Source organism: Paenibacillus sp. FSL H7-689, assembly GCF_000517905.1.
Lineage (GTDB): Bacteria > Bacillota > Bacilli > Paenibacillales > Paenibacillaceae > Paenibacillus > Paenibacillus amylolyticus.
Genome location: NZ_ASPU01000065.1, coordinates 115,344 through 173,014, shown reverse-complemented (window position 1 = coordinate 173,014; position 57,671 = coordinate 115,344). Strand labels below are relative to the sequence as shown.

53 protein-coding genes and 1 riboswitch are annotated in these 57,671 nt (G+C 46.7%); of the genes, 15 read left to right on the top strand and 38 right to left on the bottom strand.

Going from position 1 to position 57,671, the window contains the following annotated elements:
• Nucleotides 1–98: 98 nt before the first annotated feature.
• The 21 genes from C170_RS28190 to serS form a co-directional block, all read right to left on the bottom strand.
• Complete coding sequence (locus C170_RS28190) at nt 99–1,025, bottom strand: phosphate ABC transporter substrate-binding protein PstS family protein (protein WP_036616779.1); 927 nt, start codon at nt 1,023–1,025, stop codon at nt 99–101.
• 473 nt (nt 1,026–1,498) lie between these two features.
• The gene (locus tag C170_RS28185) at nt 1,499–3,424 is read right to left on the bottom strand and encodes a PTS fructose transporter subunit IIABC (protein WP_051447446.1); all 1,926 of its coding nucleotides are present in this window, start codon (nt 3,422–3,424) and stop codon (nt 1,499–1,501) included.
• Nucleotides 3,425–3,439: 15 nt separating this feature from the next.
• A complete protein-coding gene (locus tag C170_RS28180; RefSeq protein WP_036616777.1) occupies nt 3,440–4,318 on the bottom strand; it encodes a ketose-bisphosphate aldolase in 879 nt (292 codons plus the stop codon).
• A 17-nt stretch (nt 4,319–4,335) separates the two neighbouring features.
• Nucleotides 4,336–6,201, bottom strand: a complete 1,866-nt coding sequence (locus C170_RS28175; RefSeq protein WP_036616775.1) for a BglG family transcription antiterminator — start codon at nt 6,199–6,201, stop codon at nt 4,336–4,338.
• A 306-nt stretch (nt 6,202–6,507) separates the two neighbouring features.
• On the bottom strand, nt 6,508–7,800 hold the full coding sequence (locus C170_RS28170) for an arsenic transporter (RefSeq protein WP_036616772.1): 1,293 nt from the start codon (nt 7,798–7,800) through the stop codon (nt 6,508–6,510).
• Nucleotides 7,801–7,951: 151 nt separating this feature from the next.
• The gene (locus C170_RS28165; protein WP_036616771.1) at nt 7,952–10,039 is read right to left on the bottom strand and encodes a methyl-accepting chemotaxis protein; all 2,088 of its coding nucleotides are present in this window, start codon (nt 10,037–10,039) and stop codon (nt 7,952–7,954) included.
• 172 nt (nt 10,040–10,211) lie between these two features.
• Complete coding sequence (locus C170_RS28160) at nt 10,212–11,270, bottom strand: EAL domain-containing protein (protein ID WP_036616769.1); 1,059 nt, start codon at nt 11,268–11,270, stop codon at nt 10,212–10,214.
• Nucleotides 11,271–11,475: 205 nt separating this feature from the next.
• A complete protein-coding gene (locus tag C170_RS28155) occupies nt 11,476–13,755 on the bottom strand; it encodes a bifunctional 2',3'-cyclic-nucleotide 2'-phosphodiesterase/3'-nucleotidase (RefSeq protein ID WP_081746072.1) in 2,280 nt (759 codons plus the stop codon).
• Between the two features lie 477 nt (nt 13,756–14,232).
• A complete protein-coding gene (locus C170_RS28150) occupies nt 14,233–14,649 on the bottom strand; it encodes a pyridoxamine 5'-phosphate oxidase family protein (protein WP_017690978.1) in 417 nt (138 codons plus the stop codon).
• A 456-nt stretch (nt 14,650–15,105) separates the two neighbouring features.
• Complete coding sequence (locus C170_RS28145) at nt 15,106–15,564, bottom strand: NUDIX domain-containing protein (RefSeq protein WP_036616766.1); 459 nt, start codon at nt 15,562–15,564, stop codon at nt 15,106–15,108.
• Between the two features lie 86 nt (nt 15,565–15,650).
• Nucleotides 15,651–16,424 carry a LamB/YcsF family protein gene (locus tag C170_RS28140; protein ID WP_036616764.1) on the bottom strand — a complete coding sequence of 258 codons (774 nt, stop codon included), beginning with the start codon at nt 16,422–16,424 and terminating at the stop codon, nt 15,651–15,653.
• Nucleotides 16,424–17,455, bottom strand: coding sequence for a biotin-dependent carboxyltransferase family protein (locus tag C170_RS28135; protein ID WP_036616761.1), 1,032 nt, complete (start codon nt 17,453–17,455; stop codon nt 16,424–16,426). The genes C170_RS28140 and C170_RS28135 overlap by 1 nt, the downstream gene beginning before the upstream one ends.
• The gene (gene pxpB, locus C170_RS28130; RefSeq protein WP_051447445.1) at nt 17,452–18,168 is read right to left on the bottom strand and encodes a 5-oxoprolinase subunit PxpB; all 717 of its coding nucleotides are present in this window, start codon (nt 18,166–18,168) and stop codon (nt 17,452–17,454) included. The genes C170_RS28135 and pxpB overlap by 4 nt, the downstream gene beginning before the upstream one ends.
• A gap of 61 nt (nt 18,169–18,229) precedes the next feature.
• Nucleotides 18,230–18,820 (bottom strand): histidine phosphatase family protein, encoded by a 591-nt coding sequence (locus tag C170_RS28125; RefSeq protein WP_036616758.1) that lies wholly within the window; start codon nt 18,818–18,820, stop codon nt 18,230–18,232.
• Nucleotides 18,817–19,407, bottom strand: a complete 591-nt coding sequence (locus tag C170_RS28120; RefSeq protein ID WP_036616755.1) for a DUF1572 family protein — start codon at nt 19,405–19,407, stop codon at nt 18,817–18,819. The genes C170_RS28125 and C170_RS28120 overlap by 4 nt, the downstream gene beginning before the upstream one ends.
• 68 nt (nt 19,408–19,475) lie before the next feature.
• Nucleotides 19,476–19,805, bottom strand: coding sequence for a DUF952 domain-containing protein (locus C170_RS28115; protein ID WP_036616752.1), 330 nt, complete (start codon nt 19,803–19,805; stop codon nt 19,476–19,478).
• Between the two features lie 51 nt (nt 19,806–19,856).
• Nucleotides 19,857–20,414, bottom strand: a complete 558-nt coding sequence (locus tag C170_RS28110; RefSeq protein ID WP_036616749.1) for a GNAT family N-acetyltransferase — start codon at nt 20,412–20,414, stop codon at nt 19,857–19,859.
• Nucleotides 20,415–20,442: 28 nt separating this feature from the next.
• Nucleotides 20,443–20,850, bottom strand: coding sequence for a ribosomal maturation YjgA family protein (locus C170_RS28105; RefSeq protein WP_036616746.1), 408 nt, complete (start codon nt 20,848–20,850; stop codon nt 20,443–20,445).
• 4 nt (nt 20,851–20,854) lie between these two features.
• Complete coding sequence (locus tag C170_RS28100; RefSeq protein WP_036616743.1) at nt 20,855–21,406, bottom strand: GrpB family protein; 552 nt, start codon at nt 21,404–21,406, stop codon at nt 20,855–20,857.
• 386 nt (nt 21,407–21,792) lie between these two features.
• Complete coding sequence (locus tag C170_RS28090; protein ID WP_036616739.1) at nt 21,793–22,899, bottom strand: Ig-like domain-containing protein; 1,107 nt, start codon at nt 22,897–22,899, stop codon at nt 21,793–21,795.
• A 273-nt stretch (nt 22,900–23,172) separates the two neighbouring features.
• Nucleotides 23,173–24,471 carry a serine--tRNA ligase gene (serS, locus tag C170_RS28085; protein WP_036616737.1) on the bottom strand — a complete coding sequence of 433 codons (1,299 nt, stop codon included), beginning with the start codon at nt 24,469–24,471 and terminating at the stop codon, nt 23,173–23,175.
• Between the two features lie 387 nt (nt 24,472–24,858).
• On the opposite strand from serS, the gene C170_RS28080 reads away from it, so the two are divergent.
• Nucleotides 24,859–26,094, top strand: a complete 1,236-nt coding sequence (locus C170_RS28080) for an MFS transporter (RefSeq protein ID WP_036616734.1) — start codon at nt 24,859–24,861, stop codon at nt 26,092–26,094.
• 421 nt (nt 26,095–26,515) lie between these two features.
• Here C170_RS28080 and C170_RS28075 read toward each other — a convergent pair whose 3' ends face one another.
• Nucleotides 26,516–27,025 (bottom strand): hypothetical protein, encoded by a 510-nt coding sequence (locus C170_RS28075; RefSeq protein ID WP_327196676.1) that lies wholly within the window; start codon nt 27,023–27,025, stop codon nt 26,516–26,518.
• A 174-nt stretch (nt 27,026–27,199) separates the two neighbouring features.
• Here C170_RS28075 and C170_RS28070 point away from each other — a divergent pair, with 174 nt between their 5' ends.
• The 7 genes from C170_RS28070 (at nt 27,200) to C170_RS28040 (ending at nt 33,097) form a co-directional block, all read left to right on the top strand.
• Nucleotides 27,200–27,586, top strand: coding sequence for a VOC family protein (locus C170_RS28070; protein ID WP_017690993.1), 387 nt, complete (start codon nt 27,200–27,202; stop codon nt 27,584–27,586).
• 17 nt (nt 27,587–27,603) lie between these two features.
• Entirely contained in the window at nt 27,604–28,359 is a 756-nt protein-coding gene (locus C170_RS28065; protein WP_036616730.1) for an NAD-dependent epimerase/dehydratase family protein, read from the top strand.
• 144 nt (nt 28,360–28,503) lie between these two features.
• Nucleotides 28,504–28,616, top strand: a riboswitch (TPP riboswitch).
• A 308-nt stretch (nt 28,617–28,924) separates the two neighbouring features.
• Nucleotides 28,925–29,965, top strand: coding sequence for an ABC transporter substrate-binding protein (locus C170_RS28060; RefSeq protein ID WP_036616727.1), 1,041 nt, complete (start codon nt 28,925–28,927; stop codon nt 29,963–29,965).
• A gap of 225 nt (nt 29,966–30,190) precedes the next feature.
• Complete coding sequence (locus tag C170_RS28055) at nt 30,191–30,481, top strand: thiamine-binding protein (protein WP_017690996.1); 291 nt, start codon at nt 30,191–30,193, stop codon at nt 30,479–30,481.
• The gene (locus tag C170_RS28050; RefSeq protein ID WP_036616724.1) at nt 30,481–31,239 is read left to right on the top strand and encodes an ABC transporter permease; all 759 of its coding nucleotides are present in this window, start codon (nt 30,481–30,483) and stop codon (nt 31,237–31,239) included. The genes C170_RS28055 and C170_RS28050 overlap by 1 nt, the downstream gene beginning before the upstream one ends.
• Nucleotides 31,240–31,276: 37 nt before the next feature.
• A complete protein-coding gene (locus C170_RS28045) occupies nt 31,277–32,185 on the top strand; it encodes an ABC transporter ATP-binding protein (protein ID WP_036616721.1) in 909 nt (302 codons plus the stop codon).
• A 105-nt stretch (nt 32,186–32,290) separates the two neighbouring features.
• Nucleotides 32,291–33,097, top strand: coding sequence for a TatD family hydrolase (locus C170_RS28040; RefSeq protein ID WP_036616718.1), 807 nt, complete (start codon nt 32,291–32,293; stop codon nt 33,095–33,097).
• 102 nt (nt 33,098–33,199) lie between these two features.
• Here C170_RS28040 and nfsA read toward each other — a convergent pair whose 3' ends face one another.
• The 15 genes from nfsA to C170_RS27965 form a co-directional block, all read right to left on the bottom strand.
• Nucleotides 33,200–33,943 carry an oxygen-insensitive NADPH nitroreductase gene (gene nfsA, locus C170_RS28035; RefSeq protein ID WP_036616715.1) on the bottom strand — a complete coding sequence of 248 codons (744 nt, stop codon included), beginning with the start codon at nt 33,941–33,943 and terminating at the stop codon, nt 33,200–33,202.
• Complete coding sequence (locus tag C170_RS28030) at nt 33,936–34,535, bottom strand: TetR family transcriptional regulator (RefSeq protein ID WP_036616712.1); 600 nt, start codon at nt 34,533–34,535, stop codon at nt 33,936–33,938. Before C170_RS28030 ends, nfsA begins: the two co-directional genes overlap by 8 nt.
• Nucleotides 34,536–34,700: 165 nt before the next feature.
• Complete coding sequence (locus C170_RS28025; RefSeq protein WP_036616709.1) at nt 34,701–35,861, bottom strand: YhgE/Pip domain-containing protein; 1,161 nt, start codon at nt 35,859–35,861, stop codon at nt 34,701–34,703.
• 349 nt (nt 35,862–36,210) lie between these two features.
• Nucleotides 36,211–38,700, bottom strand: coding sequence for a heavy metal translocating P-type ATPase (locus C170_RS28020; protein WP_442789469.1), 2,490 nt, complete (start codon nt 38,698–38,700; stop codon nt 36,211–36,213).
• Between the two features lie 216 nt (nt 38,701–38,916).
• The gene (locus tag C170_RS28015) at nt 38,917–39,117 is read right to left on the bottom strand and encodes a copper ion binding protein (RefSeq protein ID WP_017691004.1); all 201 of its coding nucleotides are present in this window, start codon (nt 39,115–39,117) and stop codon (nt 38,917–38,919) included.
• A 60-nt stretch (nt 39,118–39,177) separates the two neighbouring features.
• A complete protein-coding gene (locus tag C170_RS31455; protein WP_235200851.1) occupies nt 39,178–39,576 on the bottom strand; it encodes a metal-sensitive transcriptional regulator in 399 nt (132 codons plus the stop codon).
• A 123-nt stretch (nt 39,577–39,699) separates the two neighbouring features.
• Nucleotides 39,700–40,188 carry a GNAT family N-acetyltransferase gene (locus C170_RS28005; RefSeq protein ID WP_036616706.1) on the bottom strand — a complete coding sequence of 163 codons (489 nt, stop codon included), beginning with the start codon at nt 40,186–40,188 and terminating at the stop codon, nt 39,700–39,702.
• 123 nt (nt 40,189–40,311) lie between these two features.
• Nucleotides 40,312–40,497 (bottom strand): hypothetical protein, encoded by a 186-nt coding sequence (locus tag C170_RS28000; protein WP_036616704.1) that lies wholly within the window; start codon nt 40,495–40,497, stop codon nt 40,312–40,314.
• A gap of 131 nt (nt 40,498–40,628) precedes the next feature.
• Entirely contained in the window at nt 40,629–41,240 is a 612-nt protein-coding gene (locus tag C170_RS27995) for a hypothetical protein (RefSeq protein ID WP_036616702.1), read from the bottom strand.
• Between the two features lie 204 nt (nt 41,241–41,444).
• Nucleotides 41,445–42,203: a nucleoside phosphorylase gene (locus tag C170_RS27990; protein ID WP_036616700.1), complete on the bottom strand. Its 759-nt coding sequence runs from the start codon at nt 42,201–42,203 to the stop codon at nt 41,445–41,447.
• A 1-nt stretch (nt 42,204) separates the two neighbouring features.
• Nucleotides 42,205–42,876, bottom strand: coding sequence for a sulfite oxidase-like oxidoreductase (locus C170_RS27985; protein WP_017691010.1), 672 nt, complete (start codon nt 42,874–42,876; stop codon nt 42,205–42,207).
• 46 nt (nt 42,877–42,922) lie between these two features.
• Nucleotides 42,923–43,846, bottom strand: a complete 924-nt coding sequence (locus C170_RS27980; RefSeq protein ID WP_017691011.1) for an ABC transporter permease — start codon at nt 43,844–43,846, stop codon at nt 42,923–42,925.
• Nucleotides 43,830–44,897 (bottom strand): ABC transporter permease, encoded by a 1,068-nt coding sequence (locus C170_RS27975; protein WP_036616697.1) that lies wholly within the window; start codon nt 44,895–44,897, stop codon nt 43,830–43,832. The genes C170_RS27980 and C170_RS27975 overlap by 17 nt, the downstream gene beginning before the upstream one ends.
• A complete protein-coding gene (locus C170_RS27970) occupies nt 44,894–46,393 on the bottom strand; it encodes an ABC transporter ATP-binding protein (RefSeq protein WP_036616693.1) in 1,500 nt (499 codons plus the stop codon). Before C170_RS27970 ends, C170_RS27975 begins: the two co-directional genes overlap by 4 nt.
• A 200-nt stretch (nt 46,394–46,593) precedes the next feature.
• Nucleotides 46,594–47,625 carry a BMP family lipoprotein gene (locus C170_RS27965; protein ID WP_036616691.1) on the bottom strand — a complete coding sequence of 344 codons (1,032 nt, stop codon included), beginning with the start codon at nt 47,623–47,625 and terminating at the stop codon, nt 46,594–46,596.
• Between the two features lie 275 nt (nt 47,626–47,900).
• Here C170_RS27965 and C170_RS27960 point away from each other — a divergent pair, with 275 nt between their 5' ends.
• The 3 genes from C170_RS27960 to C170_RS27950 all read left to right on the top strand — a co-directional run bounded on the left by C170_RS27960 (nt 47,901) and on the right by C170_RS27950 (nt 52,298).
• Entirely contained in the window at nt 47,901–49,322 is a 1,422-nt protein-coding gene (locus C170_RS27960; protein WP_036616688.1) for a hypothetical protein, read from the top strand.
• A gap of 242 nt (nt 49,323–49,564) precedes the next feature.
• On the top strand, nt 49,565–50,155 hold the full coding sequence (locus C170_RS27955) for a DUF5317 domain-containing protein (protein WP_036616686.1): 591 nt from the start codon (nt 49,565–49,567) through the stop codon (nt 50,153–50,155).
• A 310-nt stretch (nt 50,156–50,465) separates the two neighbouring features.
• Complete coding sequence (locus C170_RS27950; RefSeq protein WP_051447443.1) at nt 50,466–52,298, top strand: bifunctional diguanylate cyclase/phosphohydrolase; 1,833 nt, start codon at nt 50,466–50,468, stop codon at nt 52,296–52,298.
• 133 nt (nt 52,299–52,431) lie between these two features.
• Here the strand turns inward: C170_RS27950 and C170_RS31215 are convergent, their stop codons facing one another.
• The gene (locus tag C170_RS31215; protein ID WP_017691019.1) at nt 52,432–52,599 is read right to left on the bottom strand and encodes a hypothetical protein; all 168 of its coding nucleotides are present in this window, start codon (nt 52,597–52,599) and stop codon (nt 52,432–52,434) included.
• Between the two features lie 305 nt (nt 52,600–52,904).
• Here C170_RS31215 and C170_RS27945 point away from each other — a divergent pair, with 305 nt between their 5' ends.
• The 4 genes from C170_RS27945 (at nt 52,905) to C170_RS27930 (ending at nt 57,515) form a co-directional block, all read left to right on the top strand.
• Nucleotides 52,905–53,735 carry a sensor histidine kinase gene (locus C170_RS27945; RefSeq protein WP_036616684.1) on the top strand — a complete coding sequence of 277 codons (831 nt, stop codon included), beginning with the start codon at nt 52,905–52,907 and terminating at the stop codon, nt 53,733–53,735.
• 1 nt (nt 53,736) lies between these two features.
• Entirely contained in the window at nt 53,737–54,393 is a 657-nt protein-coding gene (locus tag C170_RS27940) for a response regulator (RefSeq protein WP_036616682.1), read from the top strand.
• Between the two features lie 206 nt (nt 54,394–54,599).
• Nucleotides 54,600–56,315, top strand: a complete 1,716-nt coding sequence (locus tag C170_RS27935) for a copper resistance CopC/CopD family protein (protein ID WP_051447442.1) — start codon at nt 54,600–54,602, stop codon at nt 56,313–56,315.
• Nucleotides 56,316–56,738: 423 nt separating this feature from the next.
• Complete coding sequence (locus C170_RS27930; protein ID WP_036616680.1) at nt 56,739–57,515, top strand: YcnI family copper-binding membrane protein; 777 nt, start codon at nt 56,739–56,741, stop codon at nt 57,513–57,515.
• Nucleotides 57,516–57,671: the final 156 nt, after the last annotated feature.

Sequence of the window (57,671 nt, the reverse complement as noted above, 5' to 3'; positions counted from 1 at the left end):
AGTAGAATTAATGCAAAATATGGGATTATTTTAGAGCAAACCGCGTAAAGAGGCGGGACCTTAGTCCGCCTCTTTCGCTGTATGCGCAAGTTCAAAGATTACTCAACCACATTACCTGCTGCATCGCGTTTTACTTTCATACCTGACATTGGAATGTATCCAAGTTCTGTCACGTCGTTTTGTTGAATTTCGTCACTCAAGATGTAATCCAAGAATGCTTTTGTTGCTGCATCAGGCTCACCTTTTGTGTACATGTGCTCGTAAGCCCACACTGGATAAGTTCCTGCTTCTACGTTCTCAACTGTTGCTTCTACACCTTCGTATTTCAACACTTGCAAGCTGTCATCCAAGTAAGACAAGGCGAGGTAACCAATAGCACCTGGCGTTTCAGATACCAATTTTTTTACGTTACCAGAAGAATCTTCTTGAATCGAACCTTGGATATCACCCATTTTTGCACCCAATGCATACTTCTCAAAAGTTGCACGGGTACCGGAACTGCTCGGACGGTTTACAATAACAATTGCTTTATCCGCGCCGCCAACGTCTTTCCAGTTTGTTACTTTACCGGAGAAGATGTCGACCAGTTGTTGCTTCGTCAAATCTTCTACACCTGCATCTTTGTTGCTAACTGGCGCCATAGCTACTACTGCTACTTGATGGTCAACCAGTTCTTTTACTTTGGCTTCGTCCTCCAGTTTCTCTTCTGCAAATACATCAGAGTTACCGATTGTAGCTTGTCCGTCAGATACTTGTGTCAAACCAGTACCACTACCGCCACCTTGAACTTGAACCGTTACGTTCTTATATTCATCAACTGCCATAAATTTCTGTCCAGCTTGTTCTACCAGAGGTAGCAATGCTGTCGATCCGACTGCCAGAATGTTACCGCTAAGCTCAGTAGCAGCTTCTCCTGATCCATTGCTTGCGGCACCCTCTGTACCAGCGTCATTTTTCGATCCGCATGCTGCGAGTACCAGTACGAACGTTAAGGTCATCAAAATAAACGGCAACTTTTTAAACATGTTTTGTTTTCCTCCCCCAATGTAGTGATGGCGTTTTGTGAATTTGTTTGTTCACCATCAACTCTTTACTCATTGTAGTTTCGGTATGTCATCTTAAAATCAGTGTTTTGTAAACGCAATGTTAAAAATATCGGCAGCATTTTGAAATATTTGGGATTTAATCTATCGCTGAAGAGGTCGTTTCGGGAACGGACGTTGTTTCAATCGCTGTTATCCCCGGATTTATATGATTTACTTTTTTCAAGGAATACATCCGGGGATAAAGGCGAACGCTTCGCTTTTCCACAATCGTTCCGTTCCCTGCGCTGTGTCAGCGCTCGTTGGATCTCAGGCATTTCAATCTCCTGCCTGGGAAGTAGGCAAAAAAGGCCAGCCCTATAAAAGGCTGGCCTTGTGTAAATACTTAATGTAGATATTGAATCAATCCGTCAACTGCCTCACAGCCAGTGCATGGCACCAGGTGGTTAGAGAATTTATGCAGATTTCATAGTTGTTAAGGCTTTTTTATCTGACGGGTCGCTTGAATTACTTTTTGGTTGATATACAGGTTTCTTTAACAATCCAATCATACAAGCTGTAATGATGGAACCAACTAAAATACAGACAATATACAATAATGGATTACTTGCCGCAATGGGAATAACAAAGATTCCACCGTGAGGAGCTTGTAACGAAATACCTAGAGCCATGCACATTCCTCCACCAATCGCTGCACCTACAATATTGGATGGAATAACTCGCAAGGGATCATTTGCGGCAAACGGAATCGCGGCTTCTGTAATAAACGACGCACCCATAATATAAGCGGCTTTGCCTGCATTACGTTCTTCGATTGAAAATTTATTCTTAAATAATGTTGTAGCTAATGCAATACCCAGTGGCGGAACCATACCTCCAACCATCAGAGCAGCAGAAGGTTCAAAGATTTGATTGGCGAACATCGCCAGTCCAAATGCAGATGCTGTTTTATTAATCGGCCCTCCCATATCAGATGCCATCATTCCTGCCAGAAGTGCTCCTAATAAAATAGCATTAGAACCTGTTAAACCATTTAGCCAACCTTGTAACGACTCATTGATCCAAGCCATCGGACTGTTGATGACAAAATACATAATCAAGGCGGTTATAAATGAACCTACTAATGGCAAGATCAGCACAGGTGACAGGCTTTGCAGTGAGTCAGGAATGCCTTTGACTAATTTTTTCAGAGCTATGATCGTATAACCGGCGATAAATCCAGCCAGCATACCTCCCAAAAAGCCGGAACCTCCAATAGTCGCCAGCATACCTCCAATCATACCAGGTGCCAATCCTGGACGGTCAGCAATACTATACGCAATATACCCTGCTAATACAGGAACCATCAATGCAAAAGCAGCACTACCCCCTGCTGTACTTAAAAAAGCGGCGAAAGCATTATAGTCCGGGCTATTTGGGTCAGCCGCATGAATACCAAACATAAACGAAAGCGCAATCAATATACCGCCTGCCACTACAAAAGGAATCATAAAGGATACACCATTCATAATATGTCTGTATATTTTTGGCTGCTTTAAACGTGTTTTTTCTTTTGCTTCTTTAAGATTACTGTTGCCTTGATTCAAAACGACACCTTTTCCAGCAATCGCATCTTCAATTAACTCTTGTGCATGATGAACTCCATTTTTGACAGAGGTTTTGATCACTGGACGATCGCCAAAAACATCCATATCGACTTTGACATCTGCCGCCACAATAATACCATCAGCTTCAGCAATATCTTCAGGAGTCAATTGATTTCCAACACCTGTTGATCCATTGGTTTGCACTTTAATGTGTACACCGAGTTCCTTGGCCGCATTTTTCAATGCTTCCGCGGCCATAAACGTATGGGCAATTCCTGTAGGACAGCCTGTAACTCCAACCACTTTTTTGCCAGCATACTTTTTAGGACTATGAAGTGCCTGCGCATCTTGCTCTTCTGCCTGTTCAAATAAACGGACAATCTCTTCTTGATCTCGAGCAAGGATAAGTTTTGCTCTAAATAGTTCATCCATCAAAAAGGTCGAAATTTTGGATAATGTTTGCAAATGCTCTGATGAAGAGCTTTGATCGACTGCAATCATAAAAAATAAATTACATGATTCGGTACTATATTTAATACCGCTTAATGATCTGCCCATAATAATGGCAGGGGACTGTACTCCAGTAGACTTGGCATGTGGAATGGCTATTCCGAATCCCACTTCTGTAGGAACCTGTTCTTCACGTGCCCAGATATCTTTTTTAAATTGCTCAATATCGCTTAAATAGCCGTTATCGTTTAACTTTTGCGACAATTCATCTATTAATTCGGCTTTGGTCGTAGCGGTGACATCTAATATGATATTTTCTGGTTTTAAGACATTAGAAATCTTCATTATGGATCTCTCCTCTTAAATTTCTCCCAGTTTATAAAGGGATGCTTTACCTGTAGAACCGAACAGATCCATTTTTTTCTTCACCAGTTCTGTTGCCGCTTTGGTCGCCTCAGGCATCAGTTGATCCGGTTCATATGCTTTCGGATTCGCATCGAGTGTCGCTCTTAATTGGTTGTAGAATGCTCGCTTCATATCGGTTGATAAATTGATCTTCGCTATCCCATGCTTCACTGCTTCTCTAATCTCTTCATCAGGATTATCTGATCCACCATGCAGCACTAACGGAATTTTTACTTTTTCATGAATTTGTTTCAAACGATCGATTTTGATCGAATGATCTTTGGATTGAGGATAAATACCATGTGAAGTACCTACAGCGACAGCAAGTGTATCGATACCTGTTTGTTCTACAAAAATCGCCGCTTCTTCTGGATTCGTATACAAAATCTCGTCAGCCCCACCTTCCGAGCTACCTTCATTACTCCCAATCGTGCCTAGTTCACCTTCTACAGATACATCGACCAGATGAGCCAGTTCAACCGCTTCCTTGGTTGCCGCAATATTCTCCTCAAAAGGTAAATGAGATGCATCCATCATGACTGATGTATACCCATTGCGAATCGAACGCGTAATATCTTTGATCGTCGCTCCATGATCCAGATGAATAACAAACGGTACTTTGGACTTGGATGCCGCTTCTCGCACATAGGCTATAAACCCATCAGTGACTAGATCAATTTCATTCGGGTGAATCTGCATAATTGCAGGCGAATTCTGCTCCTCTGCGGCTGTAATGACCACTTTGACGAACTCGCTATTGGCTACATTAAATGATCCGACTGCAAATTTATTTTCATACGCTACTTTAAGTAAATCTTTCATATTAATTAACATTTGAATTCCTCCTAGATTTATTTGGAAGACCAGACTTCCAAAAATTCATCGTAATTGGTGATATGGAGTAGTTTTTCTGTCATATTGGTCTGTTTAAACACATCGTAAATTTCTTCGAAAAATTTGGTGTTATTCACCTTCTGATTTTTCGGCGGAATAAACAGAAAAATGATCTGCGCCATCTGATCACCCCATAGCATTTTCTGCTTATTAATCGCTACCAGTACACGTAGTTTTTTGTTATCTCCACAATCAAATGGATGGGGCATCGCGACCAAATTCCCAATATTGGTACTCGACATTTTTTCTCTTTCCACAATACTGGTATATAAATGCTGAATATCGCCTAGTTCTGTAAGTTTTTTTAACAAATCAATTGGATTGTCTTCATTTAGGAAAAAAACATCATCTGGTGATAAATAATATTTGAGTAGTCCACGATTTAACTGAATCGAAATATTCTTCATATCATCACTTGTAATCATTTCACTTACCAGAATGATATTTTGTACATTTAACTGCTGTTGTTCCGCAATCTCGCTCGTTGTGATAATCGTTTCAATTTCTTCGGGAAGAAGATGTATTTCATGATTAGCTAATAGACTATCGATTCTAATATTCGGAAAATAGAGATTAATCTTACGCTCCAATAGCTTGCCGACTAATAGATTTTTGCCATAAATAATTGCAATCCGTTTTCTGTTATCTTGAGAGTTCTCAATAATGCCCATTATGTGTAACGTCAAGTAACCGATTTCATTTTCGGGTATTTTGATATTTAAGCAAAATTGCAATTCTTTTGCCAACACAACTGCGACATTATAAGCATTGGTATATTCTGATTTTATTTGAGCAATAAAAGGATTTTCGACAGGGAAATAATACTTTAATGGGTATAATGATTTGGTAATATGAGCTAATAATCGATCAAGTAACTCTTGGTTTTTGTAGCTGATGAATCCATATTGCTCTCCAACTTTTTGGATCACTGATTTGATTTTTTGTTCCATTTCATTCACGTGTTCATGCCCGATTTCTTCATTTTTTTTAGGTAAGATCTGCAATGCGATCAGCAGGTAACCTAAATACTGATACTCATATTCATCAAAAGGGATATCCATTTCTTGAGCCAGACGGATCAGAATAGATTGGGCTATTTTTAATTCTTCAAAGCTTGTATGATCCAACCTCATATCCTGTTCAGTTATTTTTTGTGTAAGACTTACTCGTTTAAGACTGATCAAAACATTCACACAGATCGAGAATAATTCTTGAAAACTTAGCAATAAATTATACTTGGCAACCTCTTCTTCAATACAAGCGTAGATAAAATGAATAGAAGATTCGTTGAACCAATCGCCAAAATAGTATTGCAGTGCTTCGTCTATCGGCATGTGTTTGAGACAATCGGTAGTGACTAGTTTTTTGAGCAAAATCCGTTTCTCAACTTCGCTTCCTTTAAGCCGGATACCTTGGAAGATAATCGCTTCAATTTCGATGTTCTGCTTTTCTGCTTGAATCGTTTGCACTAATTTTTGCACGTCTTTACGGATCGTTTGAGTCGAAAAATAAAGCGTTCTAGCCAGATCCTCATACGTAATAAAATCAGTCTGCGATAACAGTGCTTTGATAATATGAAATGCTCTTTCTTCGTCATCATCTTCATTTTTATACAGGCTGGATAAATCCCCGACTAACTTGTATCCTTTGCGAGTATTGCCAATAATCATTGCTTTATCTAGATAATTTTCATTCATTTCTTTGATGTCATTGCGAATCGTTCTAGTCGTTACATCAAATAGATTAGCTAATTCGCTTCCACTCACAAAATCATGCTCAGATTGTTTTAAATGCTCTAATAGCTTAATGTAACGTTTTCTCATTTGGCTTTCCTCCTTACACACATACTAATGCAAGCGCTTTATATCCACCAAGCCTATACTCTTTCCTAATAGTTAGGAAGTGATCGTGTATTCGTTTATGATACCCACTTTTTTTAAATTCTAAGTTAGTATTCTATTTAAGAATCGTTTGGTAAGGAAAACAGAACAAAAAAAACCAACCTTCTAAAAAGGTTGGTTTGTGTGTATAGTACCACTACATCCATAACAATAAGCGCGATCCTTACAACACTACCTACTCCAGACACTTAAGGGTCTGTGCTAGTTGAAAATGTAATTACGATTGTACTAACCTATAATCCAGAGCCACAACGCCAATCCGGCCAACGTGATCAACAATGTCGGGATCGTGAGGACGATACCTGCTTTGAAATAATACCCCCATGTGATCTTCACACCTTTACGGGATAACACGTGCAGCCACAGCAATGTGGCAAGTGATCCAATCGGGGTCATTTTGGGACCCAGGTCGGAACCAATGACATTGGCATAGATCAATGCTTCCTGAATGATACCTTCGGTATGCGCGCCCTGTATGGCTAGCAGATTAATCAACACGGTCGGCAGATTGTTCATCACCGATGATAATACAGCAGCGATGATGCCCATCCCGAGCGAAGCAGCCAACAGACCATGCTCTGCTATGGCATCCAGCCAGCGGCTCAGGTGATCCGTTAACCCTGCATTACGCAGTCCATATACGACGATATACATGCCAACCGAAAACACCACAATCGACCATGGCGCTTCCTTAATTACCCGTTTCAGATCAACAGCCTCACTCTTGCGTGCCAGTAAAGCGAACAGCAACGCAACGGAGCCAACGATAACCGACACGGGAATTGGCAGAAACTCACTGGATGCATAGGCAACCAATAACAGCCCAAGCATGAACCAGGCGATTCGGAACATCCGTGGATCACGGATCGCTTCCTTCGGGTCACGTGCCGCGGAGATGTCGTAGCGAAGGGGTATGCTTTTGCGATAAAACAAAAACAGCATCCCCGTACTCGCTACGATTGAGAACAGATTGGGCACAACCATGCGTACCGCATACTCCACAAATGTAATACCAAAGAAATCGGCCGATACAATGTTAACCAGATTGCTGACGACCAGCGGTAACGATGTGGTATCGGCGATAAATCCACTCGCCATCACAAAAGCCAGCACCATGCGCTCATCAAACTTCAATGCACGCACCATCGCCAGCACAATTGGCGTCAGAATGAGCGCCGCACCATCATTCGCGAACAAGGCAGACACCGCGGCTCCCAGCAGAATGGAGTAGAGGAACAGTCTGCGACCGTCTCCTCCGGCCAGCCTAGCCATATGAAGGGCTGCCCATTCGAAGAAACCCGTCTCGTCGAGAATGAGAGAAATCATAATAATGCCGACAAAGGCCAGCGTTGCATTCCATACAATGGATGCCACATCCGAGGCATCGTTCAAGCTGACAACTCCACATAGCAGGGCAAGCAATGCCCCACCCGAGGCAGTCCAACCGATACCCAATCCACGAGGTTGCCAGATTACCAAGGTGATCGTCACTACAAAAATCAGTATTGCTACGTATACCATAGAGCCTCCTGCTGTACCCTGTATCAATATATTATTTATATGCGCGGAATGACCAGACGATATATTTATACAGGGCTACAGGAACATTGTCTATCTTTATTTTCTTCTATTATAAAATGTGTGGTAAATTGTGGTGTTGAAATGCTAGGATTTACTCTTTGCCCTTATCTTTCGGTGTATCCTCTACCATCTTGAACATGCCAAGCAGTCCTTGTAATTGTTCCGCCATGCTATTCAGATGTGCCGAGGATGATGCAATCTCTTCTACCGATGCCAGTTGTTCTTGCGAAGATGCCGACACGGATTCTGTATTTGCAGCCGATTCCTGGGTCACATTCGAAATATCACTCATCGCCTTGGCAACGTGGGAAGCCCCACTCTCCAGTTGTTTCGTTGTTGCGGACAAGTCATCCAATGTATGAACCGCATCTTCCACTGCCTCCCGAATCTGAGCAAAAGATTGCCCTGACGTATTCACGGCCTGAATTCCTTCTCCTACCCGAGTCTGAGCCGCATTCATGGCGATTAGAGCGGCATCCATGTCCTGACGGATATTATGAACCACCTCACCAATCTGCGCTGCCGAACTTCCGGATTCCTCTGCCAGTTTGCGTACCTCACCGGCTACAACTGCAAACCCACGACCCGCATCCCCCGCTCTTGCCGCTTCAATAGAAGCATTTAATGCGAGCAAGTTCGTTTGTTTGGAGATGGATGCAATGACGTCAACCATGCTACCAATCTCAACGGAACGTGCATTCAGAGATTGAACCACCGTCCCAAGCTGCTCCACCGTTTCCTGGATACTGTTCATCTGCTCCACAGCCTGTCCTGCTGCCTCATTACCAGAAGAAGCCGCTCCGGACGTATGCCGCATATTTGCCGTAATCGATTGCACACGCTCTGACATCATTCGAACATCTTCTGCCATTCGGCTCATCTGTCCCGATCCGTCTTTCACGCTGTTTACCTGCTGCTCTGCACCTTCAGCCAGTTCCTGAATGGCCTGTGTTGAATGTTCAATCGCTTTGGTGGTTTGTTCTGCACTGGCAGACAACTCTTGAGAAGAAGCAGATACCTGCTCTGTTGTTTCCTGTACGCCCAGAATCATCATTCGAAGGTTATCGACCATACGTTCAAAATACTTCGCAAGTTCTCCGACTTCATCTTTACGTCCTGTTTCCATTTTCACGGTCAAGTCACCTTTACTCACGGCTCTCGCTGATTCCTGCAGACGCTTGATTGGGCGCAGCATGGAGCGTGTAAACCAGATAATAAAGAGGAGCGTAAGGAACGTAGCCGCCAGAATAACAATAAATGTGGCCATGCGAATATCCTTACTCGCATTGGTTATTTCACTCTTGAACATCGTGCCGGCAATTTTCCAGCCCGTTGCTTCATTTGTTGAGAAAATCATCATCTTCGGCTGATCGTTGTACACGTAATCGAATTGACCTTCTTGACTCTGATACATCTCATCAAGGGTGCCGCTCGTTTCCGGCGTACCTGCATCTGCTACAGGGGATACGACATAGTTTTTGTTTGCATCCATAATAATGACGTAGCCTTCTTTGCCCACCTTAATGGATGCCTGCTCTTGCAGGTCTGTCAGGTCCAGAGATAAACCGATGACACCGGATTGATCCTTTAATGTTTTGGAGATAAACACAACTGCAACACCATCGGTATTAACAGACACCGCTGATACAACAGCTGTACCTGGCTTTTCCATCGCTAGTTTGTACCACTCCCGCTCCCTAGGATCATAAGCATCTCCCCGTGTGCTGCTCGCTGTTGGTTTACCTCGAACCATGACTCCGTCTGTTGTTCCTACAAAAATATTCATGGCATCGGGATGCAAGCCCAGATATTGCTCCAGTTTCAACTGAAGCTCGGGACTATCGTTCTCCCCTTTGATCAGGCTCGGATCAAGAGCATCCGCGAAATAGTTAATGTCATGAATCTTGTAATTCACTTGGCTTTCTACAATGGTATTGGCAGTGCTCACACTTTGCATGGCACTATCCACTAATTGTCCTTGTACGCCATCTTCAGCCATCGTTAGTGTGATTAAGCCGACTGCCAAGCTTGGCAGGAGTAGAACGGCCAGGAAGGAGACCAATAGTTTGTTCCTTATATTCCAGACAAAACCTTTCTTTTTCTTCTTTTTATTTTGACTATGTTTTGGTTTGGCAGGTTTCGCTGCTTTCATTGGTTTATTATCCTGAGTTTCACTCATGTCTTTCTCCCCCTCAAAATGTAAAAATGCCCTCTTTCTTTGTATGTATGGATCAATCTAAAGGCTTATCTTATATATCGGCTAAATGAGGGTATTTATTTGAGAGAAAAATGTGCAGGCACGCCAAACAAGCCACCTCTGATCAGAAGCGACTTGTACAAGGTACAGGTTACTAATTATTCCATGAAATAGATGAAGTATTAGAGTACGGACCGCCTGGGGGTTGTGCCGAGGGTTTACCAAAATAGTAGCCCTGTGCAAGCTCAATACCTATGGAACGACAGAATTCAAACTCTTCCATCCGTTCGATCCCCTCGGCAAGGACTTGCCCTCCAAATCGACTCGACATCTCAACAATGTGAAGAATTTTCTCTTGTTTGGTCGAATCCTGATCACAACGGTCAATAAGACTTCGATCTATTTTGACAAAATCCGGTTCTAACCGATTCATCAGCTCTATTGTCGAATATCCGGCACCCACATCATCCAGTGCAACCGACATTCCACGGGAACGATATACCTCAAATATTTGCTGCAAGATGGGCATATGATGAATCTGCTCTGTTTCCACGACTTCAAACACAAAATCTTTGGGGTCCAGCGAAAGGCGTTCAATCGCTTCAAACGTATGTGTCAGACAATATTCGGGATTGTATATGGAGGAAGGCAGGAAATTGACGAAGCGTTTGACACCATGCGGCAGAAAAAGGGCACTGGTCTCAATAGCAGTAATACGCGCCAATCGATCCAGAAAAGAATGTAGTCCGGTCTCACGCGCAACTTCAAATAATTCATAGGAACTGAAGGATTTTCCATTCTCAGCAGGACGAAGCAAAAACTCATATCCGATAATCTGCTCCGATGCATCAACGATGGGTTGCATATGACTGCTGAATTGATGCTCCAGAATAATGGAAACAAGCTCCGCATGTTTGAAACGGGACTCCTGCATGGTTAGACTAATCCAGCTTTCTTCATTAACCTGTTCGTAAATAGGCATAATTTGAACAGTTAGGGAATCACGTAATGTCGGATCAATTTCGCCGATCTCTTTTATTAAATTCTGAACCGTCTCAAGATTCGAAAAATCCATCCACATCATGTCATCCGACGTCTCGATAAGTCTTCCCGGCGTTTGTAGCGCTTCCAGCAAAGCGGGGGAAATGGGACGCAAGTACAAGGTACCTTGGCCCTCTATAGGATAGATTGGACTGCAGCCACTGCAATTCATGTAGGACCCCCCTTGCCAATTTAGATTCCATGTCCATTAATGTTCACTTGTATATACCCAAAGTTTGTAAATATTATATCATGGGTCTTAAAATTAATCTCTACTGTTTTGATGACTTCCTGTATGACGGTTCTTGGAACAAATATATTCAAATTTGCAGAAAAAAAGACCGACAGTCTGATGACTGTCGGTCTCCCTCAACTTATTAAACTTTAGAAGCGGGAATCACGATTTTCTGTCCAACTTTCAGGTTATGCACATTTGAGATTTGGTTAGCTGTCGCAAGCTTGCGCCAGTCTACACCATATTTCAAACCTATGCGGTACAAGTTATCGCCTTTTTTCACCACATATACCACTTTGCCGCCCGCTGGTTTCTCAGGCTGTGGCTTGGTCGTTGGTTTGGTTGGAGTAGTCGGCTCCGTAGGTTTAGTTGGCTTTGTAGGTGTTGGAGCAGGCTCCGTACCTGGTTTCGGAGTTGTTGTTGCTTCTCCAGTCAATTTCATGCCGTATTCAGCAAAACCATCATCATTTGTACCAATGAAAGACATCGCCGGGTTTGCTTCAACCAGATCTTTTGCATCCGGGGAAGAAGCAAACACAACTTCAAGATCGTTCAGCGCTGCTGCGGTTAACCCAGCAGATGGCTTAATTGGTGCCAGGGACCAGTTACCGTCCGCTGCCGGATTAATCGTTTTATTCTCACGGATGTAGTCGATGATCACTTGACGGTTCTCATCCGGTGCAGCCAGAACGATACGTTTACCGTCCGGGTTAGCCAGCTTGGACGAAGAAGCACGGTAGTTATTTGTCGCTACGATGAATTTTTGCGCTGGGTCAATCGGTTTACCGTTAAAACTCAGATCCTTGATCCGGCTTGCCGATGCATTTACAACGGTTGCTTTGCCGTCATACTTGGCTGGTTGTGTCACATCAATCTGATACGTTACACCATCGATAACATCGAAGTTGTACGTTGGGAAGTCATTGTTGATCAGTTGTTGTTGTCCACCTTTAGCCGGGTCGATCTGGTTGAACTGACCTGCAGACCATTCCAGCCATTCTTTCAGTTCTGCGCCGTTAACCATTACAGCATGTACCGTATTTGGATACACGTACAGGTCAGCAACGTTTTTGATGGCAATGGTGCCTTTAGGAATATTCGTGTAATACGAAGCGCCTGAACGTCCACCGGCTTTGAACGGTGCACCTGCGGACAATACAGGGATTTTCTCATATTCCGTACCTTGCATATGTTTTTCGACATACCATTTCTGTGCATTCGTTACGATCTGAATGGATGGATCATCCTGAACCAGAGCGAAGAAGCTGTTGATGGGTGCAGTCGTTTCGCCCACCGGACCACGAACATACTCCAATGTACCTTCATGCTCTTCATGAACCGCATCAATGATATCCTGATCAGCCTCTACCAGTGGTTTTTTGTTGGCTGTGTCATAGATTGGGCGTGCTTCCGTTTTGGAATCGACCACTTTCCATTTGCCATCCACTTGTTCTAGATCCAGATCAATAATCCCCAGGTGATCCCCCCAGAATCCTGGCTCTACAGCAGGAACGCCGTTAATGGTGCCCTTCTCCAGGTCTACCCCTTTTTTGCCGGAAAAATCAGCACTTGGGAACACTTTGTGGGCATGTCCAAACAGAATAGCATTAATGCCTTCAACTTGGCTCAGATACAGAACGGAGTTCTCCATCAGATCCGTTTGAGGAATTTCCTCAAATCCGGAGTGAGGAATAGCTACAATAATGTCGGCACCTTTGGCTTTCATTTCAGGAATGAATTTTTTCGCAGTAGCAATAATGTCTTTGGCGATGACCTTACCTTCAAGGTTGGCACTGTCCCACTGCATGATTTGTGGCGGTACAAATCCGATCACACCTACTTTGATCGTATGTTCTTTGCCAGTCTCATCCGTTACTTTTTTATCCAAAATCTCATATGGTGTGAAATAGTTCTTGTCATTTGTCTCATCATCATCACCATCGTCTACATAGACATTGGCATTAATGTAAGGGAAGTTTGCTCCCTCCAGCGTCATGTCCAAGAAGTCCAGACCATAGTTGAATTCATGGTTACCGATGTTACCTGCATCATAATCGAGCAGATTCATCGCTTTATATACAGGGTGAGTCTCACCCTTTTTCAGTGGATCAATTTTCGCAGAGTAGTCTCCCAGCGGATTCCCCTGAATCAGATCCCCATTATCAAACAGCAGGCTGTTCTTCTCCTCGTCACGGGCTTTCTTAATCAGTGTAGCTGTTTTGGCGAGTCCATACTGGTCTGTCTCTTTGTCGGAATAGTAGTCATAGTTAACCAGGTTGGTATGAATGTCTGTGGTTTCCATGATCCGCAGTTTAACTTTGGCAGCATCCGCAGCCGACACAGGTACCGGAAATACCGCAAGCACGTTTAATGCAACCAAAGCGGCAGTCAGGCTTGATAATACTTTTTTTCTCATTTTCAAAATAACCCCTCCCGGTTATGTACATTGAATCATGCATTAATGGGCAAACGAAGAGCGCAGAAAAAAGATAGATTTCATGGGTTGTGCGTACTGACGCTCTGATGACATGCATCGGAATTTCAGGTAAGTTTATCTCACATGAACATCTATTTATGTCTGTGCTTGTCGTTTACTTTCCAAATCATAACGCAATGATCAGCCATTGAAAAGCATTATTTTTTACATTACCCGCACATACCTAGGTAAGTTTACATTATCATGCGTGAATTCGACATTTTTTTCAACATTTTAGTAGGTATTTAGTGCTTATTATCTTTAAAATACGTATATTACATGTGCCTTACATGTATATCCAATTCAGCGTTATTCATCCATACCAAAAACCGTGAAACCTTAATGGCTTTCACGGTTGGATTAAACTCTGCGCGTATTTTCGCATAAGGACGCTACTTTGCAGAGGTTATGTTCATATTCGGATTATTGTTCCCACACATGATGTTCATGATCTTTCCCTGTATATTCGATACGAGCCGGGGTGATGTCCAGAATGACATAGTTCGGATCATTAGGTCCATCGAACCACGCCTTCAGTTCATCGTTCCACACTTGCTCACGCAAGCCTTCGTTCTTTGTCACTTCACAGGTTCCTTCAATCTCAACTACTTCCTTGGAACCACCAGCCTCATAACCTAGTAGCAGGCTAACATTCGGATTATTCTCCAGTTCCTCTACTTTATGTGTACGGCGGTTCGTTGCCAGATGAATGTTCAGTCCATCGTTGAAAAGCGCCATATAGCGGGATTTCGGTTTACCATTCTCCACAGTGGAGAAGCTGCAAAAAGGGTTGTTTTCCAATGCTTTTACAATGTTTTGTTCCAATTCAGTCTGGTTCATGGGAAGTGCTCCTTTCGGTTTGGGGGGATGTTGGAAGAACTCTTGTAGGCGGCCGTTGCGGGTACGGATCGTTCTTTGGATCGCTGTTATCCCCAGATTTTTTTGATTCCCTTTTCTCAAAGGGAAAATCCGGTGATAAAGGCGAACGCTTTGCTTCCTCAGAATCGATTCCGTCCCCTCCACTACGTCTACCGTTCTTCCAATTAAGGGTGAATAATAAAAAGTACAAGAGAAGTGTAGTTGTTACTATCTCTTTGTGTTTAATGACAGCTCATTATTCTCGTATTACTATAGACAGCTTAATGCAAATGCTTTTGTAATAAGCCTGTACTTATAGTGTACCCACCTCACCTATGGTGAATCCATGAACCGATACGCTAACGTGACAAAATTGGAAAAGTTCTTTATAAAAATGTTTACATAAAGGGGTTAGCACGATATTTCTTCTTGGCTGATTTAATTCAAATCTCCAAGATAGATTGATGAAGAATCCGATTTAAGCAGCAACTCACCAATGGTTTTTGGATATAAACGAATCTGGGACAGCTCTTCAAGGGCAATCCATTCCACAGCGACTTGGTGGTCGTCTGGATTGGAGCCTTCAAAAATAGTTGCAGCGGGATCGATCAGGCTGCACGCAAAATAAAATTCAACCTGGTGGATGTCTGCATCCCACTCGGCGAATTCATGATTTTTTCCGATATACTCCCGGATATGTAACAGCTCTCCCACATTCACGGCCTGACCGATCTCCTCCAAACATTCGCGCGCGACCGCATCCTTGAGTTCTTCACCTTTCTCCTGTCCTCCACCTGGGAACACATAAGCGGTACCATACTGGTCTTCCAGCCGGATGACCAGCAATTGTCCATCCTGCACAATGACAGCCTTTGCCGAGTTGCGTATGGGTTTCATTCTGTTCATTCACTCCTTGTCATTCCAAAATTTCAAAGTTCAATCCGAACAACCTGATACTACTGTTGTTCTGCTGAACATGGTTATCATCCCGTGGTATGCGCAGATAATTTAATGCCTTCCGATTCCAGCACACGACGAATCTCTTGAGCAAATGCGAGAGCGTTTGCTCCGTCACCGTGGATACAGACCGTCTCTGCCTTAATGGGAACCAACGTACCATCCGTGGATACAACGACTTCGTCTTTCACCATCCGAAGCACTTGAGCAATCGCTTGTCCCGACTCTTCAATGAGGGCTCCTGCTTGGCTTCGAGGGGTTAGCTTACCATCCACTCCATAGGTTCGATCCGCAAACACCTCGCTCACACTGCGCATACCGATGCGATCCGCAGCGTGAATCAGCTCACTGCCCGCCAGACCATACAAATACAGATCAGGCTGCACTTGATAGATCGCCTCGGCGATTCCTTCAGCAAGCTTCATATCTTCTGCGGCCATATTATATAAAGCTCCATGCGGTTTTACGTGATGCATTCGCCCTCCACTTGCCCGGACAAATGCATCCAGCGCACCGATTTGATACACCACCATGTCATATGCTTCCCGTGGCGTAATGTCCATACGTCTTCTCCCAAACCCTTGCAAATCCGGCAACCCGGGGTGGGCTCCAATCGCCACCTGATGCTCCAATGCCCTCACCACCGTCAGGCGCATTGTAGCCGGGTCCCCTGCATGAAATCCGCAGGCAATATTGGCTGATGTAATCAAGGGTAGAACGGCCTCGTCCGACAGCGTCCGATATATACCATAACTTTCGCCCAGATCACAATTGATATCCAAGGTTTTCGAGGTATTCATTAAGCGTCCCCCATTCCTGCCATTCTTCTGCGTATCAACTTATCCATGAGCTGCATATTGATTTCCTGTTCAATATACAACTGTCCAGCTTGATCATGCGTAATCTTTTTAAAAGAAATTTGGGTTCCTGGCTTAGTCTGAGCCAGGATTGGCATATCCACCCGAGCTACCTGTGCAATGACAGGATAACCTCCAATCGTCTGATGGTCCGCCATCAAGATGATGGGCTGACCATCCGGTGGCACCTGCACCGTGCCATAGGTAACGGCTTCAGACAGCCGATCCAGGGGCTGATCCAGCTCCAGTATGGAGCCTTGCAAGCGGTAGCCCATCCGATCGGATTGCGAAGAAATCACGTATTTTTCGGCATAGAATTGTCCCAGACTTGCCTTACTGAACAGCAAACTATCCTTGCTCTCCATCACACGAATAACAGGTTGCCCATAATAGTCAGGTCTTTCACGTTCAGATAAAAGCCACGCAGGCGCCAATATTCGGTGGTCCCGCTCACTCTCCTTTACCTGCTGCTCCATACGATGCATCCAGCCTTGCGCTTCGACAGAAAGTTCACCATTGGATAACAGATCCCCCACGCGCAAGGCTCGGCCCTCCACACCGCCAAGACCTGTCTTGAGGTCTGTACTTCGACTGCCCATCACTTCAGGCACAGCTATTCCACCCGCAATCGCCAGATATCCACGCAAACCATGACGACATTGACCAAACTTCAGTACACTTCCAGCCCGCACCAGCACCGGACGCCACAAGGGTACAGGCAGATGATCCACCGTTGCCGTCAGATCGGCTCCACATAACGAGACTAGCTGGCTCTCCTGAAATCGAAGCTCTGGCCCCGTCATCGTCATCTCCAGTACTGCCGCATGTCGGGAGTTGCCCACAAGCATATTGGCTGCTCTGGCTGCAAAGGTGTCCATGACCCCGCCAGAATGAATACCATACCGGCGATAACCGGTTCTGCCTTCATCCTGAACGGTAGATAACAGACCAGGGCGAATCAATTCAATACTCATCGTTCGCCCTCCTTCCGCTTCAACGCCAGATAGTCCTGCATCGTAATCTGTTTGAATCGAACCCGATCACCTGCTACCAGCAAACTCGGTACGTTCTCTTCCGGCCGAAACAACCGGAGTGGCGTTTGTCCAATACATTGCCATCCCCCGGGTGTATCCACTGGATAGATTCCTGTCTGTTTGCCACCGATACCTACTGTGCCCGCCTCAACCCGAAGCCTTGGCGTTGCCCGTCTGGGCGTAGCAATCTGTTCAGACAAACCGCCGAGATACGGAAAACCCGGTGCAAATCCAATCATATGTACGAGATACTCCCCTGATGTATGAATCGCGATAACGTCCTCTGCGGTCAGTCCATTTTCACTGGCAACGTAGTCCAGATCAGGGCCCCACTCGCCACCATAACATACGGGAATCGTGACCGTTCTGGGTTTGTATTGTACGGATTCCTTCATTTGATTCAACTGCTGAAGCAGAATCCGGCATAACTCTGGGTAAGAGGAGATGAACGGATTATAAAATACTGTAACGGACGTATATGTAGGCACCCATTCGATCATGGCTGGCAAAGTGCTTTTTTCCAGCAAAGCACATACAGACATCACTCTGCGCTGCGCAGCGTCAGACAATTGATCCCCGCACTGGATGATAACCGCTGTCTCACCCAGCGGAGATAAAATCTCCTCCGTCCATGAATACGTCAATTCGGTCATGCGCCATCTCCCCTTTTGTCCACAAAATTTGCTAGCGTTTTAACGTCAGAGCATCCATCTATTAAGACTCCCTGGACGAATCCAAATGTACGCTGCAATTGTACAGTTCGCATTGCCACACATTCTCATTCTTGGCGATCCGGGTAATGGATGTGTTGGACAGCTTCACACTGATATCCAGTTCAGGCACCAGACCTCGCAGTGTATTCCGCAGAACGGCTCCGTGACTGACAACGATCACTCTTCCATCGGGGTGCTGCTGTACAATATCTTCAAGCACCGCACTGCCTCGAACAGTCCCTGCATCTGCAAGCTCCCGTCCAAGATCCAGGGTACTCCAGTCCGCTCCCCACTTGGCTAACCGTTCCTCTTCCGTTGTTCCTTCGACCTGTCCTCCGCCCATCTCGCGAAGTCTAGGGTCCAGATGAATCTCCTGAATACCCAAGCGATCACCAATGATGCGAGCTGTCTCACTTGCACGTTCCAAGTCACTTGCATAGATGGCATCCCAGGATTCGTCGGCCAGTCTCGCGGCAAGTAATACCGCCTGTTCCCTGCCTTCCTGATCCAGCGGATTATCCGTCTGTCCCTGCGAACGTTTTTCCTTATTCCACGCTGTACTTCCATGGCGAATCAATGCAATTTGAGTCATTGTTGTTCCTCACCTTTTTCTATATGAAGTTCATCTTCTGTAAAATGTTTGCGTGCCTTCGGTTTGGCAAATTTGCCGCCGTTATATTGATCTGACCCATTTCTCGGAATCGAGAGACTGTCCCAAGCTGTTTCTTTAAGCATTTTCGCGGCAAATACAATCTGCCCAACATGATACGGATAATGTGCTAATTGCCGAATAATGGCCTCCATCACGGTATGACCTTCATTCCGAATATATATGATATGAGACAATTGTTCCGGGGTAAACGAACGAATGGATTCGAGTAGACAATTCCAGCCTTCCTCCCATTTGGAGAGCAACTCTTCCCGGGAAGAAATATCATTCACGAACTCGGCGTCCCGTTCACGCCACGGTTTCTCACCATCTGTTGTCAGTACATCCGTCCAGCGGGACAGCATATTGCCCCATAGATGTTTTACGATTACCGCAATGCTGTTCGCGTCTTCATTCCAGGATTGAAACAATTGCTCGGAATCCAGTTGTGCCATGGCTTTTTCCCCGAGCTGCTTGTAATACAAGAATTGCTTCTCGGCTGTCTCCAGAAAAACCTGATTCATATCCATCCGTTAACCACCCTTCGAAAAAGTATAATGCCCCCAGATCACGTCCAAATAGAAGCGTCACATGTTATTTATTCAGGAAATGAGAATGTACCGTCTGCATTCGGTTCAAATGGAATGACTTTGCGAACCGCATCCAAATTGAGCTCTCCATAGATATGTGGATATAGTTCATTTAATTCGTAGAGATCCTCATACACCAGTTCTGGCTCTAACGCCTTCTCATCAATACTAAGTAATAATAGATCCGTGCGGCCTGCATAATATTGCCCGGCTACCCATGGAATCTGTTCCTTGGTGGAACAATGAATGAATCCGTCCGTCTCCAGGCTATCTGGTGCATACACACTCCCCTTTGACACTTGCTCCCACAACGAACGGGAAATAATACTATAGATCATGGTTCTGCCTCCTTCAATTTCTGCGATGTACCCTATGAGTCATTGGAAGTATTATAGATCATCCCGGATACGGGAGTACAATTTTTGATCCGTAAATACACCTTTGATCTTCAACTGTTTGCGTAGCAAACCTTCGTACGACATACCCAGCTTCTCCATTACGCGTGCAGAGCCTATGTTGCCTGCATTACATTTCCCCTCCAACCGATTGCAGTCCAGTTCCCGAAAGCAATAATCCACGATGGGTTGCATCGCTTCTGCTGCGAGCCCCTTACCCCAGTGACTGCTGGCTATCGCGTACCCTAGTTCAGCACTCTGCATGGGTTCGCTGAGATGAAAAATGCCACCCCTCCCGATCAAGGTCCCTGTTTCCTTCAAAACAAAAGCCCAGATATGTACCGTTTTCCGTTCATAATTATCCAGCACCCGCTGAATATATTGAATTGAATCCTCCACCGTCTCATGGTAGTTCCACAAGCTTTGCTGACTCACTCGCGGATCAGAGGCAAACGCATAATATTCATCAAGATCATCCATCGTAAGCCGCCTCAGCTTTAACCGCTGTGTTTCGAATTCGGGCAAGTCGGCAAAAAGTTTTTCTACATTCATTCAGCACACCTCCATGATTCACTTGAGTTCATGATCCAGCCATCTTATTTCTCAGGAAATAACGATCTATCATAACCATGCACAGAATACCGACCGTATATCGAATCAGATCAATTACCAGAAACCCATGTCCCAGTATAAGCGCACCTAATACGGTAGAGCGTATCTCAATCAGCCAAGGCGTCTGGATCAACTGCGAGAACTCAATCATCCAGCTGAATACACAGCTCAAACACATCGCCCATACCAAGCTGCGATGAGGCCACACCATGCGTACTCCGAAATAAATCATGCCCGCCCAACATGCATCCCCGAAATGTTCATGCACCCAACCCGGCAATCGTTCACCGAAGTGTCTGGATGTGAGTCCTGCCGCCATGGTCATCATGACTGCGAAGAAATAGATCAGCCTGTCTCTGATAAGTACGCTTTTCAATCAATCACACGCCTTCATCAAGCACTTGTAAAATAAATTGCGTTTTGGCAGCGGTATACGATTCCCTATCTTCCTTGTTCTCATCAGCAAGCTTCGTTTTCAGGACGGCGTACGCTTCCACCAGATCTGGGCGTTTTCTCAGCACATCCCGAAACCGAATTTGACGATCCCAGCGTTCTTCTCCCGGGCGCATTAGATGAAGGTGTACAGCTCTCTTGCCATCCTTAACCCTGACCCAGAATCGTCTGTACTCCCGTCCATCCAGTTCAGGCGGAACGTAGTTCCAGCCCAACGGATTCAGCTGATCCGCAATCAGATCCATGTCGTCCCATGACTGTACCTCTGCCATCAGATCAATAATAGGTTTGGCGGGTAACCCTGGAATGGACGTGCTTCCGATATGTTCGAATTGATGGATATTAAACTGCTGTAGAAGACGTTTGAGTTGTCCGATTTCTTCCTGAGCCTGCGCATCCCAATTGGGGTTGGCCGGAGCAATCTCTACCGCCTCTGTCGCCCAGTCAGGCCAGTTTTCCGGTTGCAATGGATCTGTCATTCAGGTATCTCCTCTTCACCAAGACATTTTAAATGGTAACCTTCTCTGTATTTTTCATAGGTGCGTTGCTTCATGCGCTTAATCGTAGTACTCCGTTGAAATGTAAGTATGGAACTTAGGGATAAAAGAAGATATTTCAGGTAAGCCAGATCACTAGAGTTAGCGTCTGAGCTTATAATCGAAGCTTTCATATTCATCCCATCCAATCCCCTTATATAGTTGTTAAAGCAGAAGGCATTTCAGATACATATTTCTATATATCCAAAAAAGGAGCGTATGTCTACGCCCCTTGGTTGTCTGTTACCTTGATGATATTGATGATTTTAACGATGTCATGTACTGAAACTAATTTTCGGATCATGCAAGATGCTTTATTATATGAAGATTTATTTTACCGTAACAGGGATCGTCACTTTTTTGTTGCCCCACTTGGCCGTGATGGACGTTTTACCTTTGCCTACAGCCACGATCTTGCCATTTGTTACTGTCGCTACGCCCGGCTTTGTGCTGCTCCACACCGCACTGTTGGTCACAACAGTGGTCTTGCCCGTATCATACTGTGCCATCACACTCAGCGTTGTACTTCCCTGTGGGGACAAAACCAGTTTTTTCTGGCCTGTAATCAGCTTTTTGAGCAATGGTACAACGGTAACCTCTGCCTTTATTGTCTGATTTTGATAAGTTCCTGTCAAGGTGGCTTGTCCCTCGGTCAGCGTCTTAACGGTTCCATTTTTCACGATAGCTACATTTGTATTGGAAGAGGTCCATACGATTTGTTTTGAAAGGTTAATGGTTTTACCATTCGCGTAGGTGCCGATGACCTTCAACGCCTTGGACTTCTTGATGTTCAGCTGCATTGTGGCAGGAGTGACCTCAACTTTGGTAATCTCGTCCGTCACAGCAACGGGAACTTTCACAATCGTTGTTCCGTACTTGCCTTGCAGCAATACTCTGCCAGGTGTAACGCCTTTGATTTTACCGTTTTCCAGCACAGCCGAAGAAGTGGATACGGACCACACAATCTCAGACGTCACATCCTCTTCCTTTCCATTCGCACGGGTAATGCTTACTTTCGGAAGGGTGCTTTCACTGCCTTTAACAAAACTGTAGGATTTCGGTGAAGCTTTGATGCTTTTGATCTTCTCCTGCACTTGGACAACCAACTGGGCTTTAGACCCGTCTACTTCTGCAAAAATGGTTGCTTCACCTGCGGCCACAGCCTTGACTTTGCCTTTCACCATCGTCGCGACTGCTGCATTACTGGTGGACCAAGTCACGCCTTCGGTAACATCCTGCTTGTTATCAAAACCTTCTACCGTTGCCATCACCTGAAGCGCAGCTGTTTCGGAAACACTCATCTTCTGCGGGCTGCTATTGGTTATTTCAATCGATTTCACGTCACCAGTAGCCGCCAAGGCCAACGAAGGGACCAGTATTGTTAATGCCATAATTAGAGCAAGTGTGCCTCGAAGCGCCAGTTTGATTCTATTCATTTTTAATTTCCAACTCCCATAATCCAATATTTTACTTCTATTATATTATATCGGATACGAATTGCATAAAGTTGAATAACGTGAATGAGAGTCTTGGAACAATTCATGAGATTAGCGTGTAATCGTTATAAAAACTTTTGAATTTAGCCCGACATAGTAGGAGCTTGGTTTATGTAAATACTATTTCAGTTTAAAAGGGGATGCCCATCGTCACATGCAACATAACGTGTGGAACATCCCCTTTTTGAATTACTAAAGCGTTACCTAACCTCTCTACTTCACTTCTTCCTGCTCTGGCAAAATCAAGCTCTCGGCCCCGCCCATATAGGGCCGCAGGGCTGCCGGAATGTGAATGCTTCCATCCTCCTGCTGATGATTCTCAAGCAAAGGAATCAGGATACGCGGCGATGCCACCGCCGTATTATTCAAGGTGTGACAGTAGACCAACTTGCCTTCGGCATCGAGGCAACGAATATTTGAACGGCGCGCCTGAAAATCATGCAGATTCGACGACGAATGCGTTTCTCCATATGCACCACGGCTTGGCATCCAGGTCTCGATGTCATACTGTTTGTACGTTTTCTGCGACATATCCCCGGTACATACAGCGACAACGCGATACGGCAGTTCCAGTAATTGCAGCAATTCTTCGGCGTGTCCTGTAATCTCTTGCAACATGCGCTCCGATTCTTCCGCATCAGGAGCACAGAGAATGACCTGCTCAACTTTGGCAAATTGGTGCACACGGTACAATCCGCGTACATCCCGTCCGCCGGAGCCAACTTCACTGCGGAAACACGTCGATACCGCGGCCAGCTTCACAGGCTCTTGAACATCGACAATCTCATCCGCATAATACGAGACCAGCGGCACTTCAGAAGTTCCCACCAGCCACTTGTTCTCCCCTTCGAGTTCATAGACCTGATCTCGACCGGTCGGGAAGAATCCGGTGTTCACCAGCGCATCCTCCCTGACCATCAGCGGAACCTCCATCGGTGTGAAGCCGTGCTTCAGAAGCAAATCAAGCGCAAGTTGCTGTACTGCTCGATGTAATAACAGGCCAGCGCCTTTTAATACATAGCTTCGCGTACCGCCAATCTTAACTCCACGGGGAATATCGATGAGATCGTGCAACTCCCCAAGTTCCACGTGATCTTTGATGTTATACTCGAACGTTGGCACCTCTCCCACACGTCGCAGCTCCACATTATCCGCGTCTGACGTACCTTTTGGGGTATCCGGAGATACGATATTGGGTACCAGCCATTGCAGCTTGGTTACTTCCTCCTGCACAGGGGCGAGCCTCGCTTCCACCTGTTCCAACTGTTCATTGATCTGTTTCACCCGAGCCCGCAAACCCTCGGCCTGTTCCCGATTCCCCGCTTGCATGAGTCTGCCAATGTCCCCGGATAACGTATTGCGCAATCTGCGTCCTTCTTCAGATTCCTGCAAAAGTGCTCTACGTTCCTCATCCCGCTCTAACAATGTGCGAATGTTGATCTTGATTTTTTTCCCGTCTGCCGCTGCCTGAACCTCTTCTGCATGTGCCCGAATCCATTTCATTTCTAACATGGTCACCGTCTCCTTTGGCTGTAAAAATACAAAGAGCGCCCTCATCCCTTGGGACGAGGAGCGCTCTGCTCGCGGTGCCACCCAACTTGCTGAATCAGGAAATCCTGCTTCCAGCCTCTTGGTCCGCGATAACGGGCGGTTCCGGTTAACTTGGGGAAATATCGCTCCCCTGGCGAAAACGCCTCCGAGTTGGATGCTCTTCAACGGCATGGTCCGATCTGTAATTGTTGGTCTCAGTATATACGAACGCCGGACCAAATTGCAACCTTCTGTATTGATCAGGAATTCATGGCACAACTTAACATGTCCTGTTATGATAGACTTTGTCTTCAAGATTGCGCTTTATTGTGATCCTCAATTTATGTATATAAGTAGAAGGAGTTCTTTATGAAAAAATTACTTTGGATCGGATGTCTGTCTTATTTCCTGATTGGACTTGCCCACGTTGTGCTCGGTTCCATTCTACCGGTTGCACTTGAACATTACGGCAAAGATTATAGCCAAGGCGGAACGCTGATCTTTGCTCAATTTGCCGGATTCCTCGGTGGTGTATTGTTATCCCCTTGGCTGAACAGACGCTTTGGTAAACGGGGAGGCCTGTTAATCGCCACAGCACTACTCTGTATTGCAGAATTATCCTATATGCTGTTGCCACCATGGGGCTGGATGTTCGTCATTGCACCCGCTGCCGGCTTTGGATTCGGAATGGTTGAAGCTGTTATTGGCACCATTATCATCGCTGCAATCAAAAACAATACAGCCGTTGCCATGAGTCGACTGGAAGTGTTATTCGGGATCGGAGCGATGGTCATGCCGCTCATTGCCAGCGGTCTGATTGCTGCTGGATACTGGCGCCTGTCATTTCTCGTTGTTGCCATCTGCGCAGCGCTGACCTTTATATTCTGGGCGAAGGGATCATTCGGTGAACTCGATAAGTTTCTAGAGCGACAGAGTTCAAATAAAGGTTCAGTACATGCCCACAGTGCTGGGACATCGGATGAGATGCATCCCGCATCTGCAAGTACATCCAGTCCAACCTATCGTGGCCGTAACAGGACTCTTCTGGTATTATTCGTCCTGTTCTTCTTCCTCTATGTTGGCACAGAGATGAGTCTTGCGAACTTCATGCCGGCGATCCTGATTGAGAAAATGAACATGAAGGAAGCCGGAGCAGCCCTTAGTGTCACCTGTTTCTGGATTGCCATGTCCGTGGGACGGCTCTTCGCCGGTTATATCGCAGAGAAATTCCAATACCGCGTCTATGTCCTGTACAGTTGTCTTGCGTCTGTTCTCTTGTTAATGGTATTTCCATTTACAAACCAAATATGGTCTGCATTTCTCATCATCTTACTGCTTGGACTTGCGATGTCAGGGATATTCTCCATTGCCCTTGTCTTCGCCAGTAAACTGCTGCCCGGAACAGAAGAATCCACACCCAGCATTTTGATTGCCTCAGGTGGGGTTGGTGGTGCTATTCTGCCTTTGACTACGGGATGGAGTCTTGATCATCTCGCGGTTAATCAGTCTGCATGGATGCTTGCGATCTTTGCAGTTGGCCTGCTTGTCATTAGCGTAATCACGTATCAATGGCAGAACAAACATATAGTGAATTCTGCGACTTAACAGTTCTGTGTTGGTCTAGTCCTGAGGATTAGAAATACCTATTATAGAGATTGAGATGTCCACCGCCATGACCTGACGGTGGACATTTTGTTGTAGCGTTATTCTGTGCTAACGAACCTAGCACAGGTTATCCCCCTCCATTTCCGCATGCTTGAAATCTAACGAATCCTAGAGACGTTATTATAGATAATTAGCTTCAATTAAATGTCTCGTTGGAGGTTTTTTGCATAATAACACCGCTGAGATTCGTTAGGTTTTCATTCCCTTAGAAACTGGCCCAATAAGGTGTCCTCGATTCGTTAGCGCTGTAATATGGCGGCAGTGCCCTATCTTTGCCTCTCTCATCACCTTTCATTAAAGGTGAGAATAATATCTATTCATTTGCACAAGATTGCCCAGGAAATACTTATGGTCAACCAAATCACACACTTTTATTAACGACAGGCAATACAGGCCCGTTATCCTTGATGAATTTACCGAATACATATCGGACGAGTGGTCCCAGAACGATCAACTGATATGGAAGCGCCAGGCTGAAGTTACGAGCGATTGTATGAAGGTACGTACGGAGTAAGGATGCCCCGCTTAATTGATCCGCGAGATATGCCGAGATCATTCCATACATGGACATGATCAGAACCATGCCAATCACCATGAAAAATGAAATGACGAGCACACCTAAAATCTTATTGGACTTGTCGAAGGGCAAGGAGAATGCAATCTTTCTCGCCACAGGACCAACAATGAAAGACTCCACCAGAAACGCAATGACAAAACATAATATGAATTGAAGCAGTATTTCAAGCGGGGACATCTTGCCGAGTAACCCACTGTGCCATAGATTGAAGAACATCATGACCAAGACCATTCCTATACACATCATTAATCCGAAAATAATTTGTTCCTTCTTGCTGGTTGGCAATTCTCTCATCCTCTCTGTTTACCTTCGTAATTATAGAGATGAGGAAACCCTTCACATAAGTGAACATTTTGTGAATAATTATAATTTTTCCAAGTTAAAATCCGATTTGACAATCCCGTAGTACAGCCCTATGATATCCCTTAAAATGGTAGAAAATTTAACTATATAAGGAGGGTTTTGATTGTGAGTTTTCAAAAACGTATTGACCATGTCGGTATTGCCGTACGTGATCTGGAGACCACGCTGCGTTTCTATACGGAGATTGTTGGTCTTGAATTGAAAGACCGGGTAACCCATACCAACGGTATCATTCAGCTCGCCTTCCTTGGCTTCAATGGAAGTAATGAGACTGAGATTGAGTTAATTCAAGGATACAGCGACAAGCTGCCTTCCGAAGGTACGGTGCACCATTTTGCGATCCACGTGCATGACCTCGATTCTGAGTACAAACGCATCCAAGCCACCGAAGCCGAATTTATCGATGGAGAGATTATCACACTGCCTAACGGTTACCGCTATTTCTTCATCTATGGACCTGAAAAGGAATGGATTGAGTTCTTCCAGCGCTAAGAAATGGAGCTGATTTCATGAACATTTTAATTACCGGCGCAGCCGGAAAAATTGGACGTGACTTGTCCCAACACTTGTCAGAAGCATTTCGCCTACGACTTACGGATTTGAATATCGACAGACTGCATACGTATCAAGGGACAAGCCATGAGATCATGACACTGGATGTGACAGACCCCGAAGCCTGTCAGCATGCTTGCGAAGGCATGGATGTGGTTGTACATCTGGCGGGAGATCCTTCCCCGAATGCCGGATTTTATGAATCGTTGTTGGACATCAATATCAAAGGTACATTTAATGTATTCCGTGCAGCTAAAGACCAAGGTGTACGAAGAGTCATTCTGGCAAGCAGTGCACAGACGATTGAGGGGTATCCCATTGATGCTCAAGTCTATCCGGACATGCCAACACGCCCACGGAATTTGTACGGGGTTAGCAAATGTTTTGGAGAATCGCTCGCTTCCTATTTTGCGTATACAGAAGGTTTACAAAGTGTAGCAATACGTATAGGTGCATATGATGATTTTCAACCGGATGGACCAGCGCTGGAGGCAAGGGATATGAGCGCGTATATTAGTCCGGCTGATTTGTGTGATTTGATGTTCAAAGCAATTACAGCTACCGATCTGGAGCCCTTCACCATACTGCATGGGATCTCGAATAATCGGTTTAAACGATTGAATCTGGAAACCACTCAGAAACAGGTAGGTTATGACCCCAAATCCGATGCTTTTGCACTCAGTCAGATTGCCTTATATGATTCGCCACGATAATTATTGAAAATAACACATCCAAACAGGCTGTTATACATATGTATAACGGTCTGTTTGATAACTTATACGTGTCCCTATCCAGTTCATGACTGGACAGGCCCTACCCTCTGGCCTATAATTACACCTAGTAATGCCCGTAACTTCATAGTTTCCCAGGGGAGTCGGAATTGGCCGGCTGAGAGTGTATCCCACCAAGATACTAACCCTTAGACCTGATCTGGATCATGCCAGCGTAGGAATCGGAGTATATCGAAATGGCACAGCCCTATGGCTGAACGCCACCTCTCTAACGCCTGCACGCGTCCCGGAATACGGGGCGCTTTTTTTGTTACTATCAGAAAGTAAATGCTTTGAAGCATCCCCTTCCTGATATTGCAAGAAAACTTCCGCTAAACGCGGTCTGGCTTCCTTGAATGACATCGATGGACGTTTTACTTACGTTCAAAAATAACGTCATCCAGATCTCAACTGGTATAAATCTGTCGATTTATGCAAGATGATTGGATATGAAGCCAAGGAGTACCCCGTGCCAATCGGCCGGACATACCGAAGGAGAGAACCACAGATGAAATGGCGTAAAACGATGGGATTGTTGCTCTTATGCGTGCTTATGGTGACTGTAGCCGCATGTGGTGGCAAAGAAGCTGCCCCAGCTGGGCAGAACGGCAGCACAAATACGGAAAGCAGCAACGAAGGTGACACTGCCGCCCTGAAAGATATTAAAGTGGTGCTCGACTGGACACCGAATACGAATCATACAGGCCTTTATGCAGCTGTAGATCAAGGTTTTTACAAGGCCGAAGGCTTGAACGTGGAGATTGTACAACCAGGTGCCGGTGGCGCAGATACGATGGTTGCCTCCAATGAAGTGCCTTTTGGCGTAAGTTATCAGGAGAGTGTAACTCAAGCACGCACACAGGGTGTTCCACTCGTCTCCATTGCAGCAGTTATTCAGCATAATACATCCGGGTTCGCTGCTCCGGCGGATCGGAATATCAAGTCACCGAAAGATTTTGTAGGTAAAACCTATGGCGGTTGGGGTTCCCCAGTCGAAGAAGCCGTGATGCAATCCATTATGGAAGGCGACGGAGCCGATGTATCCAAAGTGAAAAACATTAACATGGGTGATGCTGACTTTTTCACCGCAGTGAAACGGGATATTGATTTCGCATGGATTTTCTACGCTTGGACGGGGATTGAAGCCGAACTACGCGGGGAACCGATCGACATGTTATATGTGAAGGATTATTCAGATGCACTGGATTATTACACGCCTGTCCTCGTAACAAACGAGCAGACGATCCAAAACGACCCTGAGTTGGTGAAAGCATTTCTGAAAGCCACCTCCGAAGGGTATCAATACGCAATTGATCATCCCGAAGACGCAGCCAACATTCTGATCAAGGCCGTACCGGATCTGGATAAGGAATTGGTGCTGGCAAGCCAGAAGTGGCTTAGTCCCAAGTACACAGATGACGCCCCGCGCTGGGGTGAGCAAAAGCAGGAAGTGTGGCAGAACTACACCGACTGGATGTTTAGCAAAAAACTGCTGGATGAACAGATCGATGTGAGCAAAGCATATACGAACGATTTTTTACCCCAATAAAAATTTCTCATATAAAACGAACTTAATATTTACACGAGGACGGAGAGGACAGAAATAACGTGAAAAAGCGAAGCGGTCGCCTTTATCACCGGATTTTCCCTTTAGAGAAAGGGAATCAAAAAAATCTGGGGATAACAGCGATTGGAAGGTTATTCTGTCATCGAAGTGGCTAGTGTAACGGTCATTAGTTCATTTTATATATCATGAAAGGAGCCGTGATCTCTCATGGCAAGTACACTACTCAGCATTCAGGTTATCCCGAAAACGCCAAATGGCGAGAACTCTTATCCTTACGTAGATCGCGCCATTGAAGTTATTCAGCAATCTGGCTTGAAGTATCAGGTGAACGCGCTTGATACCACGATGGAGGGGGAACTGGAGGAACTGTTGGAGGTTGTCCGTAAAATGCACGAGGTACTTGTGGAGGCTGGCAGCCCAAGCATCATCTCCCAGATCAAAATCGCCCATAGCCCTACCGGCTTCAGCATGGACACACTGACGGAGAAGTATCGCTAATGCCTGCCTATTTCAAAAGTGTATGGCCGCCCATTGTGGCGGTTATTCTCTTTATAGCGATATGGCAGGGAGCCGTCTCCCTCTTCCATATTGAGAAATGGATGCTGCCTGCACCGTCCGACATCGCCCGCGAAGCGGCAACCCAGGCCGAACGACTTGGCATGCACGCTTCCGCAACCATTCAGTTAACGCTGATTGGATTCGCCGCTGGAACAGCGGTTGGATTACTGATTGCGATGGTGCTGCATTTAGTTCCTTTTCTCAAGTCAGCCCTGTATCCTTTACTTATTCTTAGTCAAAATATCCCAACCATCGCGCTCGCGCCGCTCCTGTTAATCTGGTTTGGATTCGGGCTGTTGCCAAAGCTGATTACCATCATCCTCGTCTGCTTCTTCCCCGTTGCAGTGGCGGCCATGGACGGCTTGACCCGTACAGATGCAGCGATGATGAACTATATGCGCATGGCTGGTGCGAAACGTCACCAGATCTTCTGGAAGCTGGAGCTTCCCCATGCGCTGCCATCCGTGTTCTCCGGTGTCAAAATCGCCGCTACCTATAGCGTGATGGGCGCCATCATCGCCGAATGGATTGGTGCAGACAAGGGTATTGGTTATTATATGATGTTGCAAAAGTCGGCGTATCGTACGGATCGCCTATTCGTAGCGATCATGATTATTGTCGCGCTCAGCTTGCTGCTCTTCCTGTTCATTGCCCTGCTGGAGAAGCTGCTCGTGCGCTGGCGGCCACAGAAGCGGTAGTAAAGAAGTAATCTGTATATTAGGAAGTGATGACCATATGAATCTGCAACAGGATGAACAAGTCCAGCCTGGACGAGGAGCAAGTGTAATGGAGCCAACGCACGGTGAAAAGTTTAACTCAGCTACGTCTGATCGACCTGCCAACACGACTCCTGCTCCGGTTCCACCTGCACTGGACGTTGTTAATGTTCATGCATCATTCCGTGAACGGCGTAGCAAGCTACCGGTTCTGAACGGCCTGTCCCTGACTGTGGAGCAAGGCGAGTTTGTTGCTATCGTTGGACCTTCTGGCTGTGGCAAGAGCACCCTGTTCCATATCATTGGCGGTCTGCTGAAGCCACAGGAAGGCCAAGTGCTTATGAACGGTCAGAATGTAACGGGACAGCGTGGCAAGATTAGTTATATGCCGCAACAGCCCGCCCTTTTCCCGTGGCGTACCATTGAAGATAATGTAATACTTGCTGGTGAAGTAGCTTCAAGTGCTCCACCTCGGGCTGAAGCACTTGCAGAGGCTCGAAAGTGGTTAAGCAGCGTGGGTCTTGCCGGGTTCGAGCAGGCCTATCCTCATATGCTGTCGGGCGGAATGCAGCAGCGTGCTGCATTTCTGCGTGCCCTGCTCAGTCCGCAGGAACTCATGCTACTGGACGAACCTTTCAGCGCGCTGGATGCACTGACACGTAGCGACATGCAACGCTGGCTGCTCGATATCTGGGAACAGAACCGCCGCTCGGTGCTGTTCATCACCCACAATATCGAAGAAGCATTGCTGCTAGCGGATAGGGTCTATGTATTATCCAACCGACCTGCAACGGTGTTGCACGAGGTACATGTTCCTTTTGATCGCCCAAGACGAGAAGAAATTACGGAGGAATCCGCTTTTCTGGAGCGCAAACGGCAGATTGCACAGTGGATGCGAGAAGAACAGCAGAAAGCCCGCCTATCTTGATAGTGCGGGTTTTTAAGTTATTTATTTCCTTTAATGGGTGATCCGCCATAAGAAATTCTGCGTAACATAGTTAGAATATAACTGAACACAAGGAGGAATTCCCTCGTGCATTCTCAAGCTTTTGCACCATTAATTGATGCTCATATTCACTTCGATCAGTATACCCCTGACGAACAACGCGAGATGCTGCTATCGTTTCCGTCTCAGCAGGTCGAAGCAGTCATTGCCGTGTCAATGAATCTCGCTTCTGCCCAGGCCAATCTGGAGCTTGCAAAACAACATCCACGTAACATCTATCCAGCCTTCGGTTTCCATCCGGAACAGGAACTGCCGTCCGTTGCGGAAATGGACCTGTTCTTCCAATGGATCGAGAAGCATATGGGACAAGCCACAGCCATAGGAGAAGTCGGTCTTCCCTATTACAACCGTTTGGAAGCTGAGCAGGCAGGGCAGCGCTTCGATCAGAGCGGGTACATTGAACTGCTTGAACGTTTCATCCAACTTGCCAAAAAGCACAACAAACCACTTGTCCTTCATGCGGTATATGAAGATGCGGATATCGTCTGTGATTTGCTGGAGCAAAATCAGTTCCGCCGCGCCCATTTCCACTGGTTCAAGGGATCTCGCGAAACCTTAAGGCGTATGGCGGACAACGGTTATTTCATTTCCTTCACGCCGGATATTCTATATGAAGAAGAAATTCGTGAACTCGCCCGGCAATATCCATCAGAACAAGTGATGGCCGAGACCGACGGACCTTGGCCCTTCGAAGGACCATTTCAGGGACGAATGACACACCCGGCCATGACCAGACAGGTCATCCAGGCATGGAGTGAAATCACTGGCATGGGAACCGAGCGGGCCGCCCGTCTCTTTTATCAGAACACAAAGCGTTTCTATGGCTTAACTTGAGTACAATCAGGTAACAGCAAGTACACTCGCTTGTCCTGCCAGCACAGCACAAAGAAGCCAGTCGGCTTCGCCACCGACTGACTTCTAATTTACATATATAATTTATCGCTTCAAGAAGCCTTTGCCTTCCAGGAACGGTCTCACTTGCAACCTTGTCGGCTCAGTCAGGCGCTTCGCCATCAGTTCGGACCATGGAGTCGTTCGTTCACCGTTAGTCCGTGCTTTCATGTACGCCGTCGTTGTCACATCATACTGATCAACACCTTTGATGCTCTGCTCGGCATTATAACGATTACGATGCAGAACTGCATTAAGTGGCAGACGCGGGCGAATTCCCGTTTCCTGATCTGCAACACCAATACACATGCCATACACCGGATATACCCCTTCCGGCAATTCCAACAGCTCAGCAACTTCCTCAATCCGGGTACGAAGCCCGCCAATATATACGATTCCGAACCCTAGTGACTCCGCTGCAAGAGCGGCGTTCTGGGAAGCCAGAGCAGCATCAATCGTGGCTACCATGAAATTCTCGGTTGAATCGGCATACGATTCCTTCTCAGGAAGGTGACGTATCGCAGCATCACTCAGCCGATACAGATCAGCACACCATACGAGAAACACCGGACATTCATTGACATAGGCCTGGTTGCCTGCCAATTCAGCCAGCTTGGCTTTTTGCTCTAAGTCAGTCACAGCAATTACGGTATAGGCTTGCACACTACTTGAAGAGGAAGCCATCTGCCCTGCAGATACAATGGCTGCAAGCTGCTCATCACTTACCGGGTCTGGCTTGAATTTGCGTACAGAGCGGTGTTTCATCATCAAATCAATGGTTTCATTCATGGCTGTTCACTCCCAATCCTCGTAGTACGAACTCAATTGTCTGCTCAGCAAGCTCGTCTGTATTCATATCCTGATAATCAAAGCCAAATCGTGAATTCTTGGCCCGTTTGTGCGCCAAAGCCACACCCATAACCTGAAGCATCGCATAAGATACGGACTCGATCTGGAACAATCCCTGGTCTTTTCCTTCTTGCAGCAGTTCCCTCACTCTGCTCCAAACAGGGTCCAGAAAACGAAATACAGTAGCTGTTCGATGTGTACGCAGTGTAATTTCAAGCTGTACAATATCGCTCATCTCCCGGTCCGTCATCGTGAACTTCACAACTTCACCGATAATTCGGCGGATACCTTCCACAGGCGAGGACATGGGCTCTTCCGCCAGCGAGTTCATTATATGCCCAGGGAAAAAATGCTCAAATAATGCTTCGAACACCTTTTCTTTTCCGCCAAAATGGTATGAGACCAGTGAAACATTCGCACCCGCCTCATCACAGATTTGACGAACACTCGTCCCGTCATACCCCTGCTGTGCAAAAAGCTTCTTGGCTGCAAGCAATATCCTCGTTTTGATATCCAACTCCGGTTCCGTCATTCCGTCCCGCTCCCTCTTGTCCGTTCATTTCATTCGCTCCAGCTCAAGAGCCGTAGTCAGGTACTCTATCTGTCTATTATATTACACCAAGCACCCCGATGAAAATCATCGGGGTGCTTGTCCTATCCTATAAAGCAATGATATGCATCTTATACATCTGCTGTATTAGTTGTTCGCTTGAGCAGGGCTTGGAGCCATAGCTGGCATGCGTTGTTTTTTCAACAACGTCACGACCAGTGACAACGCAACAGCAATCAACAGTACAATGACGATAGAGCCTGCAGCAGACTGAACTCCTGGCCCTCCCAATTGAACGCTCATAATACCCTGAACGGCATATGTTGCTGGCAGGTACTGCCCAATGCCGCTATAGAAGCTATTCAGCAATTCACGCGGTACCATTGCACCGGAGGATACCAGTTGCAAGGACAGTGAGATGATGTTGAACAGACTTCCTGCTGGTCCGAAGCAGATCAGGAAGAACTGGGAGAAGAACATGAACGTGCACAGGAAGAGCGCCTGGAACAACCAGAATGCAACGAATCCTTGTGCAATCTGTCCTCCCAGTGCCACGATCAGCGATGATCCCAGCAAGGAAACGACCAATGCAGAACCCACATTAATGACTACTCTTGCGCCAAACAAAGTCAAGCGGGAATAGGTAGATGACAGCATACCCATGGCTGTCTGGAGGTTCATCCCCATGATCATGGCACCTACATAGGAAGCCAGTACCATCATCATCGGCACCATCTGATTATTCATCCCATTAACCGGGTTAATGGACGTTGTCGTTCCTTCCACTCGGGTAGTCAGGTTTGTAGCGGCTTCAGCAGCCTGATCGGCAGGTGCACCTGAAGCGGTTAACACCGTCTGTACCCCTTGTGCTGTAGCTTGTTTGTTAATCGTGTTTGTCACACTTTGTGATACACCTTGCATCATGCTTTTGATCGTAACCGGGTTCGCTTCATTAATGGTGTATTTAATCTCGGCGGTTGAGCCAGCCGTCTGAAGCAATTCGTTAAACCCAGCCGGGATATCCAGCACCATGTGTACTTGGTGATGATTCAGCTGGTCCAACGCTTCAGCCGCACTTAGATTGGATACGGTATGGAAAGGCAGTGTTCCTGCGAGCGAATCCGCGATTCCTTTGGACATTTCTCCGTCCTCGTTCACAATCGCAACCGTCAATTCTTTCGCACGGTCATTTACTCCAGAATATGCGGTCATCCAGATCACGCTAAAGATCACTTGGAACATAAGTGCTGTTACGATCCCTACAATCACTGGCGGTTTTTTAAACAATGTACGTAAAGCCTGTAACATAAAAGGTGTCCTCCATTACTCAAATAGTTCTAATTTGATTTAAACAGTTGTTTGAATCAAACGATCGTTTAAATTTTATGTGAATATGTCCATATTGTCAACTCATTTTTTGAAAAATTCAGAAAACGTAAGCTTTATTCATGAATACAATTGATCCATTTTCACAAAAGAGCATTATGCTTTCCTTTCTCCGTAGAAAAGAACATCTAATACCACCGATTTAGGCTTACTTTCTGGCGACTCAATTATATTTTTCTCAACAAAAAACACGGTCCGCCGCAGCGAACCGCGTATTTATTCATCCTCACTTCATTGACAATGAGGCGTTGAATATATCTCCAAACAAAGGTCAGTCATTTCTCTTCAGCTTCATGCGTTGCAGACGTAGGGAATTTAAGACAACCGACACGGAGCTGAACGCCATTGCCGCCCCTGCCAGCCATGGAGCCAAGAAGCCAACTGCCGCAATGGGAATACCAATCACGTTGTATCCGAGTGCCCAGAACAAGTTTTGTTTGATGTTCCCCATCGTACGCCGGCTCATCTCAATGGCATCTGCAATGCTGTTCAGATCACCACGCATCAATGTAATATCCGCCGCTTCCATCGCTACATCCGTTCCTGTTCCGATGGCCATCCCAATATCAGCAGTAGCCAGTGCTGGAGCATCATTAATGCCGTCACCTACCATCGCGACTTTCAGGCCACTCTCCTGAAGTTTCTTCACTTCCGCAGCTTTACCTTCCGGCAGCACCTCAGCCAGAACTTTACCGATCCCTGCCTGTTCTGCTACAGCGCGAGCTGTGCGCTCATTGTCTCCCGTAATCATGATGACATCGATCCCCATCGCCTGAAGACGACCGATGGCTTCACGAGAGGTATCCTTGATGGTGTCAGCCACAGCCACGATCCCTGCCCACTGACCATCTACCGCTACCAGCATCGCTGTACGCCCTTGTTCCTCCAGACGGTTCATCTGCTGAACGGTTTCCTCAGAGACATTCACCTGTGCATCTGCAAGCAAACGACGCGTGCCGACCAGAATTTCCTGCCCTTTTGCTGAAGCTCGCACGCCGTATCCCGGTATGTTCTCGAACTTCTCTGTTGGGGTTAACTCCAGACCTTTGGCACGGATACCAGCAACAATCGCCTCTGCCAGTGGATGCTCTGAACTCTGTTCGGCCGCTCCCACTCGCTCAAGCAGATCAGATTCCGTCCAATTCGGAGCCGTGACAACATCGGTAAGGACCGGTTTACCTTGAGTTACTGTACCTGTTTTGTCGAGCACCACGGTCTGAATCTGTTGTGCCGACTCCAGATGTTCGCCGCCCTTGAACAGAATGCCATATTCAGCCGCACGTCCTGATCCAGCCATGACAGAAGTCGGCGTTGCCAGCCCTAGTGCACATGGACAAGCAATGACAAGCACGGCAATCGCTTTTTCAAGGGAACCGGCGAAGTCACCCGGACTTGCAAACAGATACCAAATCAGGAATGTCAGCGTAGCTATGCCGACAACAATCGGAACAAAAATGCCTGAAATGACATCTGCGATCCGCTGGATCGGTGCTTTGGAGCCCTGAGCTTGCTCGACTACTTTAATAATCTGGGACAAAGCCGTATCCGATCCCACTCGGGTCGCACGTAGTCGTAATACCCCGTTTTTGTTCAGCGTAGCACCTGTAACGGCATCTCCCGGTTTTTTATCCACGGGAAGGCTCTCTCCACTAAGCATGGATTCATCCACAGAGGATTGCCCCTCTTCAACGATACCATCCACCGGGATGCTGTCCCCCGGCTTCACCAGGACCAAATCACCCACCGCAACATATGCGGCAGGAACTATCACTTCCTGTCCATCACGAATGACACGAGCTTCACGTGGAGCCAGTTCAATTAGGCTTTTGATCGCCTGTGAAGAGCGACCTTTCGCCACAGCTTCGAACCATTTTCCCAGTAAAATTAACGTAATCAGAATTGCACTTGTCTCATAATAGAGTTCTACGGAAGGCATGGCGGCTGTGCTCGTTCCCATTGCGCCGTGATCCATCGTCGTCGTAGAAGGTAAGTATCCACTGGATAACGTCAGATACAGACTATAGAAAAACGCTGCACTGGTACCCAATGCGACGAGAACGTCCATATTGGCACTGCGGTTACGTAAGGCTTTGTACGCCCCCACATAGAATTGCCACCCAATCACGAACTGTACCGGCGTTGCCAGCAGCAGCTGGAACCAAGGGTTCATGAATAGTTCGGGGACATAGATTCCGGATGTGAACGAGAAATGCCCCACCATTGCCCACAGCAACGGAATCGATAATAAAGCAGATATCATCCATTTCCACTTTTTGCGTTGCAGCTCACGTTCACGAACCGATGTGGTCTCTTCTTGTGTCAATTGCAGTTCAGCACCGTATCCCATCTGCTTGATCTTGGCGGTAATATCCGAAGGTTTCAATGCACCAGCGGCATATTCGATATGCCCTGTTTCCAGCGCCAGATTCACATTCGCCTGAGATACCCCCGGTAGTCGGGAAAGACCTTTTTCAATCCGGGCAGAACAAGCAGCACACGTCATACCTGTGATGTTCAGATCAACCGATTCTGACACCGTACCGTAGCCCAATGCTTCCACCTTATCTCGCAACGCATTCACGTTGGTTGTCTTTGGATCATAAGAAACGGTTGCCTGTTCGATGGCCAGATTCACATTGGCCTGCTGAACCCCTTCCATGCGGGACAATCCCTTCTCCACTCGTGTCGAACATGCAGCACAGGTCATCCCCGTGATGTGCAGTGTTGTCTTTAGTCCTGGTGCGTCTGCCATAGGTGGCATTGGGGTTGGTTCGGATGATCTATCCATTGGTTTATTCGTTGAGTTATCCATCATGTCAGCTCCTTTCATGTCGATTCAATTTTTGTATGTTGCACCCATTATACCCCCAAGGGGTATATATCAGACAGAAAATTAGGCTTAAACCTGACTCTTGGGAAAAGGTACTCTGACCTCTTTTTCGCCCATGAGCATGTTCGGTTTAAGCCTGTGATCCCTTTAGACTACATCGTATCCCTGATCTTCAATGGCAGCTTTGATCTGATCCACGTTCACCGTCTGCTCATCATATTCCACCGCTACCGTTCCCGCTGCCAGATCAACCTTACCACTCGCACCGGTATTCTTTACAGCTTCTTCAACCGACTTCACACAGTGATTGCAAGACATTCCCGTAACGTTCAACGTAACATTAGACATTCTAAATTCCTCCTTGGGGTATATTACAATGATAAAATTAAATATGTGAATTGATTCAGCTTACTTCATTAACTTCCGCATCGTAACCAGCAGTTCATCCACAACCTCATGTTCACCAGCCTGAATACGCTCAACGATACAGCTCTTCATATGGCCTTCAAGCAAAAGTTTGCCTACTGAATTAAGTGCAGACTGAGCCGCCGCAATCTGTGTCAGCACATCATCACAGTACGTATCCTTCTCGATCAATCCCTTGATCCCGCGAATCTGACCTTCCACACGGTTCAAACGAGAAACCAGGTTACTCTTCATCTCCTGTGAATGGTGACTCTTGCGCACATGCTTCCCATCACTGCCCTCGGTATGACAGGATACCGCTTCTTGAACTGTAGCCAAAGCTTCCGTTGAATCTGACTTGGAGGATTGCAAAGGTTCCTCGGGATGGCTCTGATGATCCATCATGAACACCCCTTTTCTTTCGTTCTTTTCTAAGAGTAACATACCCCATGGGGGTATTCAAGAGTGTTTTGATATTTTAATTAAAATGGATGATTTACTCCCTAATTAAATAGAGCGGTGATCTTACAAGGTATACTCCATTCTGCTGCTGCGGACGACCAGACCCATCTGTTCATAGAAAGCCTGTGCCCCAGAGTTAAAAGTCGACACGGACAATTCCACGCTGTCTGCCTGAAGCTCTCTCCCTAGCTCGATGAATGCTTGTAGTAACTGTTTGCCTGTTCCTTGGCCCCGATGCTTGTTATCCACTACAAGTTCATGGATGTACAACATCTTGCGATCCACCATCAATGGGTTATCCTGAATTACACTTAACTGCACACTCCCGTAACCCAGAATCAAGCCCGTTCCGGAAGACTCGGCAACATATAGGTAACGCTTGTCCGTTTCCAGCAGTTCGATGAACTCCTTTTTCTCCATTCTGGTCTCCAACGCTCTGTATAGATCCGGCCGCGCTTCGACATGCAGCTGGTGCAGCTCATCCATCAACAATGACACGCCAGAGTAGTCCCTCATTTCTGCCTTTCGGATGTTAATCGTACCTGTACTCATCCCCATCACTCTTTCGTCTACTGAATTTTACATTATTATACAACCAAAAAGCAGATACCATAAGGGTACCTGCTTCGCTAAATTTATCTTCATTCCATCTAGCCCATATGATGCTCATGTTGTTTATTTTTTCGAAGAAGTATTTCCTTCATTAAAAGCAACAGGTGATGGCTTCGCCGCCCATTCGTCCGCCTGCGGCTCAATGTCTACTCCGCTCAAAATCTTCTTTTTCTCCATCAAGGAATCCCCGTCTTCATCCAACTTGTTGCGAATTTCCGCCTCGTCCTGAGGTTGATTGTTCTGTGTCATCATAGAGTCCTCCCTTTTTTCGTATTCATGTTGATGTTCCTTTATATAACGTGCCCACTTTCTGCATTATCATTCTCTTCGAGGATCAGGCCGTCCCCAAGTTAAGCTAAATCCATCTCTAAACCCTTCCGTTAATCGAAATCAACCTGTTTATCCAAAATGACTTCCTCTACTTTGTATTCCATCTCTGGTATTGAGGGAATCAAGGAGAATCGAACGTTTTCCAGAGAAGAAGGAAGAGCAGGAACCACTCGGAAACTAATTTGCGTCTCCCCACCTCCTCCACGACTGCCATGTCTCATGGTGATATGTCTCTGTTCGCTGAATATTTCCAGAGCCAAATGTGGAACCATTTGTATACGCTCAGCTTCATTCCCCTTATATTGAATCTCCACATAAACGAGGCTTTCGCCTTCATATTGCATCGAATGCGTGATCATATACTCACACGAATCTTTGATCATTTTCTTCATAATCGGCACCACACTCGTCAATTGAAGAGGTTCACTTGGAAAGTAGTGTCTTTGCGGCATCGGTTGCACGCTACGGAGAACATATCGGATATCTTCCTCCTTCATATCCAGTAAGCTCACCCATTCATCGATGGTATTTTGAGGGGGTTGGTATTGGACTGCTCCGGTTATGTCCTTTCTGGCTGCAACCAGTTTCAGAAGTTGTTCATCAATCCGCTGTACCTCATCGCTGTATTCATTAGGAATTTCACGTAATTCACTCCAGCCCATATTTAATCACTCTCCTAATTTAATGACATGCCATGCAAATACAATTCGCTACTGTACCTGCATCCCCCTCTTAAAAAGGAAAGGACGCCCCTTGGGTCATATTCATGACCTTACGGGACGCCCTTTTTATATTGTCCACCTCAAATGGACATCATCTACTATTTTGCTTGTAACAATGAGCAAAAATGTATTGCCTTAACCAACCTATACCTGATCTTGGCGAGCAAGCGCGGCTAGTGCGCGTAGCGCTGCATTAATCTCGCGCTCCACCGCTTGTCCAACTGCATCCGTATGCGGATCATACTCGGCTGCCAGATCACTGTCCGCGAATCCATCGATCGCGATAATGGCTCCGGCGCGAGCGCCACGCAAGGTGCTGACGATGTAGAGCGCAGCAATTTCCATCTCGGCTGCAAGTGCTCCAGCCTGCTTGTATTTGCGATGTGGGATCTCTTCCACGCCTGCAAAGAACGCATCCAGTGTTACGGTAATACCAACGCCCACTTTGCCTGCAAAGGTTGCAGCATCCGTGCTTTCTTGCCCACGAGCAGCCTCGATCAACGCTTGTGTCACCCCAATGTCCGCTACCGCTGGGAAACCATCCGGCACCAGTTGGCGAGTCAACCCGTCCGTACGAACAGCGGCTGTACTCACAATCACACTGCCTGCCGGATAATCAGCTGTATACGATCCCGCTGTACCTACACGAATCAGAGTTGTTACACCCGCGCGAATCAATTCCTCGAAACAGACAGCCGCTCCAGGTGAACCTACACCATGGCTGACCACAGCAATCTGTACCCCTTCATACAATCCAACAAATGTACGATACTCCCGACTGAACGCCAGTTCTCTCGCCTGCTCCAGCTTACGGGAAATCTTCTCCGCACGTGCCGGATCACCGCAGACGATGGCGTATGCCGGCATGTCTTCCGAATGAATCTGCAAAATAGGCATCAACATATCAATCAAACTCCTTCTTCGTCCACTCGTCTTCCGGAATCGGCAGATCTTCACCCGAGAAGCGTTGTTCCTTGAACGGATCGGCAAAATGGTGGAAACCATTCACTTCCCAGAATCCGTTACGGTCTTCTGTCATAAACTCCAGACCACGTATCCACTTGGCACTCTTCCAGAAGTAAAGTTGTGGCACAACCATACGCAGCGGAAAACCATGCTTGGGTGTTAGTGGCTCGCCGTTATATTTGAATGCAAGCAATACATCATCATGCATCAATTCTTCGAGCGGTACATTTGTCTCATAATCATGATCCGCATGAATCATGACGTATTTTGCCTCCGGCTTAACCCCAAGAAGCTTCACAAAATCGGAAAAACGAATACCTTCCCACGGCGTATCGAATTTCGACCAACGGGTAACACAGTGAATATCACTCACCGTGTTCACTTGTGGCATCGCCTGCAACTCAGCTAAGGAGAACACCTTCTCCTCTTCTACTTCGCCGAATACCTTCAAGTCCCAGGTGGACAGGTCATATTCCGGCACTTCCCCTTCATGCAGAATCGGGAATTTCTCCGTCAGCATCTGTCCTGGCGGCAGCCGATCTCCGTGATCGTTGCCTGTTTTGGGTGCCGGGGTTTTACTTTTTTTCAAACGTTCAGCCTTGTTATGCAAGTGGAATTCCTCCTTCTTTTACTGTCTCTAACATAGACATTCAGAATTAACGCGAGCTTCCGCCCGCTTTCAGTGCATCCTGTGCATAGGTACGGTCTTTGAAAAAGAACATCGCGACCAGCGTCACAATATACGGCAGCATCAACGTGAAATGCGTTGGCAGGGAGAATCCTTGCAGACGAATACTCAATGCTTCCATGAAGCCAAACAGCACACTGGAGCCCATGACGCCAAGCGGATTCGCTTGTCCTAACATCGTTGCCACCAGCGCGATAAAACCACGACCAGCAGTCATGCCTTCGGTAAACATCGTTACCTGACCGAGTGACAACTGTGCTCCAGCCAGAGCACACAACACGCCGCACATCAGAACGGCACCATACTGGATGCCACGTACCTTGATCCCGATGCTCTGTGCTGCAATCGGGTTCTCACCTACGGAGCGCAAGCGGAAGCCGGATACACTTTTGAACAGATAAAATTGTAGTGCAATCACGAGCACAATACCGAGGTAAACCAGCGGACTATGTCCCGATATTACATCGCCCACCCACGGAATGTCCTTAATCAGCGGAATATCCCACTTGGGAAGTCCCACCATGTCTTTGTCGTAGTATGCACCTTTTACATCAAAAATCGCACGCAGTGCAAAGGTCGTCACCCCCGCAGCCAGGAAGTTAAGCGAGATCCCGACCACGATGGCGTTGGCTTTCAGATTAATGCTTATAAAGGCAAAGAGCGCCGAGAATAACATCACAATAATAATGGAAAAGAGTACAGCAAGCAGCACATTGCCAAATAGATAATTACCGACAATCGCGGAGAATGCACCGATCAGAACCAGTCCTTCAAGACCCACGTTAAACAGACCGACACGAGAACATAAAGCCCCACCGAGCGCTGCAAGCAGGATTGGAGTCATAATCCGCAAGGTTGAGCCAAACATGGCTGCATCAAACAGTTGTTGCATTGGACTTTTTCTCCTTTCTCCGCTTCAGGAATGAATAACCGATCTGAGCTGATACAAATAACGTCAATACAGCTTGGATGACACTGCCAACTTCCAGCGGTACATCCGTGTTCCGTTCCATCCCCATGGCACCCGTCTGTAGCGCAGCCAGCAAAATAGCTGCTACAGCTGTACCGAGTGGATGCGAGCGGGCAAGCAACGTTGCCATAATGCCGCTCCATGCGTAACTTGCCGATGACAATGAGCCATCAAGGAAACGGTACTGTGTACCGAGCACTTCCCCCGCACCCGCGAGTCCAGCAAGTCCACCACTGATGACCATGGACAGCATCATCATGCGAATGCGGCGAACACCACCGTAGGTTGCAAAGGACGGGTTGCTGCCGAGCATGCGGATCTCGTAACCAGTCACCGTTTTATGCGTGAACCAGTAGATCAGAATGGCCGCTACAATGGCAATAATGAAGCCAGCATGCAGTCCCATGCCCTGGAACAACTTCGGCAACCAGATACTCTGGTCAATCATCGGAGTCTGTGCCATCGCTGCAGATCCTGTGCGGTCCTTAAATGGATAGGAGACCATGTAGCCCCCGAAATAAATGGCAATATAGTTAAGTAGTAAGGTTGTGATCAACAAGTTCATCCCGAAGCGTGCATCCAGCCAGCCTGCAAACAGGGACCAGATTCCCCCGGCAATAATACCTGCCACAATCGCAGCAATACACACAAACCAGCCTGGTCCTGGCAGATAGAGCGCCGTGAGCGCGGCACTAAGCCCGCCAAGAATCATCTGGCCTTCGGCTCCCATATTGAAGAATCCGGCACGGAATGCCAATGCTACGCCAAGTCCCGCCAAGATGATTGGTGTGGAACGAGCCAACGTATTGGTGAAGAAGTAGAAGTTACCGAAGGCCCCTTTCCACATCTCCGCATACGTATCCACCACATTACCGCCAACGATCAGAATCGCCACAGCCCCTGCAATCAGACCGATGAATACGGCAAGCAGCGGCTGTACGAGTCCGCGAAGTGTTTCTTTTACCCGATTCATATCCGCTCTTTCCCTCCTGCCATTAACAAACTGATCTGTTCCTCAGTCGCTTCTTCTGCTCTCAGTTCTCCGGCAATTTCGCCTTCATACATGACAATAATCCGATCAGATAATTGCAAAATCTCCGACAACTCGGATGAAATGAGCAGAATACCCGCGCCCTCACTGCGTTTACGCAACAATTCGGCATGTATCGTCTCCATCGCTCCGATATCCACACCACGTGTTGGTTCGGCTGCAATCAGAAACGGTGTATCCTGTGCAAATTCACGGGCAGCAATCAACTTCTGCAAGTTTCCTCCGGACAGAAACTGTGCCTTGGTTTCCGCAGAACCCGTCTTGATGCTGAACTGTTGGATCCAACTCTCTACCATTGTTCTTGCTGCTTTGGCTTTGATAATACCGCGTGACTGCAAGCGATGATGGTGTCCCATCAGCCCGTTCTCGCGAACACTCGCATCCTTGGCCGCTCCCCACATATAACGATCTTCCGGGATATGAGCAAGTCCATGCTCCCTTATGCGCCGTACAGGCCAGTTGGTTGTATCCTGCCCGGAGAGTACAACGCGACCACTATCCGCCTTACGCAGTCCAGCAATGACCTGAATCAGTTCCGACTGGCCGTTACCTGAGATGCCTGCTATGCCAACGACCTCACCTTTACGAACTTCCATATGGATGTCCTTGAGCGCCGAACGATCCTTCGCTCCGGACAGATTAACCCCTTCCACCTGAAGCACCGCTTCCGCTGGTACCGATGGTTGCTTGTCCATACGCACAAGTTCACGACCAACCATCAGACGGGATAACTCCTCCACATGTGTATCCTTGGCTTCCAACGTACCTGTCACCTGACCATCCCGAAGCACCGTGATTCGGTCGGCTACATCCATGACTTCTTGCAGCTTGTGCGTGATTAGTACAAAGGTTTTGCCCAGCTTGGCGAGCGATTTCATGTTCGCCAGCAGTTCCTTCACTTCAAGCGGTGTCAGTACCGCCGAAGGTTCGTCCAATATAATGATGTCTGCGCCCTGATGCAGCACCTTGAGAATTTCAACACGCTGCTGCATGCCAAGCGGGCACTCGGACACTTTTTTCCATGGGTCAACCGGCATGCCATATTGTCTGCCAAGCTCATTTACTTGGGCTGCTGCCTTTTTGCGATCAAATGCGCCTGCCTTAGCCGGTTCGCGTCCAATCACGATGTTCTCCGCCACCGTAAAGGAAGGGAACAGCATGAAATGCTGATGCACCATACCGATGCCACTTGCCATCGCCTGGGACGGCGTGGCAAAGCTCACCTCACGTCCACGGACTTTGATTGTGCCTGACGTGGGCTGTTCCATACCATACAGCATACGCATCAAGGTTGTTTTACCGGCCCCGTTCTCACCTACAAGGGCATGAATCTCTCCCTCACGCAAATTAAAACGGATGTCACGATTAGCGGTGAAGCTGCCGTATTTCTTCGTAATCTGCTCCATCTCCAACAGCATATCTTGCGTTCGCTCCCCTCAGTTCAATTTAAAAAGGTTACACTCGCCACTACGATGACAGAATAACCTTCCGATCGCCGTTATCGTGTAAACGATAAGTTGAACATATACTGGTCATTTAATAGCAGCAAAACCGGCTGCCTGATCGGGCAGCCGGCTGATCATTTCCATCACTCATTCATTGAAAAGAACATTCGAAACTATTGTTGCAGTGGATCTTTGACTACGATTTTGCCGGATACGATATCATCCTTGATTGCTTTAACCTTGTCGATCACTTCTTGTCCGACAAAAGCATTCAATGGAGATTCGCTGTCACGTGTAACGTAAGTCAGGCCTACACCGTCTTCTTTCAAACCGTAGTTTACTGCACCTGCTTTGAAGTTGCCTTCTACGAAATCTTTCACGGTCTCATAAGCAACCGTATCGGTTGACTTCAATTGAGACAATACGATATGTTCCGGGTCTTCAACGGTACGATCCGTATCCTGACCGGAAGTGTAGAAGCCTTTTTCTTTCGCTGCTTCGAACACGCCGAGATCACCTACAGCGGATGCGCCAGCGATGAAGTCAGCGCCTTTGCCGAATTGTACCAGCGCCAATTCTTTTGCTTTGGCCGGGTCATTAAATCCACCTACATAGTTCACGAGGAATTCTGCACCCGGATTCACGGATTCCAATCCAGCTTTGAAACCTTCCGTATATTTCTTGATCAATGGTACATCCATTGCTGCGATCATGCCGACTTTGTCTGTTTTGGTGGACAATCCAGCAGCTGCACCGAGCAGGTACGCCCCTTCATATTCACGGAAACCAACGCTACGAACGTTAGGAAGATCAACGGTTGTATCTACAATCGCAAAGGACTTGTCCGGATTCTCTGCTGCAACTTTCTTCAATGCATCTTCTGCCTGGAAAGTTGCTGTAATAATCAGATCATAATTCTCGGCAACCGCAGCACGCAGATTTTGTTCAAATGCTGCCGGGTCTGTCGATTCAATCGTCTTGGTATCTACTTTGAATTCTTCGCCTGCTTTTTTGAAACCTTCATCCATCTGTACAAAGAAAGGGTTAACCCCTATTTTTTCGGGAAGTACGAGGGCCATCCGAAGAGATTTCTCCGAATCACTGCCTTGGGCGGATTGTTCGTCTTTGGAAGCCGAATTCCCACAAGCTGCCAACAAAATAGCCAACATGATGATCGATAAGACGAACGATAAACCTCTTTTCATTTTGAAAATACCCCTTTTCAACATTCTTTTTTCTTATCCTAGCGGATACTGTCGATCCTTGTCAATAAATCTTTGAGCGTATACACTCAAATAGAATATAATTGACAATTCGCTTTCTACCAAGCTTTGGAAACCGTTCTGTATCAAGCTTTTTTCGTTGACATCCAGCGCGTCTCCGTGCTAAAGTCAATCCAATTATTCTATTCTTATAGGAATTGTCAGAATTATGACCCAAAGCTGATTATTTTCCAACCCATTCTAAGGAGGCTATTCATTTGAAAAAAATCACCCAGATCACGTTGGCGGCCCTACTCGCCGCTCCGGTAACACTCGGCAGCCTTAGCTTGCCCTCTTCCGCTTCTGCAGCATCTACAACTCCGGCTAAACCCTCCACCTCACAAAGTGTCAAAGGACCTGTAGCTCAGGCTCCAGTTGCTTACACGGAAAGCGCAGCGGATTTTGCTCAATTCTTGCAAGCGAAATACAACATTCTATTGCCGCAACAGATTACCAAAGGTGATTTCATTCAAGCCATTGCAGCCATCACGGAAGCAACTCAAGCAAGTGACAGTGAAGCTAACGCTCCTGTCTTTACCGATCTGTCTTCTGGTGATTCTTCATATGCCGCTGCCGTATCCTTATACAATAATGGGGTTCTTACGGGTACAGAAGTACGTGCCAAGGATCAACTGAGCACTTATGCCGCCGTCTTCATCGCGGTGAAAGCAGCCGGATTCAAGGAACTCGCTTATACATATCCCACAGAGAAAACGGCCAAAGCACTTGCCAAAGTTGGCATTAAACCAAACCGTGTTCAGGGACAAGCCGCACAGGAGCTGGCTGCTGCGATCGATACAGGCCTGATTCCTGAAAGCCTATACCCCGCTCTCATTAAGGGTGGCGTAGCAAGTAAAGATTTCGCTGATACTTTGCTTGGACGCGTATTGGTCAGTCAAGGGAAATACAAACATGAGATTGGGCGTTCCGGCGATGCGGACATCTATTCCAAACTGTATGCTGCATATCGCACAGCGGATCTGATCGAATCACCTGAGCTGAGAAAGATTGTGGATCAGGCGCTGCGAGATGATCTCGTAACAGGTTACAATCTGAAGGATAGCCGCTTTGATTCCAACTTTATCGATGAACTGACACTTACCTACGGCCACGATAATATTCAACATGCTGTACAGTTGGTTGGTTTACTGCGTAGCGAAGGTATTGATGCTGATGTGCAATTCCAGCCGAAGACATCTGCCTTCATTTATTTGAAGGAATGGGGCGAGCCGAAGGAAACGCCAGACTATAAAGTGACACAGATCGAGAACGGTAACTATATTGCTTCTGCGAAGGAATATGATATTCAGTTCGAGTTCAACAATGTGGCAGACAAAGTTCGCTTCAACGACATTGTGCTGAAATATGCCAAAAAGAATAGTGACAGTACATCTCCACTGATTCTCAACTCCTGGTGGCAACCGCTGTATTATTCACCAACCGCATTGGCGAACTACCCTGTCATTTCCAATAATAAGATCGCGCTTGGCAATTACTATGCTCAGTCCTTCTCTCTGAAAGAAAATGCCAAATCCATTCGGGAAGGTTTCCTGAAACTGGCACCTGATGCGGACATTACGACGTATGACTTCTGGGTGGACCAGCCTTTCTTCAACTATCTGAACGGTGGATCTGAATAAAATAAATTCCGTCTTCAACCGAATTAAAGCTCGTATTTTGGCACCATAAGCAGCCGTCCTTACCGAATTTTACAGGGGTTTCGACCCCTAGATTCGTAAAGGCGGTTTTTTGTTCAGCATTTTGCAAATTTCTTCTACAAAATCATTTTTCTCATGCAGGAATTACCAATATAAGGTCGAATCCTTTATGTACACAAACACGCAATCATATTGCATATCTCCGCACGAACAGGAGTTACTCCATGGTATATGACGGTATTCTACTAGGCTTGATCGTTGGATTTTTTCGGGGCGGGTTGCGGCATGGGCTCAACCAGTTTGCAGCACTCAAGCTGCGAAGTGGCTGGATTTTCCCTGTATTGCTGCTAATCCAGTTCTTTATTTTCTATCTCCAGGAACGATTCGAATGGGTGGCATCCATTAATGGATATCTCTTTGCTGCCGTCTACATTACAGGGCTCGCTTTCCTGTGGCTCAACAGACACCATACCGGTTTCATGCTCATCTGGATTGGGGTATTTCTCAATTTTGCCGTTATGGCTGTAAACGGTGGGCGCATGCCTGTTTCTGTGGAAGCCTCCGCTGTACTGGGCCCCTACTATGTAGACATGCTCAGGGAAGGCGGCGCCGTATCAAAGCATTTTATGATGGATGCATCTACAAATCTGCCTTTTCTCGGTGATATCATCCCACTCTCCAGCCCTTATCCACGGACTCAGGTCATCAGCATCGGTGATGTGGTCATGAATATTGGCATATTCCTTTTTATTCAATACATGATGGTGAATCGGGACAAAAAGGCTGTGCAACCTGCTAAAACTCATCAGGCTTGAAGAAAACAGGTAGACTCCAAGGAAGGGAGGTCTTCTCCATGAAAAAATTTGAAGGTGTGAAATATTCCCGCATTGTCATCAACGCAATCATCGTGGCTTCTGTCGTTGTAGCATTAACTTCGGGATACAAGCTGGGCGGCTAGTATCCATACCGCCAAACAAGACAAACAGGCTGCCAGCGGCCTGTTTTTTCTGTCTGGATTTTTGGCAGGCAACTTGGTATGTTATACATCTATATAGTATATCCCTATAGAAGAAAACCAACTATATACACATCAAGAGTAGACTAAACTCAAGCAGGAGATTTTTTATGAACTTTATTCGTAACCTTATCCATAAGGCAGATCGAAGCAGTATGTATGTTATTTTGCTTAGTTGTACCGGGATCGGTGTTTTTCTATACATGAACAAGTGGTCTTACCTTCATCTAACCACGGCGGATTGGGTTATGGTCTACACCATGCTGGGTGCGGCGTTAATTCTGGATTATTTCACGTTCCAGATTCCACCCAAAGGTAATCAGCAATCCATGGATTCATCAGTATACCTTGCCTGTATATTCATGTTTGGCGGAGCTTTCAGTTTATCTGTACTGCTACCTGTCTCCATCATTTTGTTAATCAAAGAGCGCAAGCTCACCTGGTGGAAACATATTGTCAATTTCAGCATCTACAGTATCATGATTACGGGAGCAGCTGCCGTGTTTGAGTGGACTGGCGGGCAATCGGGAACTCTGGACGACTATAACTTGATTCCTTATTTTGCAGCACTCGCAGCCTACTTCATCATCAACACAATCACACTTGGCTTATTCTTTCATTTCTCAACAAAGGATGCATTACAGCAGATGAAGCGGGCATTCGTTACCGAATCCCTGCTGGTTTATCTGTGTACGCTGATTCTGGCGCTGGTCCTGACAATTCTGGTTGTGCACAATGGCGTACTTGGCCTGTTGTTGTATCTGAGTCTTAGCATTCTGCTCTCCCATGCATTCAGGCAGTTGTTCGTGATGTATCAGACGATTGAGGAAAAGGCCAACACGGATCAACGTACGGGTCTGTTCAACCATAGCTATTTCGAAAGCATGTTAGAAAGCGAACTGACTAACGCTCGAACGCAGGGAACACCGCTATGTCTGGGGCTTATTGATATTGATGATTTCAAAAAATATAACGATCGGTTTGGCCACCTTCAAGGTGACAGTCTGCTAGCCCTGCTGGGGGATTTTCTAATGCGAAAGACGGAAGGCACACCTGTTACCGCCTTTCGTTATGGAGGAGAAGAGTTCACTTTGCTCATGCCAGGCATGGAGTTGGACGAATCCTACAGGTTCATGAACAAGCTGCGTAAACAACTGAACGACACGCCGTTTGAAGGCGTTGAAGTGTTTCCACACGGTTGTCTCTCCTTCTCTGCTGGCGTCGCACCCTATCAGGTGGATATGTATAACAAATCCCAGCTTGTGGATCAGGCGGATAAAGCACTATATTATGCGAAGAAACAGGGCAAGAACAACGTGCACCGCCACGGCAGCAATGATGGCATGGAACACGAGATTGATCTGGTACAGGACGTTCGTGACATCGAACAGCAGCTCAATCTGTTCAGATACAAGGATATGGATACGTTTAAACATTCCAAACGGGTCTACAAATATGCACTGGATATCAGTGAATTGCTCGCACTGGACAATGCGGAAAAACGTCGCTTCGTGCTGGGAGCACTGATTCATGACATCGGAAAACTGGAGATTCCTTGGTCTATTCTGAACAAAAAGGACAAGCTCACCGCAGAAGAATGGGAAACGATCAAAGGACATGTCACCTGGGGCAAAAAAATGGTGATCACGAACGATCGCTTCGCCGATCTGATTCCGTATATTGAACTTCACCACGAGCGCTATGATGGCAAAGGCTATCCTTACGGCCTGAAGGGTAACGAGATACCCCGGCTCTGCCGGATGCTGACCGTGATTGACTCCTTTGATGCCATGACGACAGAGCGGCCGTATCAGGAAACCAAGAACGTGGAAGAAGCCATTCGGGAGCTACGCTCATGTTCGGGTTCACAGTTTGATCCGGAGCTTGCCGAGTTGTTCATTCAATATATTGAGAAAAGAACCGCTCAGCAACAGTTGCAGTAAAATAAACAGAACTTCTTCTATAAGCCCAGAAAAAGTAAAAGCGCTATCCCCGGTCTGATCGGAGATAGCGCCATTTTCATTTTCATGGAATGAATCGTACACCAGACAACTTCATTCTCGTGCAGATTCTACATTAAGATTTGGTATTCAGCTCATGTGAGGTCTGATGCAGCTCTTTAATCATCTGCTGCAAAAACATGTTGTCTTGGCGACTGATACCGTGCTGATTGTCTTGAACAAGCATCTGATGAATGTTCTTTTTGAGCAATTCACTGCGACGTTCCAATACTTCTTGACTCATGTTGTTGCTTCACTCCTTAACATGTTTTGTAATGAATTCACGTTCTATATTAAGTATAGAGGACCTTCTCCGATAGGGAAAACGGACTCAGCCTTCCTCAGCTGGTCACACCAACCCTCACCTAGCGTGACAACATTTCACCCCTTGTCGTTCTTAGATATCCTTCTAAATACTCCCTGATACTCCCCAGCTTTCTCCAAAGACACAGACTAGGGTCTTGGACAAGCTTGGGTTATAATGATCCCATCCCTGTATAAATAAAGTACCTAAATAAGCTAATCCTAGATCAAAGGAGTTCTGCATTCATGTCCTATAAACAAATTAAATGGATGATTCTGCTGATCCCCACATTCACGGTTGGCATCTGGGAATACATTCGCCATCAGTTTCTGATGCCATACCTTTCGATGGATGCTGGAAACTGGTTAACACCCGTCATTGTTTACCTCGTCAGCGTGACTCTGCTCAGCCGATTGTTCCACATGCTCGAAGGTGCCAGGGCTGCTCTGGAGCAGGAACGTGCAGCGAAAGCAGCGCTGGAAGCTCGTGACCAATTGGCACGGGAACTTCACGACGGCATATCTCAGTCCCTTTTTCTGCTCTCAGTGAAGACCGATAAAGCAGGACGTAGTCTAGCAGGGAGCGGACATGAGCATGAGATCCAGGAGATTCAAAAAACCGTGCATGAAGTCAATACATATGTAAGGCAAGCTATTGCCCAGTTGCGTTTTGTTCCTTCCTTTACGGTAACATCAGAAATTATTTCACTGCATGCGCAGGTCGAAGTGCTCGTCAAGGAAACGGTACCTGGTGCACAGATTCATTGGGACCTCAAGGGTGTAACGTTCTCTGCCAAGGAACAAGTGGAACTGCTCGCTTGTATCCGGGAGGGACTACTGAATGTACGTAAACATGCGCAGGCTACCCGCGTTCAGGTTCACGCGGAAGGTAACCCAATTGCCTGGTTCATTTATATTCAGGATAATGGGAATGGACTAAGTGGAGATCCTCTTCATCTGAAGGATCGGTACGGACTGCGAATTACGAAGGAGCGTGCTGCCGAGATGGGTTGGTCTTTCACCCTCGATTCAAGACCGGGGCATACCCGAATGACGATAGGAAAGGAGCATGCTTAATATGGAACATGTACGTGTATTGGTTGTTGATGATCATGCGCATGCGCGTGAAGCGATCTGTAGCATTTTATCCGAGGATAGCCTGTTTGAAGTGATTGGTACAGCTTCGAATGGACAGGAAGCGCTGGAGCTCACCGGACAATGGATGCCCGACCTGATCCTGATGGACGTGCAGATGCCGGGCATGGATGGGCTGGAAGCCACCCGTCAGATCAAGCTGCGATTCCCTTATGTTATTGTTGTTATGGTCACGGTATCGGATGATGTGACGTTTCTGTTCGAAGCACTGAAACAAGGCGCTCAAGGCTATTTGCTCAAAAATCTAACGCCTTCCACCTGGCTTGAATACCTGCGCGCCATCGTCAGTGACGACGCACCGCTCAGTAAGGAACTGGCCTACCGGATTTTGCAGGAGTTCCCCGCACCACGCAGTGAAGATGTGCAAGATAACCCGCTAACGGCGCGGGAACTTGAGATTCTGCAATGGGTATCCGCGGGATATACCAATCGGGAGATTGCCGATCAACTCGGTATTTCAGACCAGACGGTGAAGAATCATCTCAAAAACATTTTGCAGAAGCTCCAGCTTGAAAACCGGGTACAACTCACCCGTTACGCACTAGAGAGCGGGCTTGCAGGACGTAAACTTCGCAAATAAACATTGTTAATTCGGAGTCAATGAGCTCCCGACATAGCTGAGAAATGACATAGCATTCATGCTTTTGTCACAATTATGTAGACCAAATCGTTTTTTTATAGCCCAATGTAGTCATACGCAGTCATTTTGGACAAAGTTATAATGGGTTAGATTGTGTTTAAGGACCATGAATGACTACAAATCTATAACCTGAGGGTGATGATTTTTTGATTTTTACACGCTTTACCCTGAAATGGGGCAAACGGCACTGGGCATTGGTCACCTGTCTGTTGCTCGTATGTTGCCTTGTTATGCCACAGTGGGCATCTGCCCATGCTTATATTGTTAAGGCTTCGCCAGGAGAAAATGAGATCCTCGTAGCTGCTCCGGAGCGGCTGACGCTGGAGTTCAACGAATCCTTGCAGACGGCCTTTTATGATATCAAAATAACCGGCCCTGACGGCAATCAGGCAGACGATGGAAATGTAAAGATCGATGTGGATCGCCCTCATATTCTGGAGACTGGCCTGCAAGCTGGACTCGGGAACGGGACTTATGCCGTTAACTGGAAAGCTGTATCTGCCGATGGACACCCAATTCAAGGGGCGTATGTTTTCCATATCGGTGAACCATCCGGTTCTCCTGCCGGACTGAGTGATCTTACATCCGGTTCTGGTTCAACAGGTGGGCCGCTGAAATGGATTGTATCCCTGACAGACTGGATTCAGTATCTCGGATTGTCTGTCATACTGGGGACACTTGCATTCTTGCTACTCCGAATCGCACCGACATCCATGACAAGAGAACCTATGGACGTTCCGGGCAGCTACAGATTGTTATGGATCAGTTATGCTGCTGCTTCCTTTGCCGCTCTGGTCAGCCTGCCACTGAATACGTTATATGAATCTGGTGTGGCTCTGAACGAACTAAGCTGGGCACTGATCGGAAGTGCGCTCAAGCTGACATCCTTTGGTCAGATCTGGATGTTACAAATACTCATTGTAATGCTGCTGGCCGTCACGATTCTCTCCGGATATGATCGTGATCGATCCATCCGTGCTCGCATCTGGTCTTCCTATGGCTCACTTGTGCTCGTGCTTGGATGGCTGTTCACGCATGCCATGACGGGACATCCGGCTGCGGCGGATCAACGTGCTCTCGCGATTGCCATGGACTTCGTGCATCTGATCGGTTCCGCTTTCTGGATTGGCGCACTAACCGCCATGGCGATATGTCTGCCTCCACTGGCGGATAAGCTGCCATCGAAGGTGCGAGGAGAAGTCTACTGGGTTGCTATTCGCAGGTTTACCGCCTGGGGAATTGGCGCCGTAGCCGCTCTGGTTGCTACAGGAATATACAGCAGTCTGATTATTCTGCCAGCACCTGTGCTGACTTCCTTGTTCACTACAGCCTATGGCCGTGTCCTAGTCGGCAAGATCGTCCTGCTTATTGTTATGCTTGTCTTCGCCTGGCGTCATGCGCGATTGGCAAGAGCAGCAACGGGTAGCAGATTATCCGGCAGCCTGAAGGCCGAACTTGCCACCGGTGCTGTGATTCTCGCTCTGGCTGCCGTACTGACACACCTGTCTCCAGGACAACCCGCTGCGGTCGGACCGTATCAGGAGACAAAGACTACAGAAGACGGCTCGGCGATCACACTTCAGGTGAGTCCCAATGTAACAGGAGAGAACCAATTCGAAGTCGATGTGAAACGTGCAGACGGTAGCATCGTTAACGATCTGGAACAGATCACACTGTCACTCACACATCTGGACATGGATATGGGGATCTACGAGATCACCATTCCGAAAAACGACACCGGTGTGTACAAGGCTGAAGATTACATCTCCATGCCTGGACGTTGGAATATCAAGGTACATCTCCTGACCAAGACGTTGGATGCACTGGATGCCGAATTTGAGATTGATACCGCCAAGCCATAGTTACACAACGTTTATATTGAAAAGTGACCCAATCTAAAATTAGTGTTTCTACAAACTGCAAATGTAGTGAAGGGAACGAATTGATTTTGGAGAAGCGAAGCTAAAAGCTTTCTGATCTACACGAGAACGGAGAGGACAGAAATAGCGTGAAGAAGCGAAGCGTTCGCCTAAAAGCTTTCTGAAAGAAAGCTGCTTCGGAAGCATATGCTATCCCCGGATTTTACCCTTTAAGAAAAGGGAATCAAAAAATCTGGGGATAACAGCGATTGGAAGGTTATTCTGTCATCGAAGTAGCAAGTGTAATCTGCTTTTAATCACTCGAAAGAACAATTCGTAACCGAAACGGCCTTTGCAGAACGTAGACACTCATTTAAGAAAATGGACCGCATCATATATGATAAGAACTGAGAGGGGTTATTTATTTTGAAGAAAACATCATGGATTTCCAAACTAACATCCACTATCGCAACAGGTACCGCAGCATTCATGTTATTCGCCGGATTCGCTAGCGCTCATGTTACCGTTAGCCCATCCGTTGCACAGACAAGTGCATGGCAGACGTACACGATTAAGATTCCATCCGAGAAAGAACTGCCTACAACCAAAATCACCATGAAAGTTCCGGAAGGTGTTGCATTCAAGCAATATCAACCACTGGCAGGCTGGAAAATCACCACAGAGAAGAACGATTCCAATGAAGTAACATCGATTACGTGGGAAATTGACGGCGATAACGAAGGCATTCTGGCAGGACAATTCCAGCAGTTCAACTTCGTTGCACAGAACCCTAAGGCGGAAGCTGAAATAGCTTGGGATGCCTTCCAATACTACAGTGATGGCAGCATCGTAGAATGGACAGGCCAACCAAGTGATGCCAACCCGCACAGTATCACAACGATTAGCGAAGATCCGGCTGCTGCTGGTAATGCTGCGGCAGGTGGAGGTCATGCCAACGATGGACATGATAGTGCAGGTACAGAAGGCGCCACTGGAGATAATGCAGCTACCGACGATAGCAAAGCAAACGATGACACCACGCTGGGCGATGCACTCAATGACACCGTTACAGGTGAACCAAACAACACGGATACAGACCCGGGTACGCTGAAGCTTCAACAAGCAACATTGATCGTATCCATTCTGGCCCTGATCCTGTCCTTCTTGGGGATTGCGTTGGCTACACGTCGCAAAAAACGTTAAGAACTAACTTACAGTTTTACGAAAACCTGAGAAAAATTCAGATAACAAAAAGCCTATGGCATACGGGATCAAACCCGATGTGCCGTAGGCTTTTTAGCTATCATCATTTTGATTGGCTACCCATGTTTTTTACAATCCGTGGTTAAGGCACTAATC

Excerpts from the sequence above, each read along its gene's own strand:
- C170_RS28075 (WP_327196676.1), bottom strand. The coding sequence starts at position 27,025 with ATGAGAGAATTGCCAACCAGCAAGAAGGAACAAATTATTTTCGGATTA.
- C170_RS28140 (WP_036616764.1), bottom strand. The coding sequence starts at position 16,424 with ATGAATACCTCGAAAACCTTGGATATCAATTGTGATCTGGGCGAAAGT.
- C170_RS28060 (WP_036616727.1), top strand. The coding sequence starts at position 28,925 with ATGAAATGGCGTAAAACGATGGGATTGTTGCTCTTATGCGTGCTTATG.
- C170_RS31215 (WP_017691019.1), bottom strand. The coding sequence starts at position 52,599 with ATGAGTCAAGAAGTATTGGAACGTCGCAGTGAATTGCTCAAAAAGAAC.
- C170_RS28150 (WP_017690978.1), bottom strand. The coding sequence starts at position 14,649 with ATGAACCAGACTGAATTGGAACAAAACATTGTAAAAGCATTGGAAAAC.
- C170_RS28125 (WP_036616758.1), bottom strand. The coding sequence starts at position 18,820 with ATGACTCAAATTGCATTGATTCGCCATGGAAGTACAGCGTGGAATAAG.
- C170_RS28080 (WP_036616734.1), top strand. The coding sequence starts at position 24,859 with ATGAAAAAATTACTTTGGATCGGATGTCTGTCTTATTTCCTGATTGGA.
- C170_RS28190 (WP_036616779.1), bottom strand. The coding sequence starts at position 1,025 with ATGTTTAAAAAGTTGCCGTTTATTTTGATGACCTTAACGTTCGTACTG.
- C170_RS28145 (WP_036616766.1), bottom strand. The coding sequence starts at position 15,564 with ATGAAACCCATACGCAACTCGGCAAAGGCTGTCATTGTGCAGGATGGA.
- C170_RS28030 (WP_036616712.1), bottom strand. The coding sequence starts at position 34,535 with ATGACGGAACCGGAGTTGGATATCAAAACGAGGATATTGCTTGCAGCC.
- C170_RS27955 (WP_036616686.1), top strand. The coding sequence starts at position 49,565 with ATGGTATATGACGGTATTCTACTAGGCTTGATCGTTGGATTTTTTCGG.
- C170_RS28005 (WP_036616706.1), bottom strand. The coding sequence starts at position 40,188 with ATGAGTACAGGTACGATTAACATCCGAAAGGCAGAAATGAGGGACTAC.
- C170_RS28045 (WP_036616721.1), top strand. The coding sequence starts at position 31,277 with ATGAATCTGCAACAGGATGAACAAGTCCAGCCTGGACGAGGAGCAAGT.
- C170_RS28090 (WP_036616739.1), bottom strand. The coding sequence starts at position 22,899 with ATGAATAGAATCAAACTGGCGCTTCGAGGCACACTTGCTCTAATTATG.
- C170_RS27970 (WP_036616693.1), bottom strand. The coding sequence starts at position 46,393 with ATGCTGTTGGAGATGGAGCAGATTACGAAGAAATACGGCAGCTTCACC.
- C170_RS28175 (WP_036616775.1), bottom strand. The coding sequence starts at position 6,201 with ATGAGAAAACGTTACATTAAGCTATTAGAGCATTTAAAACAATCTGAG.
- C170_RS28180 (WP_036616777.1), bottom strand. The coding sequence starts at position 4,318 with ATGTTAATTAATATGAAAGATTTACTTAAAGTAGCGTATGAAAATAAA.
- C170_RS28165 (WP_036616771.1), bottom strand. The coding sequence starts at position 10,039 with ATGAGTGAAACTCAGGATAATAAACCAATGAAAGCAGCGAAACCTGCC.
- C170_RS28115 (WP_036616752.1), bottom strand. The coding sequence starts at position 19,805 with ATGATCTATAGTATTATTTCCCGTTCGTTGTGGGAGCAAGTGTCAAAG.
- C170_RS28120 (WP_036616755.1), bottom strand. The coding sequence starts at position 19,407 with ATGGATATGAATCAGGTTTTTCTGGAGACAGCCGAGAAGCAATTCTTG.
- C170_RS27990 (WP_036616700.1), bottom strand. The coding sequence starts at position 42,203 with ATGTTGATGCCTATTTTGCAGATTCATTCGGAAGACATGCCGGCATAC.
- C170_RS28055 (WP_017690996.1), top strand. The coding sequence starts at position 30,191 with ATGGCAAGTACACTACTCAGCATTCAGGTTATCCCGAAAACGCCAAAT.
- C170_RS31455 (WP_235200851.1), bottom strand. The coding sequence starts at position 39,576 with ATGGATCATCAGAGCCATCCCGAGGAACCTTTGCAATCCTCCAAGTCA.
- C170_RS28065 (WP_036616730.1), top strand. The coding sequence starts at position 27,604 with ATGAACATTTTAATTACCGGCGCAGCCGGAAAAATTGGACGTGACTTG.
- C170_RS28015 (WP_017691004.1), bottom strand. The coding sequence starts at position 39,117 with ATGTCTAATGTTACGTTGAACGTTACGGGAATGTCTTGCAATCACTGT.
- C170_RS27965 (WP_036616691.1), bottom strand. The coding sequence starts at position 47,625 with ATGAAAAGAGGTTTATCGTTCGTCTTATCGATCATCATGTTGGCTATT.
- C170_RS28160 (WP_036616769.1), bottom strand. The coding sequence starts at position 11,270 with ATGAATTGCAGTGGCTGCAGTCCAATCTATCCTATAGAGGGCCAAGGT.
- C170_RS27980 (WP_017691011.1), bottom strand. The coding sequence starts at position 43,846 with ATGCAACAACTGTTTGATGCAGCCATGTTTGGCTCAACCTTGCGGATT.
- C170_RS27975 (WP_036616697.1), bottom strand. The coding sequence starts at position 44,897 with ATGAATCGGGTAAAAGAAACACTTCGCGGACTCGTACAGCCGCTGCTT.
- serS (WP_036616737.1), bottom strand. The coding sequence starts at position 24,471 with ATGTTAGAAATGAAATGGATTCGGGCACATGCAGAAGAGGTTCAGGCA.
- C170_RS27950 (WP_051447443.1), top strand. The coding sequence starts at position 50,466 with ATGAACTTTATTCGTAACCTTATCCATAAGGCAGATCGAAGCAGTATG.
- C170_RS27940 (WP_036616682.1), top strand. The coding sequence starts at position 53,737 with ATGGAACATGTACGTGTATTGGTTGTTGATGATCATGCGCATGCGCGT.
- C170_RS28170 (WP_036616772.1), bottom strand. The coding sequence starts at position 7,800 with ATGGTATACGTAGCAATACTGATTTTTGTAGTGACGATCACCTTGGTA.
- C170_RS28000 (WP_036616704.1), bottom strand. The coding sequence starts at position 40,497 with ATGACACAGAACAATCAACCTCAGGACGAGGCGGAAATTCGCAACAAG.
- C170_RS28050 (WP_036616724.1), top strand. The coding sequence starts at position 30,481 with ATGCCTGCCTATTTCAAAAGTGTATGGCCGCCCATTGTGGCGGTTATT.
- C170_RS27945 (WP_036616684.1), top strand. The coding sequence starts at position 52,905 with ATGTCCTATAAACAAATTAAATGGATGATTCTGCTGATCCCCACATTC.
- C170_RS28135 (WP_036616761.1), bottom strand. The coding sequence starts at position 17,455 with ATGAGTATTGAATTGATTCGCCCTGGTCTGTTATCTACCGTTCAGGAT.
- C170_RS27995 (WP_036616702.1), bottom strand. The coding sequence starts at position 41,240 with ATGGGCTGGAGTGAATTACGTGAAATTCCTAATGAATACAGCGATGAG.
- C170_RS28110 (WP_036616749.1), bottom strand. The coding sequence starts at position 20,414 with ATGAATGTAGAAAAACTTTTTGCCGACTTGCCCGAATTCGAAACACAG.
- C170_RS28100 (WP_036616743.1), bottom strand. The coding sequence starts at position 21,406 with ATGACAGATCCATTGCAACCGGAAAACTGGCCTGACTGGGCGACAGAG.
- C170_RS28020 (WP_442789469.1), bottom strand. The coding sequence starts at position 38,700 with ATGCCACCTATGGCAGACGCACCAGGACTAAAGACAACACTGCACATC.
- C170_RS28185 (WP_051447446.1), bottom strand. The coding sequence starts at position 3,424 with ATGAAGATTTCTAATGTCTTAAAACCAGAAAATATCATATTAGATGTC.
- C170_RS28025 (WP_036616709.1), bottom strand. The coding sequence starts at position 35,861 with ATGTTACAGGCTTTACGTACATTGTTTAAAAAACCGCCAGTGATTGTA.
- nfsA (WP_036616715.1), bottom strand. The coding sequence starts at position 33,943 with ATGAATGAAACCATTGATTTGATGATGAAACACCGCTCTGTACGCAAA.
- pxpB (WP_051447445.1), bottom strand. The coding sequence starts at position 18,168 with ATGACCGAATTGACGTATTCATGGACGGAGGAGATTTTATCTCCGCTG.